The organism is Taklimakanibacter lacteus (assembly GCA_003576695.1).
GTDB classification, from domain to species: domain Bacteria; phylum Pseudomonadota; class Alphaproteobacteria; order Rhizobiales; family Aestuariivirgaceae; genus Taklimakanibacter; species Taklimakanibacter lacteus.
On sequence record QOZQ01000004.1, the window covers coordinates 390,141 to 446,366 of the forward strand.

A 56,226-nucleotide genomic window follows, 5' to 3' on the forward strand; every position below is an offset into this window, starting at 1 on the left:
ATGGTGGAGCAGATGAAGGGCAAGGGCAGCGTCCTGGCGCTGACCTATCGCACCGGCGAGGTCTGCCGTAACCGCGAAGTGGTGATGGACGAGATCCTCAAGATGCATCCCGACATCACCGTCACCAAGAACGAAGTGCGCATTCCGGGCTATTTCGAGGATGGCGCGCAATATGCCAATGCCTGGCTCACCTCGCATCCGGCCGGCGGCGATGCGCTCGCCATCTGGGGCTGCTGGGACGACCCGGCGATCGGGGCGATCGGCTCATTGCGCGCGCAAGGGCGCGACGATGTGAAGGTCTATGGCATCAACGGCAATGCCCAGGCGCTGGAGAACATCAAGAACGGTCATATGACCGCGACCGCCTGGCAGGACAGCTTCACCGAAGGCTACAACATGGTGAAGATGCTGGACGAGATCAAGAAAGCGGGCGCAAGCTGGCAGGCGAAGGCGGCCGAAGTGCCGGCCGTGGTCGTCACCAAGGAGAGCGTCGAGACGTTCCTCACCGAACATCCGGACGCGATCAAGTAGCAAGACCGAGGGAGCGTGCCTGACCGCGCGATGTTCGACACGAATTCTCATGCGGTGGCATCAGACGCGCTCCCGTTCCTCAAGGCTGCGGGCATCCGCAAGGCGTTCGGCGGCGCCCAGGCGCTCAAGGGAGTCTCGCTCGAGCTCTGCCCCGGCGAAGTGCATGGACTTGTCGGCGCCAATGGCGCCGGCAAGTCGACGCTGATCCGCATCCTCGCCGGCCTCGTCCAGGCCGACAGCGGCGACATCAGCCTCGACGGCAAGCCGGTCACGATCGACAGCCCGCATCAGGCCAGCGCGCTCGGCATGAGCTTCATCCATCAGGACCTGGCGCTGGTCCCGACGATGACGGTGCTCGAGAACATCATGCTCGGCACGCCCAAGAGGACATGGCTGGGTCTGGTCGACTGGCCCGCGATCGCCCGCGATGTGACGCCGATCGCCGAGCGGGTCGGGCTTCATGCCGCGCTCGACACGAAAGTCAGGCATCTGTCGACGGCCGAAAGCTGGCTGGTCAGCATCTGCCGCGCTCTGGTGCACAAGGCCCGCCTGATCGTGATGGACGAGCCCACCGCCTCGCTCTCGGTCGGCGAGAGCGAGCGGCTGTTCGCCATCATCAAACATCTTTCCGCGTCGGGTGTCGCCGTCCTTTATGTCTCGCACCGGCTGGACGAGATCTTGCGGCTGTGCCGACGGGTCAGCGTCTTCCGCGATGGCGCATCGATCGCCTGCCTCGAAGGACATGAGCTCAGCCGGCAAGCCCTTGTCGAAGCCATCGTCGGGCATCGCGAGACGGTCTCGGCGCCAATCGCGCGCCGCAAAGTCACCGGTGCGCCCCTGTTGTCGGTCGCGGGCCTTGCGCGCCATCCAAAGGTCAATGGCGTCTCCTTCACGCTTCATGAGGGAGAGGTCCTCGGCATTGGCGGTCTTGTCGGCTCGGGGCGGAGCGAACTGGCGCGCCTTATCTATGGCGCCGACCGGATCGATGCGGGAAGCATGGCCCTTGCCGGCAAGCCCTTCGCGCCGCGCCATTCGGCGCAAGCCTGGCGCGCCGGCATCGGGCTCGTTCCCGAGGAACGGCGCAGCGAAGGGCTGCTCCTGACCAGGAGCATCGCCTTCAACCTCTCGCTTGCCAATCTGGCGAGCCTTACCTTCTCGCCGGCGCTGCCCTTCATCAGTGCCGGCAAACGCAATGCGCTGGCGCGCGACATGGTGCGCCGGCTCGCCATCAAGACGGCGGGCATCAACGCGCCGGTCGGGCGCCTTTCCGGCGGCAACCAGCAGAAGGTCGTCATCGGACGCTGGCTCAAGCGCGAGCCGCGGATCCTCATTCTCGATGAGCCGACGCGTGGCGTCGATATCGGGGCGCGGGCCGAGATCCACCGGCTGATCCGCGGCCTGGTGGCGAACGGCATGGCGGTGCTGGTCATCTCATCCGAGCCCGACGAATTGCCCGATCTCGCCGACCGGGTGATCGTCATGGCCGATGGGCGCATCGTCAGCACGCTCGAAGGCGAAAACATCACACGCGCGGCGATCGTCGCGGCAAGCTATTCAGTAGGAGGGGACGCATGACCGATATGGTCCTGGCCAATCGCCGCATGTCGCCCGCGAGCAAGCGGGCGCTGGGCATCTTCGCGCGCTATTCCACCATCATCGGGCTCCTGGCGATGATCATCGCCTTCTCGATCCTTTCGCCGAAGGCCTTCCCGACGCTGGGCAATTTCACCAATGTCATCAACCAGGCCTCGCTGGCGATGATCATCGCGGGCGGTCTCACCATGGCGGTGATCGTCGGCGAGCTCGATCTGTCGATCGGCTTTGCGGCGAGCCTGCATGGCATCCTCGTCACCGGACTCATCGTGCGCAATGAAATGCCCATTCCCGTGGCGATCGTGATCATCCTCCTCGCCGGCGCACTGATCGGCCTGGCCAACGGACTCATCGTCACCAAGATCAGGGTCAATTCGGTGATCGCGACCTTGGGCGTCGGCACGATCCTGACCGGACTTGCCTTCGCCTATTCAGGTGGCGCCCCCATCGTCGCCGGCGTGCCCGAGGCCTTCCTGCAGCTCTCGCTCGGCCGCTGGCTGTTCGGCGTCCCGAACAACATCGTCATCATGGCGCTGGTGCTGGGCGGCTTGTGGATTCTGGTCGAGAAGAGCGCCATCGGCCAGGAGATCCAGGCGGTGGGCGGCAATGCATCGGCGGCCCGCCTGACCGGCATCAATGTCGACCGCATCAAGATTTTGGGCTTCGTCATTTCGGGCATATGCGCAGCGCTGACAGGAATACTGCTTGCCTCCCGGCTCGGCAGCGGTACCACGAGCGCCGCCGACAGCTATCTCCTCACCGCCTTTGCCGCCGTCTTTCTGGGTTCCGCGACGCTGCGGGACGGTGAGTTCCACATCATCGGCACCTTTGTCGGAGCGCTCATCATCGCCTTCGGCTTCAACGGCCTCAATATCTTCGGCGCGCCGACCTATTCGCAATATGTCTTCCAAGGCGCCATCCTGATCGTCGCGGTGGGCCTGTCGAGCCTTGGCCGCCAGCTGGCCGAAAACTGAGGAGAGCTACCATGGCGGATGCCACGCATTGGGATGTCCATGTCATCGAATTCGCCCGCTCGAAGGACCAGCCGGTCGACGGGCTGATCAATGGCGCCCATGATGACGGCGTCGTCGATCTGCCCTTCTCTTTCGTCATGGCGAGGCAGGGCAGGCGCATCGCGCTGGTCGATACCGGCTTCATGCGCGAGGGGATCGGCGCCGAGATGAGCGTCAGATTCGGCATTCCGCACTGGATATCGCCGCTCAGGATGCTGGCCGAGCTCGGCGTCGCGCCGGAGGCGGTGACCGATATCGTCGTGTCGCATGCGCATTTCGACCATATGGGCTCGATCGGGAAGTTCCCCAAGGCGCAGATCTGGATCCAGAAGCGCGAGATCCTGTCCTGGGTCGAGGCGATGGCGCTGCCGCCGCAATTCGGCTTCCTCACCGCGATCATCAATCCCGATGATCTGCGCAATGCCTTCGATGCGTCGGTCGAGCATCGCCTGACGCTGCTCGACGGTGATCGCGACAATATCCTGCCCGGCCTCCATGTGAGGTTCGGCGAAGGCCACACGCTGGGCCAGCAATTCGTCATATTGGAGACCGGGCGCGGCCGCCTCGTCGTGTCGGGCGACTGCGTCTATGCGGCGCGCAACATCACCGGCCACAAGCATGACGGCGTCTATGTGCCGCTCGCCAATGGGGTGGGGAGCATCTGGGAGCAGCTCAAGACGATGGACCGGATCAACAACGAGATCGGCGGCGATCTCGGCCGCCTCATCATCCTTCACGATGCCGAGCGCTGGGCGAAGTTCCCGGTGGTGCATGAGGTGGAAGGCTTTCGCATCGTGAAGGCGTCTTGAGTTTACGCTTCACACTTCCGGGATGTTCTCCTTGAAGATCACATGCAGGCGCGGCGGATGGCCTTCATAGGGCAGGCCCTTCACCGCCTGGCTCAGGAGATTGAGCGCTTCGCGCGCCTCGACGCGCGGATTCTGGTCGATGATGGCGTCCATCGTGCCTTCGAGCAGCAATTGCTTGGTGCCTTCGGTCAGCTCGTGGCCCAGGAACACGACCGAGCCTTCGAGATGGCGCTCGCGCAAAGCGCGCGCGACACCCTGGTTGCCGGCGCCGATATTATAGATGCCGGCGAGATCGCCGTGGCGGTCGAGCAGGGCCGCGGCTTCGGTATAGGCCTTCTCGCGGTCGTCGCGCATCTCGCGCAGTTCCACGATGGTGAGATTGGGGAAGTCCTCCGCCAGCACATGGCGGAAGCCCATTTCGCGCTCCTCATGGCCGCGATAGGAGAGGGAACCCGCGAACATCGCGACCTTCTTGGGCTCGGTGGTGCCGAGGAAGCGGCCCAATATGTAACCGGCGAGCCGTCCCGCCTGGCGGTTATCAATGCCGACATAGGCAACGCGCGGCACATGCGCGATATCGGTCGCCAGAGTGACGACCTTCACGCCATTGGCGGAGAGGCCGCGTATGGCTTCACGCACCGTCGGGTGATCGAGCGCGATGACGCCGACGCCCTGGGTCGTGCCCTGCAGATCGCGCAATTTGCGGGCCAGCGTATCGGGGTTGAAGCCTTCGATCGAATGCACCTCGACATCGAGGTCCTGGCGCGCCGCGCCCTGCAGGCTCAATTGGTTCTGCAGCATCTTGATGAAGGTGTTGGTGCCGACCGGCAGCACGAAGTCGAGCCGGATCCTGTCGGCCTGGCCTTCCACGGTGATGTGCTCGGCGGAGAGATAGCCAAGACGCCTGGCGGTCTCGAGCACGATCTCACGGGTGCGTTCGCGCACGCCCGCCCGGTTGTTGATGACACGGTCGACGGTGGCGGCCGAAACGCCGGCTTCGCGTGCAATGTCGAGGAGGGTGGAGCGCATTCGTCAGCCTCTACTCTGCCCCGATTCTGAGGGGAAATGATGTATCTTCTCGCATCCTCCCGGCAATCCGATCGTATGTTTGCGGGACGCCGGAAATACCTCAATATCAATCAACTGCAAAGGCGGAAATGCCTGCTGCATAGCGGGAGGACATTGATTCATTGGAGCATTTCTCATTGCGCAGTGCATGGTGATGTTTTTTGATTTGAAATGATGTTGACATCATCAAAATCGCTCGTCAATATTCCTCATAATGGATCTGGAAGAATCCAGTCCAAATGGGAGGAATTTCAACATGTCAGATCTGATCCGCATGTCGCGGCGCCGCCTGCTTGCGTCAGGAGGCAAGGCTGCGGCACTCGTCGCCTTTACCGGGATTGCTCCGAAATTCATCCGCCCGGGCCGCGCCTATGCGGCCGATGCCCTTGCCGCCGGCATGATCGGCGGCCCGACCGGCTTCGATGGGGCGGAGCGCTATCAATATGGGCCGGACACGCCCGAGGGCCGCGCCGTCGAAGCGGCGAAGGCGATGAAGGCGGCGGGCGTCGACAAGATCGTGCTCGGCCTTTCCGATGGATCGATCGGCCAGCTCACACAGCCCTTTCCGGCGGGGGCGCCTTCCATCAAGGCGCTGTGGGAGAAGGAAACCGGCATCACGCTCGAGATCGTCGGCGTGCCGAACGGACAGGAATTCACCAAGACGATGCAGGACATCTCCACCAAGGGTGGGGCCTATGACATCTATGCGGTCGAGTGGAACCGCCTGGGCGATCTCGCCGAGACGGGCGGTATCGTCAAGCTCGACGACTATGTGGCCAAGCACAAGCCCGAATGGGATGCGCCCGAGACGGGCTATGTGAATGGCGCCAAGGGTGTGTCGCTGCTCAACCAGTATCGCGGCTCCACCTATGGCGTGTCGCTCGACGGTGATTTCCAGACCTGGGTCTATCGCACCGATCTCTTCAATGACGAGACCGAGAAGAAGGCCTTCGCCGACAAGCATGGCTATGCGCTGGCGCCGCCCAGAACCTGGAAGCAGCTCGACGAGATCTCGGCCTTCTTCCATCGCCCCGACAAGAACTTGCTCGGCTCGACCGACCTGCGCAATCAGGGCTGGGGCTATACCAACTGGTATCAGCGCTATGTGTCGATGGGCTCGCCCAACCAGTTCCTGTTCGACGACACCGGCAAGGCGCTGATCAATTCCGATGCGGGCGTTGCGGCGACCAATGAATATATCGCCTCGCTCGCCTACAAGTCGCCCGATGCCGTCTCCTGGGGCTGGCCCGAGCAATATGGCAATTTCGCCAAAGCGGGCGCGGCGATGACCTGCGCCTTCTCGAACCTGCCCAAGTTCCTCGACAATGCGGCCAACAAGGATTCGGCCGTCACCGGCAAGATCGGCTCGATGCTGCCGCCCGGCCGCGAGGTCGACGGCAAGCTGATCAGCCGCTCGGTGCTGTGGCTCAACCTCTCGGCCTCGGTCTCCGCTCAGGCGAAGAACCCAGAGGCCTGCTACGTCTTCCTGCAGTGGCTCGGCTCGGCGCGCATCTATGCCTGGATGACCGCCAATCCCGGCGGCTATTTCGATCCGTTCCGGCTTTCGGACTTCTCCGATCCGCTGGTGCGCCAGACCTATCACGATTACCACATGGATATCGTGCGCGAGACGGTGAAGCGCACGGTGCCGACGATCAACTATCCGGGCGCCACCGCCTTCCACAATGCGCTCGATGAGAATCTCGTCGCGGCGCTCACCAAGGCCAAGACGGCCGAGCAGGCGATGGCCGATACCGAGGCCGAATGGAAGAAGATCGCGCGGCGCATCGGCGAGGACAAATTGCTCGAAGCGATCAAGACGAACAAGGAGGCCTGGCCGACGGTGACGGACACCGTCAGCTGATAGAATTCAAGGTCTGGCGCGTGATCGGACGGAAAACCGGCATCCACTTTTCCTGATCACGCGCCGGCCTGCAAGCCTGAGGGGAGGAGCGGCGACGCTCCTCCCGCCATTACAGCCAGCGGACCATTGGTTTGACATGAAGCGCGCCGTCCCGTTCGAGATCTTCCGCTATGCCGCGATATTCGCGGCACTGGCGGTGACGCTGATCCCGATCCTGTGGATGATGTCGATGGCCTTCAAGCCGATCGGCGAATGGTCGGCGACGGGGGCAGAGCTCACCTGGTGGCCGAAGGAGCCGACGCTCGCCAATTTCCGCTTCATTTTCGGGGAATCCTCGAGCGATCTCATCGTGGCGCTCGACCGCACGGCGCTGAAACCGATCCTGTCCTCGCTGCTCTCGGCGAGCCTCGGCACCATCATCGCCATGTCGGCCGGAACCGCCGCCGCCTATGGGCTGTCGCGCTTCGGGGCGGGGCAGAACCTGCCTCTCGCCTTGACGCAGCTCAGGCTGTTCCCGCCCATGGCCGTGATGATCCCGGTGATGATCATGTGGGCCTTCCTCAATTTCACCGACAGCTGGTGGGGCCTCGCCCTCATCTATGGCATCGTCACCTTGCCCTTCGCCTTCTGGCTGATGAAGACCTTCTTCGACGACATGCCGCGCGAGATCGAGGAGGCGGGACTGGTGGAAGGCTGCTCGCGCTGGCGCGTCTTCACCCGGATCACCCTGCCGATGATGCGGGCACCCCTCGCCAGCGCGGCACTCTTCGTCTTCATTCTCAACTGGTCCGACTATCTCATTGCGCTCCTCCTGACCACGCGCGAATGGGTGACCATCCCGGTCTATATGGCGTCGCTTTCCTCCTCGATGACGGGACAGCTTTACGGCGCCAAAGCCGCGCTCGGCCTCATTGCCGCCGTGCCGCCCGTCATCATGGGCATCGCCATCCAGCGCCATCTGGTGCGCGGGCTCACCTTCGGGGCATTGAAGCAATGACCATGGCCGTCGCTTCGGAAAATGAAATGAGTGCGCCCGCTCCGAAATCTTCGGCGCCTGCCCAGGATGAAAGGGCCAGGCTCGGCTTCCGGCTGACCTTGCCGGCGCAGATCCTCGTGCTCTTCATCTCGGCCTTTCCGCTCCTGATGCAGGCCTATATCAGCCTCACCGACTGGTCGCCGCTTTCCGGCACCAACTGGTGGAATGCCTGGGAGATGTGGAACACCTTCGCCAACTATACCGACCTTGCCATGGACGGCCGGTTCTGGAGTGCCCTGTGGCGCACGCTTGTCGTGATGCTGGTCTGTGTGCCGGTGGAGTTCCTTCTCGGGCTGGCGCTTGCAACGCTGTTCGCCGATGATTTCCCGGGCAAGAAACTGTTCTACTCGATCCTGCTGATGCCGATGATGGTGGTGCCGGCGGTCGCGGGCTACATGTTCTTCATGCTGTTCCAGTCGGGCGGGCCGGTGAATGACGTGCTGTCGGGACTGCTCGGCTTTCCCGTCGCCATCGCCTGGCTTTCCGATCCGAAGCTGGCGCTTGCCGCCGTCATGATTGCCGATATCTGGCAGTGGACGCCGCTGATGTTCCTGATCCTGCTGGCGGGCCTGGTCGGCGTGCCGCAGGACCAGATCAAGGCGGCGACGCTCCTTGGCGCCAATGCCTGGCAGCGTTTCGTGACCATCGTGGTTCCCAAGATGAAGACGATCATCATCATCGCGCTCGCTATAAGGGTGATCGAGAATTTCAAGATCTTCGACACGCTTTATATAATGACGGGCGGCGGTCCCGGGGTCGCGACCGAGACCATCTCCGTCTACATATATAAAGTGACGACGCAGGACCTGATCTGGGGCTATGTCGCGGCCATTGCGCTGGCGATCCTGGTTGTTCTCTCCGTCGCCGCCGTCCTGGCCATGAAGCGCATGGCGGCCAACCGGGAGGCCGCGGCATGAGCGCCATCCATCTTCAGGGCCTTTCCAAGAAGTTCGGCGATTTCACCGCCCTCAAGACCATGGATCTCGATATTGCCGATGGCGAGTTCATGGCGCTGCTCGGCCCCTCGGGCTGCGGCAAGACGACGACCATGAACATGATCGCCGGCATGGAGGAGCCGACGCAGGGACGCATCCTGTTCGGCGAGTGCGACATGGCGCAGGTGCCGATGGGGCGGCGCGGCGTCGGCTTCGTGTTCCAGAATTATGCGATCTTCACCCATATGACGGTGCGCCAGAACCTGGCCTATGGACCGAGGATGCATGGTGCGTCCAGGCCTGAGATCGACAGGCGGGTCGGCGCCATTGCCGAGCTTCTGCAATTGACGCCGCTTCTCGACCGCAAGGCGGAGCGGCTGTCGGTCAATATCCTGCAGCGCGTGGCGATCGGCCGCTCGGCCATCCTCGAGCCGGCGATCTTCCTGCTGGACGAGCCCCTGTCCAATGTCGATGCCGCCTTCCGCGCCGTGATGCGCACCGAGCTCAAGCATCTGCAGCGCCAGTTCAGGCAGACGATGGTCTATGTGACGCATGACCAGCTCGAGGCGATGACCATGGCGGATCGTATCACGGTCATGGATCATGGCGTGCTGCAGCAGGTGGGTTCCCCCATCGAAGTCTACAACAATCCGGCCAATGTCTTCGTCGCCCGCTTCATCGGGTCTCCCGGCATGAATTTGCTGCCCGGCCGCCCGGCCGAGAGCGACCGGGGCATGGTCATCGATCTGGGGCCGGTCGGCCTGACACCGCTGCTGCCGGCGAAGCTGGCACAGCGGCTGCGCGGGCATGGGGGCGATGTGCTGTTCGGTTTCCGGCCCGAGCAGGCGACGATCGCCCATGAAGGACGCGGCATGAAGGCGCCCGTGACCTTTGTCGAGCGCATCGGTGCCCGCATCATTGTGCATCTGGGCCAGAGCGAGAGCGCCATGAAGGTCGTGCTCGACAATGATGCCAGGGTTTCGCTGGGCGCGTCTGCGATCATCACGCCCCATATGGAAAGTGCCCGTCTCTTCGACCGGGCGAGCGGTGCTGCGATCGGGCAGGGAGCCTGAGCCATGGCCGAGATCGCTTTCCACAATGTCAGCAAGCGCTACGGCGAAGCGATCGCGCTCAGCGATGCCTCGTTCACCGTGAACGACAATGAGTTCTTCTGCTTCTTCGGCCCGCCGCTGTCCGGCAAGTCGACCATCCTGCGGCTCATTCTCGGTCTCGAGACGCCGGATGAGGGCGAGATCCTGATCGGCGGCAAACCGGTCAACCAGGTTTCGCCTGCCGAACGCAATGTCGCCATGGTGTTCCAGAACCTGGCGCTGTTCCCCCATATGAGTGCCGCCGACAATATCCGGTTTCCGCTGGTCGAGCGCAAAGTTCCCACCATCCAGATCGAGCGCAAGCTTGCCGATGTCGCGGCCAAGCTCCATATCGCGCATATATTGCACAAGGCGCCGGCGCAGCTGTCGGGCGGCGAACGCCAGCGCGTGGCGATCGCCCGCGCACTGGTGCGCGATCCCGCCGCCTATCTCATGGATGATCCGATCTCGGCGCTCGATGCGCGTTTGCGCGAGGAGACCCGCGTCGAGCTCAAGCGCATCCAGCGCGAGCTCGGCAAGACGCTGATCTATGTCACCCATGACCAGGAAGAGGCGATGTCGGTCGCCGACCGCATGGCGATCCTGGAGGAAGGGCATATCCGCCAGATCGGGACGCCGGCCGACATCTATGATCGTCCGGCCAGCAGCTATGTCGCAAGGCTTCTCGGCTCGCCGATGATGAACATCCTGCCGTCAGGCCTCATTGCCGACGGCGCCATCAGCATTCCGGGCTTCGGTGCAAAGGGAGATATCTCCGAAATCGGGGTTCGCCCGGAAGACATAAAAGTCAGGCCGTGGTCGGCGTCCGATGGCGGCAATCCGGCGAAAGTGTTCGAGGTCGAGCCGCTTGGCGGCTACACGGTCGTGACCGTCGATGCCGGCCAGACACGCATCCGGGCGCTGATGCGCGGCCAGCCCGACATCAGGCCGGAGACCAAGGTGGCGCTCGCCTGCGATACGGCGCGAGTCCATTATTTCTCCAAAGCGGGAGCAGCGCTGCCGCGATGAGACGGATGACAAGAACAAAATGGGAGAGGAAGTGATGGCCAAGGCGCTCAAGTTCGAGCCGGATGTCAAGATTCGCACCAAGAGCTACCGGATCGGCTGCATCGGCGCCGGCATGATCATGGCTGAATGCCATCTCGCCGCCTATAAGCAGGCAGGCTTTCCGGTTGCCGCCATCGCCTCGCGCACCAGGGCCAATGCCGAGAAAGTGGCGAAGCGCTGGGGGATCCCGAAGGTCCATGCGACGCCGGAAGAGCTGATCCGGGACCAAAGCATCGACATCATCGATATTGCCTATCCGCCCGACCAGCAGCCGGCGCTCATCCGCAAGGCGCTCAAGCAGAAGCACATCAAGGCGATCCTGGCGCAGAAGCCGCTCGCTCTGTCGCTCAAGGAAGCGATCAGATTGCGCGATGAGGCGGAGAAGGCCGGCAAGACCCTCTCCGTCAACCAGAATATGCGCTACGACCAGTCGATGCGCGTGCTGAAACAGATCATCACATCGGGCGCGCTCGGTGACATCGTCTTCGCCCAGATCGACATGCATGCGATCCCGCACTGGCAGGGCTTCCTGCGGAAATACGATCGCCTGACGCTCTCCAATATGAGCGTGCATCATCTCGACGTGCTGCGCTTCCTGTTCGGCGATCCGAGCGAGATCACGACTCTCACCCGGAAAGACCCGCGCACCAAGTTCGAGCATTCGGACGGCATCATCGTGTCGACGATGAAGTTCCCGTCGGGCCTGATGGCGGTGTCGCTCGAAGATGTGTGGTCGGGGCCGCGCCAGGACCGCTACAAGGACGACCAGCATATCAACTGGCGGGTCGAGGGCACGCATGGTGTCGCCAGGGGCACGATCGGCTGGCCGACGGGGGCGGCGTCTACCCTGTCCTATGCCTCGGCCAAGACGACCGGCGGCAAATGGGTGACGCCCGCCTGGAAGACTATGTGGTTCCCGCATGCCTTCATCGGCGTGATGGAGCAGCTGCAGCATGCGGTCAAGACCGGCACGCCGCCGGCACTTTCCGTCGCCGACAATGTCAAGACCATGGCGTTGGTCGAAGCGGGCTATCGCTCGATCGCCAAGGGCCGGTCAGTCAGGCTTTCCGAGATTTCAACCAACTGAGAAACCACTTCAATCGCTTTGGGAGGAGCTATCCAACATGATGCAAGCCGGCATATTCACAGGCTACTTTCCTTATGGCCTCGAAGAGACCGCGAAAAAGATCCGTGGGCTCAATTTCAACACCGTCCAGCTCGATCTCCATTTCAAGGATGTCGACCTGTCGGCGGGCCAGATCACCAAGGACAAGGCCAGGAAGGTGCGCGACGTGTTTCGTGACCATCACCTGCCGATCTGCTGCGTGTCGGGTTATACGAATATCGTGCATCCCGACAAGAAGGAGCGCGACAAGCGCGTCGGCTATCTGAAAGAGATCATCCGCAATGCGCGCCATTTCGGCACGCCCTATGTGATCTCGGAGACCGGCACCTTCAACACCGAATCTGATTGGGTGCATCACCCGAAGAACAAGACGGAAGAGGGCTTCGAGGATTGCCGCAAGGTGATCGCCGATCTGGCGCAGACGGCCTACGACCATGGCGCGGTCTTCCTGCTCGAGACCTATGTCAACAATGTCGTGGGCTCGGTCGAAGAGACGGTCAAGATGTTCGCCCAGGTCGATCACCCGGGCCTCGGGCTCCTGATGGACCCGACCAATTATTTCGAAACCCACAATATCGACAAGATGGACCAGATCCTCAATCAGGTCTTCGACACGCTGACCGACAAGATCAGGATCGCGCATGCCAAGGATGTGAAGCGCTCCGGCACCGACAAGAGCGAAAAGCATGCCGATATCGGCGATGCGGATGCGCTTGAGAGCCATACTTTCCGCGGCGTGGGCGAGATCGAGCTGCCGGCGCCGGGCCTGGGCTCGCTCAATTACGACCTCTATCTGCGGCGGCTTTCGGAAAAGCATCCGAATATCCCGATGATCATCGAGCATCTGTCGGAAGACGATGTTCCGAGGGCCAAGAAATTTCTCGACGGCAAGTTTCGTTCCAACGGACTCTAACTCGTGGAGTGATGGATATGCGCATAGCCAGACTGAATATCGCCGCCGCAGCGGCCTTCATCGCCGCTTCGGTCCTTGCCGGCACCGCTCACGCCCAGGAGAAGACCTTCTATCTTCTCTCGCATGGCGGGCCGTCGGATGCCTTCTGGATCGACTGGAATGCCGGCGCCACCAAGGCCTGCGAGCAGCTCAAGGTCAAATGCAACATCTCCTTCTCGGGCGGCGACATGGCGGCCCAGAAGGAAGCCTTCAACTCGGCCATCGCCGCTAAGCCCGACGGCATCGGCACCACCTCGGCGCAGCCCGGCCTGTGGAATGCCGAGGTGAAGGCCGCCAAGGATGCCGGCATCCCGATCGTGTTCTTCAACACCGATGACACGGCGACGGGCCGGCAGGCCTATGTCGGCGCCGATCTCAGGCAGGCCGGCGTCACCTGGGCCAAATTCCTGGTCGACAACAAGCTGGTAAAGCAGGGCGACAGGGTTTTCCTCCCCGTCGAAGTGCCGGGCGCTAGCTATCAGCAGCTCGAGACCGAGGGCATCGCCAGCGTCTTCGATCCGCTCGGCATCAAATATGATGTCGTTGATGCGGGCACCGATCCCGCCGGCATCGTCGCCAAGATGAGCGATTATATGCTGGCGAACAACCCGCCGGCGATCATCGCGCTGGGCGACTCGGTCGCGGCGGCGGTGCGCAAGGTGTTCGACAATGGCGGCATCAAGCCCGGCTCCATCCCGGTGGTGGGCTGGGGCAATTCCAAGGACACGGCGGAAGCGGTGCGCGACGGCTATGTCAATGCCGCGGCCTGGCAGTTCCCCTCGGCCCAAGGCTTCATGCCGGTCGCGCTGCTCGATCTGGCGGCATCCGGCGAGCCGATCGGCTATGATATCCAGACCTTCAGTCTCTACGACAAATCGAGCGTCGAGCCGATTTTGAAGCTCTATGAGAAAAAGTGAAGCAGTTCGGAACCATGCGACACGCCCACCGATGCGCTTGTTCCTCCCTCCGCCGCCGAAGGCGGGGAGGGTGGCGCGCGGAACGCGCGACGGGTGGGGTGTTAACGCCAGAATGTCTCGCAAGCAAAGTTGCCTGCAAGCAGATGGAGGCGGAGAGACCCCACCCGTCCGCCCTGCGGGCGTCCACCCTCCCCGCGCTTCGCGCGGCGGAGGGAGATTTTGGGGGAGCGCGAGGTTAAACGTCCAATGACCGCAGTTGCTGAAAAACTGGAGATGAGAAGCGAAAGATGGCGCGGCCTCCTGGCTTCGCCGCAATTCGCTTCGCTTGCCATATTGGTGATCGTGCTGGCCGCCTTTTCGGCGGTCAACCCGAACTTCCTGTCGCCGCTCAACATCTCCAACATGATGGCCTTCCTGCCTGAGCTCGGCATCATGGCGCTGGCCATGACGCTGCTCCTGACGGCGGGCGAGTTCGACCTCTCGGTCGGCGCGGTCTTCGCGCTGGGGCCCGTCATCGTGATGCTGCTGGCGCAGACGGCCGGTATCGATATCGGCGTGGCGCTGCTCATCGGCCTTCTGGTGTGCATCGCCATCGGGGCAATCAACGGCCTCATCGTCACCAAGATCGGCATATCTTCCTTCCTGGTGACGCTGTCGATGCTGCTGATCGTGCGCGGCGCGGCGCTCTATATCACGCAGGGCTTCCCGCTCAAATCCTGGGACCAGCCTGGCGTCTTCGTGACCTTGCTCGCCGGCAGCTTCGATCTCGGGCCCTTCAAGCTCTATGTCTCGCTCTGGTGGTTCATCGCCCTGACGCTGCTATGCGCCTATATCCTCAACTATGCCAAGCTCGGCAACTGGATCAGTGCCATCGGCTCCAACCGCAATGCGGCGGTGGCGCGCGGCGTGCCGGCCGATGCCGTCAAGATCTGGCTGTTCATCTTCACCTCGGTGCTTGCCGGCCTCGCCGGGATGATCAGCGCGTTCCGCATCTCGGCCGCCTCGCCGGTCGCGGGCACCGGCTATGAGCTCGAGGTCATCGCCATGGTCGTGGTCGGCGGCACGGCGCTCACCGGCGGGCGCGGCACCATCCTCGGCACGGTGGTCGGCGCCTTCATGCTGCGCGCCATCCGCAACGGCATCGTTCTCATCGGCGTGCCGGGCCTTGCATTCAATATCTTTGTCGGCGCCATCATCCTGGTGATGCTGGTGCTGCATGCACTCATCCAGAAAAGGAGCGCCTGGCGATGACCGCGGAAGTGCTCCGGCTGGAGCGGATCAGGAAGTCCTTCGGCAGCGTCAATGCGCTCAAGAACGCCTCGATGACGCTGAAGGAGGGCGAGGTGGTGGCGCTGGTCGGCGACAATGGCGCCGGCAAGTCGACCCTCATCAAGGCCATATCGGGCGTCCATCCGATCGATGGCGGCGAGATCTTCATGCATGGAAGGAAGGTTGCCATCACATCGGCGCGAGACGCCATCGATCTCGGCATCGAGACGATCCACCAGGATACCTCGCTCGCCCCGGATCTTTCCATCGCCCGCAATCTGTTTCTCGGGCGCGAGCCGGTGAAGTTGTCCTTCCTCGGCGTGCTGGCGCCGCTCGATTTCACCGAATTGCGCAGCTCAGCCTCGGCGCTCCTCAAGCGGGTGGGCATCTCCAAGAAGCTCGATGCCGATGCGACGGTCAACACGCTGTCGGGCGGCGAGCGCCAGTCGATCGCCATTTCGCGGGCCATGCAGTTTGCGGCGAAAGTGATCATCCTCGATGAGCCGACCAACAATCTGGGCGTCGAGGAGACACATGGCGTGCTGCGCTTCGTCAAGGAGGTGCGGGCGGCGGGCCATACGGTGCTGTTCATTACGCACAATATCCATCACGTCTTCGAAGTGGCGGACCGCATCATCGTGATGCGCCGGGGCGAGATCGTCGCCGAACGCACTGTTGCCGATACGGATCTGCTGACGGTCGAGAGCCTGATCATGGGCGCCGATATGTCCAAGCTCCTCAGGGACAAGCAGGTGCATTGATGGTGCGACTCTACGGACAGACGCTTTCCCGCCGGGCGGTCGCCGAACGTTCGGGCATGCTTTCGCAATTCGCCGGTGTCAGGCTGATGACGCTGGGCGATGGCGTCGAGCGCGGCATACGCCTGCTCGAATTCCGCACCGGGACGGGACTGCGCTTCACCGCGCTCGTCGACCGCGCCCTCGATATCGCCGATTGCGAGTATAAGGGCCAGGCGATCGGCTGGCATTCGCCGAGCGGCTTTCGGCATCCGGGCTTGCATGATTATGAAGGCGAAAACGGGCTCGGCTGGGCGCGCTCCTTCTCAGGCCTCCTCGCCACCTGTGGCCTCGATCATATACTTGGGCCCGCGGTGGTGCCGGCCGACAATTACAACTATCCGGGCCGGAAGTCGGTGCGGCATTCGCTGCATGGGCGGGTGGGCACCATCCCGGCGCGTCTCACCGGCTATGGCGAGAGCTGGGACGGCGACAGTTGCATCCTGTGGGCCGAAGGCACCATCCAGCAATCGGCGGTGTTCGGGGAGGATCTCCATCTCATCCGGCGGATCGAGGCGGATATGGGTGGCAATGAGATCCGCATCTCCGACAGGGTCGTCAATCACGGTTTCGCCAGGACGCCGCATATGTTCTTCTACCATGTCAATGTCGGCTATCCGCTGCTGGATGAGGGCTCGCGCTATCTGGCGCCCATCAGGGATGTCGTGTGGGCGGCGCATGCGGGCGAGGCCTATCGCGACCAGAAAGCCGGCTATCGCACCATTCCGGCACCACGGCCGGGGTTTCGCGAGCAGGTGTGGCAGCATGAGCTCGCCGCGGATGGGAAAGGCGAAGTGCCCGTGGCGGTCGTCAATGACCGGCTGGGCCTCGGCTTCGAGGTAATCACACGCAAGGACCAGCTGCCCTGCCTCTATGAATGGCAGAATTTCCAGGCGGGCAACTACGTGCTGGGCATCGAGCCCTCGACCCATCATGCGCTCGGCAATCTCAGCGCGCGCGAGCGCGGCGAGATGATCTGGCTCGATCACGACGAGAGCCGTTCCTACCAGGCGGCTTTCCGGGTGCTCGACGGTGCTGAGGAGATTGCGGCGGCGGAACGCCGTATTAATGTGATTGCGCGCCAGCCGCAGGAAGACTTCCCGGCGCCGTCCGGCAGGTTTCCGGCGCTCGGACCGCGAAGGAGTGCAGAATGACAGCGACCGTGGGAAAGAAGAAGCGCGATTACAGCCTCGTCGGCGAAAGCACCAGGAAGGCGATCGAAACCGGCCTCGCCTCGGCCGAGTGGTATCATACTGATGTTTCGCGCAAGGAGATGAAGCAGCTGATGCAGCGCTCGGACGGGCCGGCGATGCGCGACACGATCATCTGGTTCGCCGCCATCATAGGTTCGGCGGCCGGCGGCATCTATTTCTGGGGCAGCTGGTGGTGCGTGCCGTTCTTCTTCGTCTATGGCGTGCTCTACGGGTCATCGAGCGACTCGCGCTGGCATGAGGGTGGCCATGGCACGGCCTTCCGCACCCGCTGGATGAATGACGTGATCTACCAGATTGCGAGCTTCATGCTGATGCGCAACCCCACGACCTGGCGGTGGAGCCATGCGCGTCACCATACCGACACGATCATTGTCGGCCGCGACGCCGAGATCGCGGTGATGCGCCCGCCCGATCTGATCCGCCTCGTCCTCAATTTCGTCGGCATCATCGATGTCTGGTACTCGCTGATCGCGCTGGGTAGGAATGCGCTCGGCATCGTATCGCCGGACGAGAAATCCTATATCCCGGAGACGGAGCAGCATAAGGTCGTCACTGCCGGGCGCATCCATATCGCGATCTATATCGCGACCCTGGCTGCCGCCTTTTATCTGCGCTCCTGGCTGCCGCTGATGCTCATCGGCCTGCCGCGCATGTATGGCTGCTGGCATATGGTGATGACCGGATTGCTGCAGCATATCGGGCTCGCCGACAATGTCACGGATCACAGGCTCAATACCCGCACCGTCTATATGAATCCGGTGAGCCGCTTCATCTACTGGAACATGAATTATCACGTCGAGCATCACATGTTCCCGATGGTGCCCTATCATGCGCTGCCGAAGCTGCATGAGATGATCAAGCACGACCTGCCGGTGGCCAATCCCTCGATATGGCATGCCTATCGCGAAGTATGGCCGGTGATCCTGCGGCAGCTGCGCAATGAGGATGATTTCCTCAAGCGCGAATTGCCGCCGACGGCAAAGCCCTATCGCGAGGAGTTCCACGCGGTGAACATGGCAAACGCCGCCGAATAGCGCGCATTTTCAGAACATCAGATTGGAGCGACTGTAATGAGTGAATGGGTCGAGGCCTGCAGCGAAGGCGATGTGGAAACGGAAGATGTGATCCGTTTCGACCATGGCGGGCGGACATTCGCGATCTACCGCTCTCCCGATGATGAGTTCTTCGCGACCGATGGCTTCTGCACCCATGAGAAGATGCATCTCGCCGATGGCCTGGTGATGGACGATATCATCGAATGCCCGAAGCATAATGGCCGGTTCAACTACAAGACGGGCGAGGCCAAGGGCGCGCCGGTCTGCATCAATCTGAAGACTTATCCGGTCAAGGTCGAGGCCGGGAAGGTGATGATCCAGCTCGATTGATCATATTCAGGGCGTACAGAGGGAAGAAAAGATGAGCCGGAAGAGACCGACGGTCGCCGATATCCGGGCGATGAAGGGCAAGCGGCAGCTCACCATGCTGAGGGTGATGACGCTGGAGGAGGCGGAAGCAGCGGAGAGAGCCGGTGTCGATATCGTCTCCATACCGCCCGAGCTGCTGCTCAATCCGCAATATCGCGATGCGGCGCCGAGCCTGTTCTCGATGCCGGGCGACAATTTCTATGAATTCGGGACAGCGGATGACTTCGTCCGCTTCGCCTTCAGGCTCTACAAGGCGAGTGCCGATGCGATCTATTGCGCGGCAGGCTTTCCGACGGTGAAGCGGCTGGCCGAGGACAATATCCCGGTCATCGGGCATGTCGGTTTGATCCCGTCGCGAGCGACATGGACAGGGGGCTTCAAGGCGGTCGGCAAGACGGCCGAGAGCGCGCTCCAGATCTTCGAGGCGGTCAAGACCTATGAGGAAGTGGGCGCCTTCGGGGCCGAGATCGAGGTCGTGCCGGTGGAAGTGGCGCAGGCGATCTCCGAACGCACCTCGCTGATCATGCTGTCGATGGGGGCGGGGACCGGCTGCGATGCGCAATATCTCTTCGCCGAGGATGTGCTGGGCACCAATCGCGGGCACATGCCCAGGCATTCGAAGGTCTATCGCAATTTCGCCGCCGAATATGACCGGCTGCAGAAAGAGCGCATCGCCGCCTTCTCGGAATTCGTGGCCGACGTGAACAGCCTGGCCTATCCGGAGGAGAAGCATATCGTGCGGATGGACCCGGCCGAGCTCAAGTCCTTCATGACGAGCCTTGGCGGCTAGGCGAGCGGGCCAAAGATCCTCATCAATCCCCGCGGATACTATTGCACCATCTAGTTACTTACCTTAGGGTGGCCGGGCCAACTGGGTGAGGGAATGATGGCCATCAAGCTGCGGAAATTTGGACGGACCGGTCTCACGGTCACCGATATGGGATTCGGCGCCGCCCCGATCGGCAATTTCCTCAAGCCTATCCCGGAAGAGGTCTCCAATGCCTTGGTGGAACGCGCCTGGGCTGCGGGGATGCGCTATTTCGATACCGCGCCGCTCTATGGCCATGGGCTTTCCGAAATCCGTCTCGGGCAGGCCTTGCGCTGGAAGAAGCGCGACGATTTCGTCGTCTCGTCCAAGGTCGGGCGGCTGCTCAAGCCGGCGCCGCGGGCCAGCATCGATTTCACGCCCTGGGTCGATGCCGCGCCTTTCACGCTCCATTTCGATTATTCCTATGATGGAGCGATGCGGTCGCTCGACGACACGTTGCAGCGTATGGCGATCGAGCGCATCGACATCGCCTTCATCCATGATTGCGACGTGTTCAATCATGGACCCGAGCAGCAAAAGGTCTATTTCAGGCAGGCAATGGACGGAAGCTACAAGGCCTTGCTGAAGATGCGCGAGCAGGGCGTCGTGAAATCGATCGGCTTCGGCGTCAATGAGTGGCAGGTGTGCCATGAGGCCTTGAAGCAGGGCGATTTCGACAGTTTCCTGCTGGCCGGGCGCTACACGCTGCTCGAGCAGGACTCGCTCGATGAATTCCTGCCTCTATGCGAGGAGCGCAATGTCGCCGTCGTCATCGGCGGCGGACTCAATAGCGGCATCCTCGCCACCGGCGCCGTTGCGGGCGCCAAGTACAATTACGCGCCGGCGCCGCAACCGATCCTCGACAAGGTCCGCAAGATCGAAGTGGTCTGTGCGCGCCACAAGGTGCCGCTGCCGGCGGCGGCGCTGCAGTTCCTCCTCGCCCACCCCGCCATTGCGTCGCATGTGCCGGGAACCCGCACCGTCCAGCAGATGGAGCAGAACATCGCCTGGATCAGCCATCCGATCCCGGCGGCCTTCTGGCAGGAGCTGAAGCAGGAAGGGCTCCTGCGCCAGGACGCGCCGACACCGAAAGGGTAGGCGGGCAGCTATTCGTAGGATTGCACCACCGCGAAAACGGCTTGCACCACCTTGGCCATCCTCTGGTAGTCGAGCTTGTCGGCCGTGTCCTCCGCCTCGTGATAATGGGGATTCCGGTAGAAGGCGGTATCGGTGATCATCAGGGCGGGAAAGCCTTCATTCCAGTAGGCCTGATGATCGGAGAAGTCGACGCCCGGGATCACGGGAAGAGTATTGATCGAGTGAGCCGGCAAGTCGCTGGCCCCGGCCATTGCCGCCTTGACCTTGCGCGTCTGTGACCAATCATTGAGACGGCCAATGATCGCGATGAAATTGCCCCGGTCGGGATAGATCAGGTCCATGCCGGGAAAAGGATAGCTTTGGCTGTCGGGCAGGTCGCTGTACCAGCCGATCATTTCGAGCGCCAGCATCAGCGACACCTCACGGCCGGTGGCACTGAGGGAGCGCGCATGATGGGCGCTGCCCATCTGCTCGGTGCGGAAATGGGGCGGCTCCTCCAGCGTATAGGCAACCAGCTCGACCGGCCGGCGCGGCGGATTTTGGCCAAGCAAACGCGCCAGCTCGATCAATCCGGCAACGCCGCTGGCATTGTCATCGGCGCCCGGGGTCGTCTCGAAGGAATCATAGTGGGCGCCGATCACCAGGAGGGAACCTTCCGCGGGGCCGAAGCGGGCGATCACATTACGGTATTTTTCGCCCTGGATCTCGAACCATTGGTCGGCGACAGCGGCACCTGAAGCGGTGAATTCCTTGTGCACATAGTCGGCCGCAGCTTCGAGATTGGTGAGGTTCTCGATGCTGCGCGGATGCAATGTCTCGCTCAGCATCCGCACATGGGCGGCGAGGCGTTCCGGCGACACGGGAGGCGATTTTGCAGGCAGCGGCCTTACCAGGGGCTGCACCGTCACGGCGTAGAGTGCCAGAAATACCACAAAAGCGGCGAGTACCAGCTCGAGGAAGACTCTCTTCATTCCCGCGAGCAAGCTTGCACCTTGCGGCTATTTGATGACCAGCACCTTGCTGCGGTCCATGGTGATGGCGACGGCGGCGACGAGGATGAAGCCGAAGACGATCTGCTGGGCGAAGACCGACACGCCCATGAAGGTCATGCCGATGCGCACCACCTGGACGATGAGCGCGCCGACGAAGCTGCGCCAGATCGAGCCGACGCCGCCGGTGATGGCGGTGCCGCCGACGACGATCGCGGCGATGGCGGGAAGCAGGAATTCGCTGGCAAGGGTGGGTGAGCCCGAGCCCAGCCGCGCCGCCATGACGATGCCGGCGATGCCCGCCATGGTGCCCGAGAGGGTGAAGGCCATGATCTTGATGCGATTCACGTCGATGCCCGAGGCCATGACGGCGCGCTCCTGGGCGCCGATGCCGCGCACCAGGCGGCCGAAAGGGGTGAGCTGCAGGATGGCGCTGAGGATGATGAGGAAGACGGCGCCAACCCAGATCTCTCGCGGAATGCCGAGCGTGTCGCCGACGGCCCAGCCAAGATAGCTGTCGCGCAATTCGGCCGGGATGTTGACGGAGCGCGTGTCGGAGAACCAATAGCCGGCGCTGATCACGACGCCGCTTACGGCCAAGGTGGCGATGAAGGAAGGGATGCGCAGCCTGGTCGAGACGAAGCCGCCGGCGAAGCCCGCGACAGCACCGCCCAGCACGGCGAGCGGAATGGCGAAAATGCCATAGCGCGGCAAGTAGGCGGCAAGGATGCAGCTCGTCATCGAGGCCACCGCCTGGACCGAGAGATCGATGCCGCCCATCATGATGACAAGCGTCACGCCCGAGGCCATCAGGAAGAGCGTCATGGTGTCGGCGGTGACCGACAGGAGATTGCTGGCGGCGAAGAAGGTCGGATCATAGCCGCCGATGAGCAGCACCAGAAGAACCAGCACGATCACCGGAAGGAAGGTCTGGAGCAGGGCTTTGTATCTGTCGACCATGTCAGACCATATGCCGGATGAGATCGACCTGGGCGGGCTTGCCGCCCGGTGGCGCCTCGAAAGTCGCGGTCACCTCGCCATCGCGCATCACCAATATGCGGTTGGAAAGGCCGATGACCTCTTCCAGCGTATCGCCGAGGAGGATGACGGCCATGCCTTCGGCTGTCATGTCGCGCACCAGCTCATAGACATCCTCCTTGGCGCCGACATCGATGCCCCGCGTCGGATGATCGAGGATCAGCACGCGCACCCCGGCGACTCGCCATTTGGCGAGCACCACCTTCTGCTGGTTGCCGCCGGAGAGGCTCCCCACCATGGTCGCCGTGGACGGCGTCTTGATCTTGAGGCGGCCGATCCATTCCTGGGCGGTGGCGTGCTCGGCGGCAAAGCGCAAGATGCCGCTCGCGACATATTTCGGCAAAGCGGCGAGCGTCATGTTCTCGGCGACGGTGAAGGCCGAGACCTGACCTTCGGTCTTGCGCTCGCTCGGGACGAGGCCGATGCCCTTGCGGGCCGCCTCATGGGGAGCGCCGAAGCGGACGACACTGCCGTCCACCGTCAAGGTCCCCCGGTCGGCCGGAGAATGGCCGGCCAGGCAGCGGGCCAGATCCTCGCGGCCCGAGCCGATGACGCCGGCAATGCCGATGATCTCGCCTGCATGCAGGGGGAAGCTGATATTGGAGAAGGCGCCTTCCTTGCAGAGACCGTTGCAGCTGAGGACGACCTGGGAGGAGGGCGCCGCCTGGCGGGCCTCGCGGTAATATTCATGATGCAACTGGCGGCCGACCATATGCTGGTGCAGGTCCTTGACCGTCGCCTCGCCGCTGCCAAGCTCCTTCACCACCTTGCCGTCGCGCATGACATAGACGCGGTCCGAGATGTCGAGCACCTCCTCGAGCCGATGCGAGATGAAGACGATGGAAGCGCGCTGCTTGAGATCGCGCACGATCTCGAACAGGAGATCGACTTCCTTGCGCTCGACCACCGAGGTCGGCTCATCGAGCAATATGGTGACGTCGCCCTTGATGCGGCTGTCGAGCGACAGGGCCTTGGCGATCTCCACCATCTGGCGGTCGGCGAAGGACAGGTCGGCGCAGCGTGTGCCCGGATGGCAGGCGAGGCGAACCTTCTTGAGCTCGACGGCCGCCGCCTCATTCATGCGCGCCTTCGAGATCAGGCCGTAACGGAGGAATTCCTCCTCGCGACCCAGAAAGATGTTCTCGGCGACGGTGAGCGTCGGCAGGATCGACTGTTCCTGGAACACCATGGCGATGCCGGAATCGAAAGCAAGGCGCGGCGAAACGATCCGGATCGCCTGGCCATTGACGAGGATCTCGCCCCGATCCGGCTGGTAGATGCCGTTCAGCACCTTGAGGAGGGAAGATTTGCCGGCGCCATTCTCGCCGATAAGGCCCACGACCTCGCTCTTGTTGATGGCGAAGGAGACATCGTCGAGCGCCTTCACGCCCGGAAAGGACTTGGAGACGCCGCGCAATTCGAGGACCGGCGGCATCATTTCACCACTTCGAGGCGCGAGCGGTCGAGGGCGAGCGCCACCGCGGCGATGATGAGAAGGCCCTGGACCCCCTGCTGCACATAGGGCTCGACCCCCATGAGGACGAGGCCATTGGCGAGCACGACGACGATCATGACGCCGATGACGGAATTGAGGACGGAGCCGACGCCACCGGACAAAGCGGTGCCGCCCACCACGACCGCGGTAATGGTGGTGAAGAGGCGGCCCTGGCTGATGAGCGCATGGCCCTGGCCGAATTGCGCCGCCGACAGGACACCGCCCAACCCATAGAAGAGGCCGGCCACGGTGAAGATCAGGATACGGGTACGCTCGATCGGAATGCCGGCATGGCGGGCCGTCATCTCATCGGTGCCGATGGCATAGAGCCAGCGGCCGAGACGGGTGCGCTCCTGGATGATGAAGGCGATGGCGACCGAGGCGATAGCGATCCACACCGCCATGGGAATGCCGAGCGGGCGGCCAAGAGAGAGGAAACGGAAAGTCTGGTCGGATATGCGCACCGTATCGCCCCCCAGCACGGCCATGGCGATGCCGACGCCGGCAAAGCCGACGCCGAGCGTCGTCATGAAGGAGGGGGTCTTGAGCTTCACATGCAGCAGGCCATTGAGAAGACCCATGACGCCGCCGGCAATGACGGCGAGGGGAACCGCGAAGAGGCCGATGGCGTAAGGCGAAATGTCATTGGTGACGAGCAGGCTCACCATCACAGCCGTCAAGGCGACGATGCCCTCGACGGAGAGATCGATGCTGCCCATGAGAATGATGAAGGTGGCGCCCATGCACAGCACAAGCGGGATGGCGGCCGAATTGAGCAGGCGGATGAAATTGCCGATGGTGAGGAAGTTGCCGTTGAACAGGCTGATCAGGATGCACAAAGCGAGAAGCACCGCAAGTGGGGCCCATTTGCGCCATTGTGCCAAAGCACCGCCATTCAGTGCAGCAGTCTTCAAACGGTTCCTCCCGATCAGATCGTGATCGCCCATCAAACCGTCATCCCGGCGTAAGCCGGGATCCATTAAATTCTTCCAACGCGATCAATATCACCCGCGTGAACTTATTCAATGGATCCCGGCTTGCGCCGGGATGACGTAACGCGTGCTAGCTGCGATACTGGATCTGGCCAGTGGCCTTGCCCCACAGATCGCCGAAATCGGTCTTGGGCGGGTTGTTCTTGTAGTCGGCGACCGTGTCCTTGGTGACGATGATGCCGGTGCCGTAGAATTCGCGATGTTCCTTCGGCTCCTTGGTGATGTCGATCTTGCCGGTGACATGGGCATAGGGGATCGCAAGGCCCATGCCGCCGGTCCACAGCGGATCCCAGGCGACGGTGCCGGCGAATTCCCCGGCCTCGATCGCCTTCACCGCGGCATCGATGCCGTCGATGCCGACGACCGGAACCTTGCCGGCAAGGCCATTCTGGCGTAGCGCCTCGAGCGCGCCCATGCCCATGCCGTCATTGGCGGCGAAGACGCCCTTCACCTCATCGCCGAAGCGGGTGATCCAGGCCTGGGTGATGTCGAAGGCCTTCTGCTCATTCCAGTCGGCTGGCTGGAAGTCGAGCAATTTCACCTTGCCATTGGTCTTGGCGATCGCATTGTCGAGACCGAGCTTGCGCTCGATGGCTGGCACATTGGAAAGAATGCCGCCCAGCGCCACGATGCCGCCTTCGCCGCCGAAGGCCGCGAAGAGGGCATTGGCGATGGCTTCGGCCGTCGGCACACCGTCGAAGGACATATGCGCCACGTAGTTCGGATCGAAATCCCAGGGGTGAAGATCGTCGGGCTTGTTCCACTGGGTGACGACGAAGCCGCCCGCCTTCTTCACTTCCTCGACGATCACCCGCGCATCGGGCGAATCATTGGGATCGACATTGAGGATGAGCTTGCCGCCGGTGCGCTGGAGCAGGGCCTTGATGTCGGAGATGCCTTTCTCCGAATTGCCGTCGGTGACCAGCGTCTCGAACTTGGCGCCGACCGTCTTGGCGAAATCCTCGCCGCCCTTGGCGAAGGTCGCGTGATAAGGATTGGCGACCGAGCGCATGGAATTGGCAAGCGTCCAGGTGGTCTCCTGGGCGATGGCCGGCATCGGAAAAGATCTTGCCACCGCGGCGACGGCGGCAGCGCCTGCCGCGCCCTTCAGCAGCGCGCGGCGGTTCACAGACGATTTCACAGCAGGCGAAAACGGTTTCCCGGCAGTCATTCACGTCCTCCCATTTCTTTGCTTTACTGCACTAAATAGTTACTGCATTCTAGGCTCGAGTCAAGGCGGCAGAGAAGATCTGCCACATCTTTAGGCAGTTACGAGAAAACCATTTTCTAACAGGGTGTTAGCCATGAATACGGCATCCGCCGCCGAGTCCGAGGCGGCTCCGAGAGCGACCCAGAAGGGGCGTGACGCTGATCTCACGCGCAAGCGCATCCTGACGGCGGCGACGGTGGAATTCGGGCGCAAAGGCTTGGGCGGAGCCCGGGTCGATGAGATCGCGCGGCGCTCCAAATCCAACCAGCGCATGATCTATCATTATTTCGGCAGCAAGGAGCTGCTGTTCACGGCCGTGCTGGAAGCGGCCTATTCGGATATCCGCGCGGCCGAACAGAAGCTCAATCTCGACGCGCTCGCGCCCACGGAAGCGATCGCGACACTGGTGCGCTTCACCTGGACCTATTATCTCGAGCATCCCGAGTTCCTGTCGCTGGTCAACAGCGCCAATCTGCACCGTGCCCGGCATATCAAGGGTTCGCAGATCGTGCGCAAGGTGACCGACACCTTCATCCTGATGGTGAAAGCGATCCTCGATCGCGGCGTGGCGGCGGGCGAGTTCCGCGCCGGGGTCGATCCGGTGCAGCTCAACATCACCATCGCGGCCATCGGCTATTATTACCTGACCAACCGCTATACCGGCTCGATCATCTTCGATCGCGACCTGATGGCGCCCGAACATCTCGATGAGCGCCTGGCCTTCAATCTGGAGACGATCCTGCGTCTGGTGAGGAAGGTGCCATGAGCGCTCTTCTCCCCATGCCGAAATTCACCGCCGACATCTATGACCAGATCCATGAGACGGCGCGACGTTTCGCCGAAGAGCGGGTGCGCCCGCGCGCCGCGGAGCTCGATGAGAGCGAAGCCTTTCCGGCTGATATCTACCAGGAGATGGCCGAGCTTGGGCTGTTCGGCATCACAGTGCCTGACAGCTATGGCGGCGCCGGGCTCGATGCGCTCTGCTATGCGCTGGTGATGGAGGAGCTGTCGCGCGGCTATGCATCGGTTGCCGATCAATGCGGGCTGGTCGAGCTGATCGGCACCTTGCTGTCGGTGCATGGAAGCGAGCGACAGCGGCAGCGCTATCTGGGCGATGTTCTGGCCGCCCGCAAACGCGTCGCCTATTGCATCACCGAAGCGGAAGCCGGCACCGATGTGTCCGGCATCAAGACGACGGCGGTGAAGGACAGCGCGGGCTACAGGCTCTCCGGCACCAAGATGTGGATCCACAATGCGCCGGTAGCCGATTTCGCCTATGTGCTGGCGCGCACCGATCCCGCGCTCGGCAATCGCGGCATGTCGATCTTCGTCGTCGATCTCGGGCTCAAGGGCGTGTCGCGCGGCAAGAAAGAGAAGAAGATGGGCCAGCGTGCCTCGCCGGTGGGCGCCTTGCATTTCGATGAGGTTGCATTGGGAGAGGATGCGCTGATCGGCGCACCCAATCGCGGCTTCCACATCATGATGAGCGCTCTCGACAAGGGGCGGATCGGCATTGCCGCACTGGCGATCGGCATCGCGCAGGCGGGGCTCGAGGCGGCGCTCGACTACGCCAGGACCCGCAGGCAGTTCGGCAAGGCGATCGCCGAGAACCAGGGCCTGCAATGGATGCTGGCCGACATGAAGAAGGACATCACCGCCGGCCGTGCGCTCGTCCATCGGGCCGCCATGACCATGGATGCAGGGCTTTCGCCCACGATGGATTGCGCCATTGCCAAATGCTTTGCCGGCGACATTGCCGTGCAGCATGCCGCCAATGCGGTGCAGATCTTCGGCGGCTCCGGCTATATACGCGGCTTCGAGGTGGAACGGCTCTATCGCGATGCCAAGATCACCCAGATCTATGAGGGAACCAACCAGATCCAGCGCTCGATCATCGCGCGCGAATTGCTGAGGGCGTGACGATGGCGCGTGAACTCGAAGCCGCCATCGGCCAGCGCGTCTCCGTCAGCAAGACCGTGTCGGAAAGCGATGTCTATCTTTTCGCCGGCATCACCGGAGATTTCGCGCCCAATCATGTAGATGAGGAATTCATGCGCGGCACGCAATATGGCCGGCGCATTGCCCATGGGGCGCTGCTCGTCGGCTATATGTCGCGCGCCTCGACCGCGATCATCGACAGGATCGTGGGCGGGAACGCGGCGCTCTACCCCGTGTCGCTCGGCTATGACCGCATCCGGTTCCTGAAGCCTGTCTTCATCGGGGACACGATCACGGTCACTTATGAAGTGACGGGCAGTGAGCCCGAGAAGGGCCGGACCCTGGCTGCCGTCGAGGTCACGAATCAGGCAGGTGAGCAGGTGGCTGCGGCCACCCATATATTGAAGTGGCTGCCACGGGTTAAAGATCGGAAAGAATGAGCCAAATCACCGGGACTTGAGCGGGGCTACCCAGGGGATGCTATAGGCTCGGCAGTCAGTCCCAGAACCTATGACGGCCCATGATCTCCCGTCTGCCCAAGCCCTCACAAACCGCGCCAGATGTCCTGTTGCGCGAAGCCGATGTCGCCACTGAAAGATTCGTCGCCGTGGTGCGCATGGTGGTGGCAGTCGCATTATATATGGCGGTCGAATTTGCCTTCTCGCGCGGACCGATGCCGGATGTGGGGCTTGTCGAAGCGCGCATGGGAGCGCGCATCGTCATAGGTGTCCTGTTCCTGACGGGTGCGGCCACCTATGCGCTTCTCTATTTTGGCTTCTGGTCGCGCCTCATCGCCTATGTCACCGTGACAGTCGATATCATGGTCATTGGCCTGTCGCTCACCAGCGATCTGGTCGATACGGGATTGCCCGGGCGCTTTGTGTCCGTCCTTCCCGCGGCAGTCGCAGCGCTTCTGGTGCTGGCGGTCGGGTCGCTCAGGCTCAGGCCGGCGGTCCAGATCTACAGCCTCGTCCTCATGCTGGGAATCCTGGTCTTCGCCCTCAGGATCGAAGGGATGAGTTCCGGCAGCGAGAACGCCACAATCGGACTCACCATCTACCAGTTCTTCGGGCCGACCGCGAATGTGGCTCGGCTTGCGATGTTCGTCCTCTTCGGGCTGGTGCTGATCGCGGCGACGGCGCGTGAACAATCTCTGCTGCGCAGCGGCATCGAGGAAACGATGCGGCGCAGCAACCTGGTGCGCTTCCTGCCGACCGAGCTCGCGCCCATGCTCGCCGCCGGCGATGTCGCCGTGCTCAAATCCGGCCAGCGCGCCCGGGTGGCGCTCCTCTTCATAGACATCCGCAACTCGGTGACCATGGAAGAGGCGCTCGATCCGGCGCGCCTGGCCTCGGTAATGAGCGCCTTTCGCACCCGTATCCGTCTTGCCGCCGAAGAGCATCAGGGTGTCGTCGACAAATTCATCGGCGATGGCGCATTCCTCGTCTTCGGCGTGCCGGAAGCGCGGACCGACGATGGCGGGCGCGCCATCGCCTGCGCCAAGGCGATCCTCGCCTCGCTGGCCCAGTGGAACGAGACACGCGCGGCGGCTGGCGAAGAAGCCATCAAGGTCGGCATCGGCGTCCATGCCGGCGAAGCCTTCATCGGTGCTGTCGGCGACGAGACCCGGCTCGAATTCACGGTGCTGGGCGACACGGTCAATGTCGCCAACCGCCTGGAGCAGGCAACCAAGGCTCATGGCGTCATGCTCATCGCTTCTGCCGACATGCTGAAGGAGGCCGGTGAGGATCTGGCGCAGTGGCGTGACCTCGGTGTGGCGGAGCTGCGCGGCCGGCCCGCACCGCTGCATATCATGGGTTACCCGGCCTAGAGCGTGATGGCTTCTCTTCGAGTCGCCATCGCGCTCCAGCTTTTTATTTGCGCTTGATTTTTCCGGAGAACCGGCATCCACTTTTCCGGATCATGCGCTAACTCGTGAGCAGCCGGGCGAGCTCGGGACGCCAGCTCACCCACACATCGCCCTCGGACGGCGCTTTCGTCTCGATGCCCGAGATCTGCTGTGACACGGTAACGGGCTTTTCCTGCGCTGCCGTGGCCAGAAGATATTGCCGGCGGTCGCCGAGATAGGTCTCCGCGATGATCCTGCCTTTGAGGGCATTCTGACCCTGTTCGGGCCTTTTGGTGGAAAGGGTCATCTTCTCCGGACGTACGGCGATATAGACAGGAGCGCCCGTGGCAAGCTGTGTGTCGGCCTCGGCAACGAGCTGGCCGGCGGCGGTATCGACGGTGACATTTGCGCCGGTGGCTGCGGCGACCTTGCCTTCGAACAGGTTCATATTGCCAATGAACTCGGCCACTTCGCGGCAGTTCGGCCTTTCATAGAGATCGTCGGCGCGCGCGATCTGCAGCACCTTGCCCAGGGACATGACGGCGATGCGGTCGGACAGCGTCAGAGCTTCCTCCTGGTCATGGGTCACGAAGACGAAGGTGATGCCGACATTGCGCTGCAGCTGGCGCAGCTCGACCTGCATCTCCTCGCGCAGCTTCTTGTCGAGGGCGCCCAGAGGTTCATCGAGGAGCAGCACCTTCGGGCGGCAGACGAGGGCGCGAGCCAGCGCCACGCGCTGGCGCTGGCCGCCCGAGAGCTGGTGGGCGGCGCGCTTGCCATAGCCGCCAAGCTTCACCAGATCGAGGGCCGCGGCGACGCCGGCACGCATTTCCTCCTTGCCCAGCTTGCGGTTGCGCAAGCCATAGCCGACATTCTCCTCGACATTGAGATGCGGGAAGATCGCATAGCTCTGGAACACCATGTTCGTGGGCCGCCGATTGGCCGGCACATTCGTCATCGACTGGCCGTCAATGAGGATCTCGCCGCTCGTCGGATGCTCGAAGCCGGCCAGCATGCGCAACAGCGTGGTCTTGCCGCAGCCCGAGGGGCCGAGCAATGAGAAGAACTCGCCGCGCCTGATTCCGATGGAGACACCATCGACAGCCGCGACCGGGCCGAAATGCTTGAAGACCTCCCGGATCTCGATGACCTCGTTTCCGGTCTCGCTCATTTCAGGTTTCTCCCGCGGAATTGGAAGGCACGCCGCGCCGGCGCAAGAGCTCGGCCAGGATGACGAGAAGCGCCGAGGCAAAGAGGATGGAGGAGCCGAGCGCCAGCATGCCCGGCAGCTTGTTGGGGAAACGAAGCTGCCCGAACAGATAGACCGGCAAGGTCGGCTGGGTGCCGGACAAAAAGAAGGCGAGCACGAACTCGTCGAAGGAGGTGATGAAGCAGAGGAGCAGGCTCGAGATGATGCCGGACATCGCCAGCGGCAAGGTCACGCGCAGAAAGGTCATCCAGGCGCCTTCGCCAAGGTCGCGGGAGGCTTCCTCGAGGCTTTTGTCGAAGCCTTCAAGGCGCGACATCAGCACCGTCATGGCGAAGGGGATGCAGATGAAGACATGACTTGCGCCAATGGTCCACAGACTGAGCTCGACGCCGAGGAAGCGCAACAGGATGATGAGCAGCGCCACGCCGAAGATGATCGAGGGGATGACGAGCGGCGCCGACATGCCGGCAATGATGGCCGCACTGCCGGGCAGCTTGTGGCGCGTCAAAGCGATGGCGGCGGGCACGCTGATCGCGGTCGCGATGATGGAAGATGCGGTGGCGACGATCAGGCTCGCTTCCAGCGCCTGGAGCAGGCCGGTATTCGTCGCGAGCCCGGCATAGTGGCGGAATGTGAAGCCCTTGAGGGGAAAGGTGGCGAAGATGCTGTCATTGAAGGAGAACAAGGGCGCCAGGAGGATCGGGCCATAGAGGAACACCATGAAGAGGATGGCATAGAAGAGCAGGGGGCGCTTCATAACGTCAACCGACCCGCGATCTGAGTTTGTGGAAGCCGATAAGCCAGAGGAAGATCAATACCAGGAGGCCGATGACCAGCATCATGACGATGGCGACCGCAGCGCCGAGCGGCGCGTTGTTCTGGCGCAGGAACAGCTCCTGGATGAGATTGCCGATCATGGTACCGCCGGGGCCGCCGACCAGAGTGGGAGTCACATAGTCGCCAACCGTCGGGATGAAGACGAGGAGGGCGGCGCCGATGGTGCCTGGCGCCGACAGCGGCAGCGTGACCCGGAGGAAACGCCGCCATTTGCTGTCGCCGAGATCGGTCGCAGCCTCGAGCAGCGACCGGTCGATCTTTTCGAGCGAGACATAGATGGGAAGGACGGTGAAGGCGATCCAGGCATGGACCAGGGTGATGATCACCGCGAGCGGGTTGTAGAGCAGGAATGACAAAGGCTCCGCGATGACGCCAATCGATTTGAGGCCGGAATTGATCGCGCCGTTGAAGCCAAGCACGATCTTCCAGGCGAAGACGCGCAACAGATAGCTGGTCCAGAAAGGGATGGTGAGGAGCACCAGCCACAAAGCCTTGTTGCGCTGGACCCTGAAGGCGAGAAAATAGGCCATGGGATAGGCCATGGCGATGACGGCGATGGTGACCGCCAGCGACATGAGGATGGACTTGCCGAGCAGGATCGCCGGAACCGGATATTTCAAGGGGATGGGGATGCCCATCCAGACGATGGGCTCCGAGGAGGGCTCGACCAGCGCAAAATAGTTGGCCAGCGTGAAGCTGCGATCGATCTCGAAACCCTGCTGGGTCCAGAAGCTCAACACCACCATGGCCAGAAGCGGCGCCACCAGCATGACCGCCATGAGGGCCAGCGCGGGAGACAGAAGGCCATAGCCGACGAGCCAGGCCGACCGCTGAGGAGTGGGACGCAAGGCGTGCCCTATTGCTTGAGCGCCTTGAGATCTCCCCAGGTCTTGTTCCACTCGGTCTGCACGGCATCGCTCACCTGGATGAAGAGCGTACCGTTCTTCATATGCTCGGCCGGATCGGTGATGCCCATGTCGGCGACGGCCTGCTTGTCGGCAATCTCGAAGGCCTTGATATTCGCATGGCCGTAGCCCGAGCCCTCGATGAGGGTCTTGCCGGTCTCAGGCGACAGCCAGGCATCGATGAAGTCATAGGCAAGGGCCGGATCGGCCTTGCCGGTGTTGAGCAGCGTCAGGCCGCAGAACCAGGTGAAATAGCCTTCCTTGGGCCTGGCATAGGAGATCGGCACACCTTCGCGCTTGAGATTCTTGTAGACGTCATTCCAGGCATAGGCGGCGACGACCTCGCCGGAGGCCAGCGCCTGCTGCAGCTCGGAAGGATCGTTCCACAGGAAGCGCGAGTTCTTCACGGTCTTGGCGCCCCATTCCTTGGCCGCGGTGGCGAGCTTGTCGCCGGTTTCCCAGACCGCCTTCTCGTAACTCTCGCCGCCGACCATCATGCCGATGGCGATGGCGACCTCGTTGTCGAGCATGGAGACCTTGCCGGCATATTTGTCGTCGAAGAAAATGCCCCAGCTCTCATTCTTGGCGAAATCCGCATCGACGAGGTCGGGGCGATAGGCGATGCTGGAATTGCCCCAATCGGCGGGCGCCATGACGACCTTGCCGTCCATCACGACACCGTTCGCCGTCTGCAAGGCGGGGAAGACGTCCTTCCAGTTCGAGAGCTTCGACGTGTCGATCTCGGCCGCGACCTTGGCATTGACGAAGCGGCCCACCGAATAATTGCAGGGATGCATCACATCGGCCTTGAAGCCGGCGAGCACCTTGGCGAGGGCATCCTCCTCGCCCGAGAAGATCGAGAAATTGGGCGCGCCGCCATGCTTGCCGACATAGCTCTTGAAATAGTCGGGGGCATCATAGCCGGCCCATTCAAGACAGGTGAGCACTTCGGCCGCCTGCGGCAGACGGGGCAGCGCCATGAGCCCGACGCCAAAGGCGCCCGCCTGGCGCAGCATGGTGCGCCGGCTGATCTTGCCCGAAGCCATTCTGTCGATGAACCGGATGCGCTGCATGACGTCTGTCTCCCTGATGTTGTGTTATTGAATGAATGTTCAGTATATGGGACATCCCCGCAAGGCGCAAATTCCAGCGAAGTTGACTCGTCATTGACGCTCGCCAATAATCTTTGCCCGGCCGAGCGGGCGACCGGCGACGCGGCCCGCTCCGCCAACGGGGCTGTTGACGGAGGGCTTGCTAGCTTTCGGAAGGCTCCTTGCGCGCCAGCAGTTCCTCAACGCGCCTGGCGCTGATGCAGGACGATGACTGGAAATGGCCGAGCTGCGGCAGGGCCAGCGGCGTGTAATACCAGCCATTGAGGATAGGGGGCTTGGTCCTTGCAACCTCCGGCATGTCCCCTCACACGGTCAGATGGCGCTTGATCATGTCCGCCTCGAGCTCGCCGGCAACACCCGAGACGACGATCTCGCCCCGGTTCATCACCTGGATCGTGTCGGCGAGCTCATGGGCGAAATCGAAATACTGCTCGACCAGCAGGATGCCCATCTGGCCACGCTCGCGCAGATAGCGGATGGTGCGGCCGATATCCTTGATGATGGAAGGCTGGATGCCTTCCGTCGGCTCGTCCAATACGATGACCTTGGGCCGCGTCACCAGCGCGCGGGCGATCGCCAGCTGCTGCTGCTGGCCGCCGGAAAGATCGCCCCCGCGCCGGCCCAGCATGGTGCTGAGCACGGGGAAAAGCTCAAAAATCTCGGCCGGAAGCTTGCGCTCGCCGCGCGGCAGGTGGGCAAAGCCGGTTTCCAGGTTCTCCTTCACGGTGAGCAAAGGGAATATCTCGCGTCCCTGTGGCACATAGGCAATGCCGCGCTTGGCGCGCTCGAAGGATTTGAGCTCGGTGATGTCGGCGCCTTCGAGTCTGACCTCGCCGCGCCTGGGGGTGAGCTGGCCGATGATGGTGCGCAGCAGCGTTGTCTTGCCGACGCCGTTGCGGCCGAGAAGACAGCAGACCTTGCCCGTCTCGACGGTGAGCGACACGCCGCGCAGGGCCTGGGCCGCGCCATAGAACACATCGACATTGCTGACGGCGAGGGCGCTCATCTTCCCAGATACACCTCGATGACGCGGTTGTCGGCGCTCACATGATCGAGCGATCCTTCGGCGAGCACCGTTCCCTCATGCAGGACGGTCACCTTGACGTCGAGCTCGCGCACGAAATTCATGTCATGCTCGACGACGACGATCGAGCGCTCCCCGGCGATGGATTTGAGGAGGGACGCGGTGGTCTCTGTCTCGGCATCGGTCATGCCGGCGACCGGCTCATCGACAAGCAGGAGCTTCGGCTCCTGCGCCAGCAGCATGCCGATCTCGAGCCATTGCTTCTGGCCGTGCGAGAGGCGGGCGGCCAGCATATCCTTTTGCGCGCCGAGCCTGACGATCTCGAGGAGCTCGTCGAGGCGGGCCTTTTCCCGTGTCGACATGCGCCAGAACAAGGCATCGCGCACACCGCGGTTGCCGGCCAGCGCCAAAGCCAGGTTTTCCCCCACGGTGAGCTTCTCGAAAACGCTCGGCTTCTGGAATTTGCGGCCGATGCCGAGCTCGGCGATGGTGGCCTCATCGAGGCGGGTCAGGTCACGCGTCTCGGCGAAGAGCACATCGCCCGTATCGGGCCGGGTCTTGCCGGTGATGACATCCATCATCGTCGTCTTGCCGGCGCCGTTCGGGCCGATGACGGCGCGCATCTCGCCGGGCTCGATGATGAGCGACAGGGCCTTCAATGCCTTGAAGCCGTCGAAGCTGACATTGACATCGTCGAGATAGAGAATGGAGTTGGCGGCCTTGTCCATGTCTCACTCCGCGGCTTCGGGCTGGGCGGCGGGGACTGCCCGCCTGCCGCCGGCCGCCTTGCGGTCGAACAGGCCGGCAAGGCCCTTCGGCAGGAAAAGCGTCACGGCGAGGAAGAGGCCGCCCAAAGCGAAGAGCCAGAGCTCGGGCAGAGCGCTGGTGAACCAGCTCTTGGCGAAGTTGACGAGCACGGCGCCGAGGATCGGGCCGAACAGTGTGCCGCGTCCGCCAATGGCCGTCCAGACGACCGCCTCGATCGAATTGGCGGGAGCGAACTCACCCGGATTGATGATGCCGACCTGCGGCACATAGAGCGCGCCCGCGACCCCCGCGATGCAGGCAGAAACCGTGAAAGCGAAGAGCTTGAAGGCCTCGACCCGGTAGCCGAGGAATCGGGTGCGGCTCTCGGCATCGCGGATCGCCGTCAGCACGACGCCGAGGCGCGAGCGGGTGATGGCAAGGCACAGCAGCAGGCTGGCGCCGAGCGCCAGGCACGTGGCGATGAAGAGGGCGGTGCGCGTGCCGCTGGCCTGCAGATTGAACCCCAATATGTCCTTGAAGTCGGTGAGGCCGTTATTGCCGCCAAAGCCCATGTCATTGCGGAAGAAGGCGAGCATCAGCGCGAAGGTGAGGGCCTGGGTGATGATCGAGAGATGGACACCCGAGACGCGCGAGCGGAAAGCGAAGAAGCCGAAGAGGAAGGCAAGGACGCCCGGCACGAACAGCACCATGAACATGGCGAAAGCGAAGCTGTCGAAGCCGTGCCAGTACCAGGGCAGCTCGGTCCAGTTGAGGAATACCATGAAATCGGGGAGCTCAGCATTGCCATAGACGCCACGGCTGCCGATCTGGCGCATGAGATACATGCCCATGGCATAGCCGCCGAGCGCGAAGAAGGCGCCGTGGCCCAGGCTCAATATGCCGCAATAGCCCCAGATGAGATCGAGCGACAGAGCGAGCATGGCATAGCAAAGATATTTGCCGATCAGCGCCATGGCATAGGCCGGGATATGGAAGGCGCTTTCGGGCGGGACCAGCAGATGGAGCACCGGCACCAGGATGGCGATGATGAGGATCACCGCCAGCGTGACCAGCACGCCGCGATCGGAGATCTTGAGAAGACGCCCGGCGATCATGCCTCGACCGCCCGGCCCTTGAGGGCGAAGAGGCCGCGCGGCCGTTTCTGGATGAAGAGGATGATGAAGACGAGGACGAGGATCTTGCCGAGAACGGCGCCGGCAAAAGGCTCGAGGAACTTGTTGGCGATGCCGAGGGTAAGGGCGGCGACCAGCGTTCCCCACAGATTGCCGACGCCACCGAAGACGACGACCATGAAGCTGTCGATGATATAGGATTGGCCGAGATTAGGGCTCACATTGTCGATCTGGCTCAAGGCCACGCCGGCAATGCCGGCAATGCCGGAGCCCAGACCGAAAGTGAGCGCATCGACGCGGGCGGTGTGGATGCCCATGGCGCTCGCCATCTGGCGGTTCTGGGTCACGGCACGCATTTCAAGGCCGAAACGGCTATGGCGCAGCAGGAGCAGGAGGCCGACAAAGACCAGGAGCGCGAAGACGATGATGGCGAGACGGTTGGCGGTCAGTGTGAGCGCGCCAAGCTCGAGCGAGCCCGACATCCAGGAGGGCGTCGAGACCTCGCGATTGGTCGGGCCGAAGAGGCTGCGGATGGCCTGCTGCAGGATGAGGGACAGGCCCCAGGTCGCCAGCAGCGTTTCGAGCGGGCGGCCATAGAGAAAGCGGATGATGCTGCGCTCGATGGCGATGCCGATGAGGGCGGTGACCAGGAAAGCGAGCGGTACCGCGATGAAGAGCGACTGATCGAGCAGATCGGGTGCGGCGCCGCGGATGACTTCCTGCACCAGGAAGGTGACATAGGCGCCGATCATCACCATCTCGCCATGCGCCATGTTGATGACGCCCATCACGCCGAAAGTGATGGCAAGGCCGATGGCGGCGAGCAGCAGGACGGAGCCGAGGCTCAGGCCATAGACGGCATTCTGGAGCGAATCCCAGAAGGATCGGGCCCATTCGAGGGACGTCAGAGCCTCGGTTGCCGCGCGGGCGACGGCGTCGGACCCTTGCGCGACCGAGGAGAGCAGCGCAATCGCATCCTGGTCGCCGCGCGCCTTGACGGTGAGCACGGCGGCGAGCTTCTCCGCTTCAGGGGCATCAGACACCAAAGTGAGAGCGGCCAGCGCTTCCATCATGGCCTGCCTCACCTGCGGGTCCTGCTCCTTGGCGAGAGCGTCCTTCAGAGGCTGCAGCGACGAGAGGTCGCGCGAGCGGAAAAGATCGTCGGCCGCTTTGAGGCGGACGGCCGGGTCGTCCGAGAAGAGCGTCAGGCCGCCGAGGATCACCTTGATCTGACGCCTGATCTTGTTGTTGATGGCGATCCTGTCGAGATCGGCTTCGGCCGCTTCGCCCAGCGCTTCGCCGGTGGCGGCATTCTCGATCTTTACGTTCCCTTTGCCCTCGGCAATGACGACAAGGCGGTCGGCCTTGCGAATGAGAAGCTTGTTGTCGTTGAGGGCCGTGAGAACGGCTGCGACACGCGCATCGCCCGTTGCGGCAATGGCGGCGATGGCCTTTTCCTTCTGAGCGAAGTTCGACGTGTCGAGCGACTTGATCTCGGTGGCGAGGTCGGCGGCCATGGCGTGCGTGACCATGAGCGCGATGGTCAGCATGGTCGCCAGGGCGACAGCGAGCAGCATTCGCGCAATTTTACCCTCCCCCTCGCGGGAAGGGGTATCGCATATGAGAATTTCTCTGCTTGCCGTTAGTCGTTCCCCTTCTCCCGCTTGCGGGAGAAGGTGGCGCGAAGCGCCGGATGAGGGTGTCCTTCGTGCCGACACTCCGAAGCATCCTGCGAGCTCAAGCCAGCTGTTTTCCCAATATCGAAGGCCACTGCATACTGAACCAACACCCTCATCCGCCCTATCGGGCACCTTCTCCCGCAAGCGGGAGAAGGGGAAATAATAGAGAGCACGGAGGCGCGTCAGGCACCCTGCCTCTCCATATGCGATAGCCCTGCCCTCGCGGGGAGGGTCGACCCGAAGGGTCGGGGTGGGGGGCTGGGTGGTTTGAATTACCTGGCGCATCTTCGTATGAAGAGAGACAAACGTAAGCAGCATCGCGTGACCCCCACCCCTAACCCCTCCCCGCAAGGGGGAGGGGAATGATGGTGCATGGCCCGGCAGCCTCAGCTGCCCTGGCCGCCGCATTTGCCGGTGGCCACGTTGAAGTTGCCGCAGGAGAGCGGCTTGCGCCAATCGGAGATCAGGTCCTTCGAGCCTTCCAGATAGTCCGACCATTCATCGCCGACGACGGTGCCCGAGGTTTGCCAGACGGTCTGGAACTGGCCATCCGCCTGGATCTCGCCGATCAGCACCGGCTTGGTGATGTGGTGGTTGGGCATCATGGTGGAGGTGCCGCCGGAAAGATTGGGCACGCTGACGCCGATGATCGCATCGCCGACCGCGTCGGGATCGGTGGTGCCCGCCTTCTTCACCGCCTCGACCCACATGTTGAAGCCGATGAAATGCGCTTCCATCGGGTCGTTGGTGACGCGCTTGTCGTTCTTGATGAAGGTCTTCCAGGCCTTGATGAATTCGGCATTGATCGGCGCATCGACGCTCTGGAAATAGTTCCAGGCGGCGAGATGTCCGACGAGCGGCGCCGTGTCGAGGCCGGCCAGCTCTTCCTCGCCGACCGAGAAGGCGACGACCGGTATGTCCTCGGCCTTGACGCCCTGGTTGCCGAGCTCCTTGTAGAAGGGGACATTGGCATCGCCATTGATGGTCGAGACGACCGCCGTCTTCTTGCCGGCGGAGCCGAATTTCTTGATGTCGGAGACGATGGTCTGCCAGTCGGAATGGCCGAAGGGCGTGTAGTTGATCATGATGTCGTCGGCAGCGACGCCCTTGGCCTTGAGATAGGCTTCGAGGATCTTGTTGGTGGTGCGCGGATAGACATAGTCGGTGCCGGCCAGCACCCAGCGCTTCACCGCGCCGCCGTCCTCGCTCATCAGATAGTCGACCGCCGGGATCGCCTGCTGATTGGGCGCCGCACCCGTATAGAAGACGTTCTTCGAGCTTTCCTCACCCTCATATTGGACCGGATAGAATAGCAGGCCGTTCAATTCCTCGAAGACCGGCAGGACCGATTTGCGCGACACCGAGGTCCAGCAGCCGAAGACTGCGGCGACCTTGTCCTTGGCGAGGAGGTCGCGCGCTTTCTCGGCGAAGAGTGGCCAGTTGGAGGCGGGATCGACGACCACCGCCTCGAGCTTCTTGCCGAGGAGGCCGCCCTTCTTGTTCTGCTCCTCGATGAGCATCAGCATCACGTCCTTGAGGGTCGTCTCCGAGATCGCCATCGTTCCCGACAGCGAGTGGAGGATGCCGACCTTGATCGTCTCTTCGGCGAAGGCCGGGCTTGCCGAAAGCGCCACCGGACTGAGCGCCGAGGCAATCAAGAAGGCTCTGCCGAGCTTCGTAAATTCACGTCTGTTCATGCGCGTCTCCCCTTATGATTGTCGCCCCAGTGCGATGACGCAGCGCAAAGCGCGTGCCAGTTGCGCGAGAGGCGCTCCATGATCTTTCAAGCCATTGTCACGCTTGAGCGATTCATGTTTTCTGGTGGAGAAGGTCGCTGCCCAATAATATTGCAGCGCAACAAAGTTAAGCAGTGTGGCGAGAAAACTGCCTAGGCTTTGGGCGGAATGAGGAGGACGAGATGGCGGAAGGCGGAAGGCTCCAAGGCCGGGTGGCGGTGGTCACCGGGGCAGCGCAAGGGATCGGGCTCGGCATTGCGACGCGCCTGGCCGAAGAAGGGGCTATCGTCGTTCTGGCCGATATCGCCGACAGCAAGGCTCAAGCCGCGGCAGCCGATCTCGCCAGGCGGGGCTTGAGCGCCACGGCAGCGCGCGTCGATATCGCCAATGATGCCTCGGTCCAGATGCTGGCTCGGAAGGTCGAGGCCGACCATGGCAAATGCGAGATCCTGGTCAACAATGCCGCGGTGGGCGCCGACACCCATATAGAGACAATGAGCATGGAGGCTTATCAGCGCGTCATCGGCATCAATCAGGATGGCGCCATCCGCATGAGCGTTGCCTTCGTGCCGCTGATCAAGAAAGCGGGGCCGGGGCGCCGCATCCTCAATGTCGTCTCGATCCTGGGCTTGCGCGGCTGGCCCAACCAGATCGCCTATGCGACGGCCAAGGGCGCTATCGTGAATTTCACACGGGCGCTCGCCTGCGATCTCGCCCCGCATGACATCATGGTCAATGCCATAGCGCCGGGCTTCGTCGACACGCCGATGTCGTTGCGCCGCGACGGCAAGCACGAATATGATGCCGACTGGTTCCGCGACATCTATGTGAAATATGGCCGTATCCCGATGCGCCGCTATGGCAAGCCGATCGACATGGCGGGACCGGCCTATTTCCTTTGCTCGGATGATGCGCAATATGTGACCGGCCAGATCCTCAGCGTCGATGGCGGCGCGTCGGCGACTTTCTGAGGAAGATCAGGAGACAGCAGTGGATTTGGGAATCGAAGGACGAAACGCGATTGTCTGCGCGTCAAGCCGGGGGCTCGGCCGCGGTTGCGCCACCGAGCTCGCCCGAGCCGGCTGCACGGTGGTCATCAACGGCCGCGACCAGACCACGCTCGAAGAGACGGCGCATCAGATCGCCACCGAGACCGGAGCGAAGATCATTCCCATCGTCGCCGATGTGGCGGCAGCCGAGGGCCAGCGGAAATTGCTCGGCGCCGTGAGCCAGGTCGATATCCTGGTCAACAACAATGGTGGGCCGCCTTATCGCGATTTCCGGGAGATCGACCGGGAGGCGCAGCTCAAGGGCCTCGTCAACAACATGGTGAGCCCGATCGAGCTCATCCAGGCCGTCGTCGACGGCATGGTGGCGCGCCGCTTCGGGCGGATCGTCAACATCACATCGGGCTCGGTCAAGGCGCCGATCGCCGGCCTCGATCTGTCGAGCGGGGCCAGGCTCGGCCTCACCGGATTCCTTGCCGGCGTGGCGCGCTCGGTTGCCCATGCCAATGTGACGATCAACTTCCTGCTGCCCGGCTCATTCGACACGCGCCGCCTCAATGATGGGCTTGCATCCGCGGCGAAGAGCCGGGGTGTGGGCATCGACGTCATCCGGGCCGAGGAAGAAGCCGCGATACCGGCGAAACGTATCGGCCGGCCGGAGGAATTCGGCAAGGCCTGCGCCTTCCTGTGCTCGGCCCATGCCGGCTATATAACGGGTCAGAATCTCCTGATGGATGGCGGCGCCTATCCGGGCGTTCTGTGACGAAAGGACTGGCGATGAGTATCGAAGCGGTGAAAGAAGGCAATGTCGCCATCATCACCGGCGGCGCCTCCGGCATCGGCCTCGCGGCGGCGCGGCGGTTCCTCGAACGGGGCCTCAAGGTCTGCATCGCCGACCGCGATGCGGGTCGGCTGATGCAGGCTGCCGGCGACCTCGCCCATGATGATTGCCTGATCGCGCCTTGCGATGTCGGCAGCGAAGACGAATTGCGCCAGGTGGAGCAGACGGTCAGGGAGCATTTCGGCCATATCGACGTGCTCATGAACAATGCCGGCATCCAGCCGGGCAGCCAGATCTTCGGCGACCAGAAGAACTGGGAGGGTGTCATCCGGGTCAATCTGTGGGGCGTCGTCAATGGCACGCGCGTCATCGGCCCCAATATGATGGCGCAAGGGACCGCTGGCCTCATCATCAATACCGGCTCCAAGCAGGGCATCACCACGCCGCCCGGCGATCCGGCCTATAATGTGGCCAAAGCCGGGGTGAAGGTGTTCACCGAGGCGCTGCAGCATGAGCTGCGCTCGCGCGCAGGCTGCAAGGTGAGTGCCCATCTCCTGATTCCGGGCTTCGTCTTCACCGGCCTCACCGCCAGGGGGCGAACCGAAAGGCCCGCCGGCGCCTGGACGCCCGAACAGACGGTCGATTTCATGCTCGAGCGCCTTGCCGAGGGTGACTTCTATATATTGTGCCCGGACAACGAGGTGCAGCGCGCCACCGATGAGAAGCGGATCGCCTGGGCGGCGGGCGACATCATCGAGAACCGGCCGCCTCTGTCGCGCTGGCATCCCGATTACGGCGAGCGCTTTGCTGCGTTCCTGAAAGACGGAGAAGGGCGCCATGACTGAGCGATCCAAGGTCCTGCAGGATTTTCTCGACAGCGTTCATGATGTGCTGAAGAGCGCCAAAGCCGGGCCCGAGGCGGGAAAATGCATCGCGCGGGTGTTCGACGCGCTGGAACGCCCATCATCGCCGGGCCGAAACCAGCCGACGCGCCTGCCCGCCTGCACGCATTTGCCGGTGGCGCTCGAGACGGCCCGTTCCGGTGGTCCATCGCTCGCACGGATCGCCACGAGCTTTGCCGCGCTCGAGCCGCAGCTCACCTGGACGCGCCGGCCGAAGGTCGATGGCAGCCAGAGCGACAACTTCGCCGACGGCCACGCCAATGCGATGATCATCGGCCCCAATGGTCTTGAACCGCGCGAGGATGTCTGGGTGGGGGTGAGCCTGCTTGCGCCCCATGTCCGTTATCCCGACCACGATCATTCGCCGGAGGAAGTCTATCTGGTGCTGTCCAAGGGCAGGTTCCAGCATGGCGACAGCGAATGGTTCGAGCCCGGCATCGGCGGCAGCTTCTACAACACGCCCAATATCAAGCATGCCATGGCGTCGGGCGACGAACCGCTTTTCGCGATCTGGTGCCTGGCATCTTAACAACATACAGGGAGATGATCATGGATCTCGGATTGAAGGGCCTGAATGCGCTGGTGACCGGCGGCTCGAAAGGCATTGGACGGCGTGCCGCCGACATCTTCGCCGATGAAGGCGCCAATGTCGCGATCTGCGCGCGCAACAAAGCCGAGGTGGATGAGGCTGTCGCCGCCTTCGGCAAGAAAGGCGTCAAGAGCTTCGGCCAGGCGGTCGATGTCGGCGACAAGGCCGCCCTCGAAGGCTGGATCGCGGCCGGCGCCAAGGCGCTGGGCGGCATCGACATCGTCGTCGCCAATGTCTCGGCCCTTGCTGTCGACAACAGCGAGGAGGCCTGGGAGAAGCAGTTCCAGATCGACATGCTGCATACGGTGCGCGCGGTCAACGCGTCCTTGCCCTATCTCGAAAAGTCGAAGGCGCCGGCGATCGTCATCGTGTCCTCGGTCTCGGGGCGCGAGGTCGATTTCACCGGACCGGCCTATGGCGCCTTCAAGGCGGCGCTCATTCATTATGCGCAGCGCATGGCCTTCGAGCTCGCGCCCAAGATGATCCGCGTCAATTCGGTCTCGCCGGGCAACACCTATTTCGCCGGCGGGGTGTGGGAGCATATCGAGAAGAACATTCCCGACCTGTTCGCCAAGGCGCTGGCGCTCAACCCGACGGGGCGGATGGCAACGCCGGAGGAGATCGGGCGCGGCATCGTATTTCTGGCGAGCCCGGCGTCCAGTTTCACAACTGGCACCAATCTGGTGATCGATGGCGCGCTGACGAAGGGTGTGCAGTTTTAGCCACGCCGTCGCCCCGGCGGAAGCCGGGGCCCATTAAATTCGTTGAATACGAGCACCGCCGCCCAGATTGCACTTATTCAAGGGGTCCCGGCTTTCGCCGGGATCATATGCACACAATTCGCGGGCGAGCCTTTCACCCTCGCCCCGCTTCAGCGGGGAGAGGGTAGGGGCCCGCCGCGCTGCGGCGGGAAGGGTGAGGGGCCTGCGCGCAACTTTCATACAGGCCCCTCACCCTCCCATTGCTTCCGCAATGGGCCCCTCCCTCTCCCCGCTGAAGCGGGGCGAGGGCAAGGCCGCAATCCCCTCTACGATATGTGAATCCGATAGCGGCTTTCGCCGGGATGACGATGTGATTGAAGCGGTGTCTTTATGCGAAACTTATGCGGCTCTGCCCAATCCCGCATTGAATCTTGATGTCCAAAGCGCGACTTGAGCCCCGTAACGGAGGGCACATCATGCTGGATATCGTTTATTTGGGCCTGGGCGCGCTGATCTTCGCCCTTCTGGCGGTCTATGTCCGCCTGTGCGACCGGATCTAGGTGCCGCCATGACATCGGAAGCCTTTATCGGCCTGATCGTGGCGGCGGGCCTCGCGGCCTATCTCGTCTACGCCCTCGTCCATCCCGAAAAATTCTAGTCAACACATCAGGTGATGCCATGACCTTCGCCGGCTGGCTGCAGATCATTCTCGTTTTCGCCATCGTCATTGCCGCGGCCTGGCCGCTCGGCATCGCCATGGCCAAGCTGTTCACAAGAGCCGAGCCCACAGGCCTCGAACGCGGCCTCTATCGCCTCGCCGGCGTCGATGCCGGCAAGGAGCAGAGCTGGGCTACCTATACCTTCGCCATGCTGGCGATCAACTTTGCCGGCTTTGTCGTGCTCTATCTCCTGCAGCGCCTGCAATTCCACCTGCCGCTCGATCCGCAGGGCTTTTCCGGCGTCAGCGAGCCTCTCGCCTTCAACACCGCCATGAGCTTCGTCACCAACACCAACTGGCAGTCCTATGGCGGCGAGACGACGATGAGCCATTTCGTCCAGATGGCTGGGCTCACGGTGCAGAATTTCCTCTCCGCCGCCACCGGCATCGCGCTCGCGGTAGCGGTCACCCGCGCCTTTGCGCGCTCCGAAGCCAAAACGCTCGGCAATTTCTGGGTCGATCTCACCCGCGCCACCGTCTATGTGCTGCTGCCCCTGGCGATCGTGGTGGGACTGGCCTTCATGGCCCTCGGCATGCCGCAGACGCTGCAGGGCTCGGTCGAGGCGACGACCCTCGAAGGCGCCAGGCAGGTCATCGCGCTGGGGCCGGTCGCCAGCCAGGAGGCCATCAAGCAGCTCGGCACCAATGGCGGCGGCTTCTTCAACGCCAATTCGTCCCATCCCTTCGAAGGTCCGAGCGCCTGGTCCGACTATCTCTCGATCATCGCCATGCTGGTGGTCTCGTCGGCCTTGCCGGTCATGTTCGGCCGCATGGTGGGCGATATCCGCCAGGGCAGGGCGCTGCTCATCGCCATGCTGGTCATGCTGATCGCGGCGGTCGGCGCCATCTATTGGGCGGAAGCCAATGGCAATCCGCTGCTCAGCCAATATGGCTTCGCATCCGCGGCCAATTTCGAAGGCAAGGAAGTGCGCTTCGGGCTCGCCATGTCGGCGCTCTTCGCGGCGGTCACGACCGGGCTGTCCTGCGGCGCCGTCAATACGATGCATGCCTCGCTCACCCCGCTGGGCGGCCTCGTGCCGATGTTCCTGATCCAGCTCGGCGAGATCCTGCCGGGCGGCGTCGGATCCGGCCTCTATGGCATCATCGTCATGGCGCTGATCAGCGTGTTCGTCGCCGGCCTCATGGTCGGCCGCACCCCCGATTATCTCGGCAAGAAGATCGAATCGAAGGAAATGAAGCTCGCCATCCTGGCGATACTGATCCTGCCGCTCGTCATCCTGGGCTTCACCGCGATCTCGGCGATGCTGCCCCTGGCGCTGTCGAGCCTCGCCAATGCCGGCCCGCATGGCCTGTCGGAGATCCTCTATGCCTTCTCGTCGGCCGCCGGCAATAACGGCTCGGCCTTCGCCGGCCTCAATGCCAATACACCGTGGTTCAACACGACGCTCGGCATCGCTATGGCGCTCGGCCGCTTCGCCTATATCGTGCCGGTCATGGCGATCGCGGGCTCGCTCGCGGCCAAGAAGAAGATTCCGCAGACCCAAGGCAGCTTCCCCACCCATGGGGCGCTGTTCATCGCGCTGCTCATCGGCGTGATCCTGATCCTGGGCGGCCTGCAATATTTCCCCGCTCTCGCCCTCGGGCCCATCGTCGAGCATTTCGCCATGCTCGCGGGCAAGAGCTTCTAACCGGAGTCTCTCCATGTCCACCAAACATGCAAACCCTTCGCTCTTCGATCGCAAGATCGCGCTGGAAGCAGCCAAGCAGGCGTTTGTGAAATTCTCGCCCCGGGTGCTCGCCCGCAATCCGGTGATCTTCGTGACCGCCGTCGTGGCGGCGCTGGTGACCGCGATGTGGCTGCGCGACCTCTTCATTGGCAACGGTGTCGCCCTGTTCTCAGGGCAGATCGCCGCCTGGCTGTGGTTCACCGTGCTGTTCGCGAATTTCGCCGAAGCGGTGGCCGAGGGCAGGGGCAAGGCGCAGGCCGATGCCTTGCGGCGCACCCGCACCGACACGATCGCGCGAAGGCTGCTGCAGCCCGATCAACGCAACGACCTGTTCGAGAAAGTCCCGGCGCCCGACCTGCGCGAAGGCGACATCGTGATGGTGTCGGCAAACGAGGTCATTCCCGCCGATGGCGAGATCATCGAAGGCATCGCCTCGGTGAATGAATCGGCGATCACCGGCGAATCGGCGCCCGTCATCCGTGAATCGGGCGGCGACCGCTCGGCCGTCACCGGCGGCACGACGGTTCTCTCCGACTGGATCAAGGTCAAGATCACGGCGGCACCCGGCCACAGCTTCCTCGACCGCATGATCGCGCTGGTCGAAGGCGCCGAGCGCCAGAAGACGCCGAACGAGCTGGCGCTTTCCATCCTGCTGGCCGGCATGACGCTCATCTTCCTGTTCGTGGTCGTGTCGCTGTGGGGCATCGCCGGCTATTCGGCGACGGTGCTCTCGGTCACCGTGCTGGCGGCCCTTCTCGTCACCCTCATTCCGACGACGATCGGCGGCCTGCTCTCGGCCATCGGCATCGCCGGCATGGACCGTCTCATCCGCTTCAACGTGATCGCGACCTCGGGCCGCGCCGTGGAAGCGGCGGGCGATGTCGACACGCTGCTCCTCGACAAGACCGGCACGATCACCTTCGGCAACCGCCTGGCCACCGACTTTCTGCCCGTGCCGGGGGTGAGCGAGCAAGCACTCGCCGAGACGGCGATGCTTGCTTCGCTTGCCGATGAGACGCCGGAAGGCCGCTCGATCCTGGCCCTTGCCAAGGGGAACTACCGCATCGCCGAGCCTCAGCTCGGGAATACCAAGGCCGTGACGGTTCCGTTCTCGGCGGTGACGCGCATATCGGGCGTCGATCTGGGCGAGCGCATCATCCGCAAGGGCGCCGTCGATGCCGTCCTCAAGCATGTGAAGCTTGGCCCCAATTCAGGCCCCCCCGCCTTCAACGAGGCGGTGGACCGCATCTCGCGCACCGGCGGCACGCCGCTCGCGGTGGCCGAGAACGGCAAGCTCATCGGCGTCATCCATCTCAAGGACGTGGTCAAGTCCGGCATCAAGGAGCGCTTCAACGCGCTGCGCAACATGGGCATCAAGACGGTGATGGTCACCGGCGACAACCCGGTCACCGCGGCGGCGATCGCGTCGGAAGCCGGCGTCGACGACTTCATCGCCGAGGCAACGCCCGAGGACAAGCTGGCCTATATCCGCGCCGAGCAGGCCAAGGGCCGCCTCATCGCCATGTGCGGCGACGGTACCAATGATGCGCCGGCGCTGGCGCAGGCCGATGTCGGCGTGGCCATGCAATCCGGCACCCAGGCGGCGCGCGAGGCCGGCAATATGGTCGATCTCGACTCCAATCCCACCAAGCTCATCGAGATCGTGGAGATCGGCAAGCAGCTGCTGATGACGCGCGGCTCCCTCACCACCTTCTCGATCGCCAATGACGTGGCGAAGTATTTCGCCATCATCCCGGCGCTCTTCCTGGTGACCTATCCCGAGCTCGGCGCCCTCAATGTCATGGGCCTCGCCTCGCCCGAAAGCGCCATCCTGTCGGCGGTGATCTTCAATGCGCTCATCATCGTCGCGCTCATTCCGCTGGCGCTCAAGGGCGTGGCCTATCGCGCGGTCGCGGCCAGCGAATTGCTGCGCCGGAACCTGCTCATCTATGGGCTTGGCGGGATGATCGTGCCGTTCATCGGCATCAAGGTCATCGATATCCTCGTCTCGGCCCTGCATCTCGCCTGAAGGAGGCATTCATGCTTTCGCAACTTCGCCCCAGCCTCATCCTCTTCGCGTTCTTCATGCTCCTGACCGGCATCGCCTATCCGCTGGCGATGACCGGCGTCGCGCAGGCGCTGTTTCCGGGAAAGGCCAATGGCAGCCTGGTGACCGACAACGGCACGGTGCGGGGCTCCGAGCTGATCGGGCAAAGCTTCATGTCCGACAGATATTTCTGGCCGCGGATCTCCGCCGCCGGCAATGGCTATGATGCGGCTGCGTCCTCGGGCGCCAATCTCGGCTCGACGTCGAAGAAGCTGCTCGACCGGATCGCCGCCGATGCGGAAAGGGTGAAGGCGGCCAATGGCGCCAGCACCTTGCCGCCCGACGCGGTGACCGCCTCGGCGAGCGGCCTCGATCCCGATATCTCTCCCGACTATGCGCTGCTGCAGGTCGCGCGCGTGGCCAAGGCGCGCAATCTGGCGGAGGACCAGGTTAGGACATTGGTGGAAAATCAGGTAAGGAATCCGCTGCTTGGCATCTTCGGCGAGCCGCGCGTCAATGTCCTGGCTCTCAACCGGGCGCTTGACGCGATGACGCCGGGATAAGTCATATGACCGAGAATGGCCCAGAGCCCTGACCTTCGTCCGTCACCGGATGCCCTTCTGAAGCTTGCCGAGCGCGAAGCGCGCGGCAAGCTCAAGGTGTTCCTGGGGGCATCGCCCGGCGTCGGCAAGACCTTCGCCATGCTGTCGGGCGCCAAGCGCCTGCGATCGGAAGGGCGCGATGTGGTGATCGGCCTGGTCGAGACCCATGGGCGCGCCGATACGGCGGCCTTGCTCGAAGGCCTCGAAGTGCTGCCGCGCCGCCCGGTTGCCTACAAGGACCGCACCTTGATGGAGTTCGATGTCGACGCCGCGCTGGCGCGCCGGCCGGAGCTCATCATCGTCGACGAGCTGGCGCATACGAACGCCTCCGACAGCCGCCATCCGAAGCGCTTCCAGGATGTCGAGGAGCTGCTCAATGCCGGGATCGATGTATGGACGGCGCTCAATGTCCAGCATGTCGAAAGCCTGTCGGATGTCGTCGCCGGCATCACCGGCATCACCATCCGCGAGACGGTGCCCGACACCGTCATCGAGAAAGCCGACGATGTCGTCGTCGTCGACATCACGCCGGACGAGCTGCTGCAGCGGCTCAAGGACGGCAAGGTCTACCTGCCGGAGAATGCGCGCCGCGCGGCGGATAATTTCTTCAAGCCCGGCAATCTCACCGCCTTGCGCGAGCTGGCGCTAAGGCGCACCGCCGACCGCGTCGATGACGAGATGGTCGACTATCTGCGCCAGAACGCCATCGAGGGGCCGTGGCCGACGGCCGAGCGCATCCTGGTCTGCGTCGGCCCCGATCTCCAGTCGCAGGCCGTCGTCCGGGTGGCGAGCCGGCTGGCGAGCGGGCTCAATGCCGGCTGGATCGCGGCGCATCTCGACCATGTCGGGCGCAACACCGCGCAGGACCCGGCAGCGCTGAAGCGCGTCGATGAGGCGCTCAAGCTGGCGGCGCGGCTGGGCGCCGACATCTCGCGGCTCTCGGCGCGCGATCTGCCGACCGAGGTGCTGCGCTACGCCAGGCGCGAGAACATCACCCAGATCGTGCTCGGCCGCTCGCGCGCCTCGTGGCTGAGGCGGCTGCTGGGCCGGTCGCTGTCGGACGAGATCACCAAGCAGGCGGAAGGCATCGCCATCCATATCGTGACCGCGCCCAGGGGGAAGGCGCCGTTCCTGCGCTGGCCGCGCCTGCTGCTGTCGGCGAGCGCGCTCCTCGCCGCTGTCGGCACCGTCGCGCTGGCACTCGGTCTTGGACTCTATGTGCTGAACCTGAACTGGCTGAAAGCGCCGGCGATCACCATGTTCTTCCTCGCCGCCGTGCTGCTCTGCGCCAACCGTTTCGGCACCGGCAGCGCGCTCCTCGCCGCCCTGCTCTCCTTCCTCGCCTATAATTTCTTCTTCATCGAGCCGCTTCACACCTTCACCGTCGCGAGCCCGCATGAGCTGCTGGCGCTCGCCGTGTTCCTCCTGGTCGCGGTCGTCACCGGCGGGCTGTCGGGGCGGGTGCGCGAGCAGTCGGATGCGGTGGGCCGGCGCATCTTCCAGACCCAGATGCTGTTCGACTTCTCGCGCAAGCTCTCCGGCACGGCGACGCTCGATGACGTGCTGTGGGCGGTCGCCTCGCAGACGGCGTCCGCGATCAAGGGCGAGACGATCGTGCTGCTGGCGGAGAAGGACGATCTCGCCATCAAGGCGGCGTTCCCGCCGGAAGACGCGATGGGACCCGGCGAATGGACGGCGGCGCGCTGGGCGCTCAATCATCGCGAGCCCGCGGGCCTGCGCACCACGACCCTGCCCAATGCGCATTTCACTTTCCGGCCGCTCACGACGCCGCGCGGCGTGGTCGGCGTGATCGGGCTCAGGCCCGGCCCGCAAGGACTCTCGGCGGAAGACGAGCGTGTCGTCGAGGCGCTGATCGACCAGACGACGGTGGCGATCGAACGCACGCTGCTGGTCGGCGATGCGGCGCGCGCCGAAGCTTCGGCCGAAAGCGAAAGGCTGAGATCGGCGCTGCTGTCCTCGATCTCGCATGACCTGCGCACGCCGCTCGCCACCATCCTGGGCGCGGTGACGAGCCTGCGGAGCCTGGGCGCCAGGATGTCGAAGGAGAGCCAGAGCGAGCTGCTTTCGGCGATCGAGGAGGAGACGCGGCGCATGTCGCGCTTCGTCACCAATCTCCTCGACATGACCCGGCTCGAATCGCCCCATCTCGAAATCAAGCGCGACTGGGTCGATCTCGCCGATATCGTCAGGGGAGCGGTGGGGCGGGCGCGTGCGACATGGCCCGAGCGGGCGATCGCTCTCGATCTCGCCGCCGGACTGCCGCTTGTGCAAGGCGACAGCGGCCTCCTCGAGCAAGTGCTGTTCAATCTCCTCGACAATGCGAACAAGTATTCCGAGGCCGGCAGCCGCACCGCGGTTGCAGCGACCAGGCGCGGCGGCGAGGTGGTCGTCGATGTGACCGACGAGGGGCAGGGCATCCCGCCGGAAGAGCTCGAACGCGTCTTCGACAAGTTCCATCGCGTGAAGCAGGATGACGGGCGCGGTCCCGGTGTCGGACTGGGGCTTGCGATCTGCCGCGGCATCGTCACCGCACTGGGCGGCAGCATCACCGCGGCGAGCCCGGTCGACCGGGGGCGGGGTACGCGCATCACGGTCAGGCTGCCGGTCAAGACTGGGCAAGACGCGAGCTAAGCGTCGGGAGATCCTGTCGAATTGGCGCGTTTTTCACCGGTGAAACGGCTGATCTTTTGCCGAGACGAGCCCGATCGCGGGCAAGCCATATCCAGTAGACTAGCGGCGCCGGATACAGGGAAAATACAGGGAATTTACAGGGAACTACAGTGAACTACAGGGGAGAGGATTCTCGGTCCCAATGAATTCAAGTGGTTAGGGTTCTTGGGTAGACTTATGACAGCGATCGATCCGCCACTGGAGCGGAGGCCTGTTTCACGCGACTTCGATCGTAGCTTTTTTGATATTGAGATCTCACGGCTTGGCCCGCAATGGCAAGGCGGACTGTTGGAAAATCTTCGCTTGCCGCAATGCGCGCAAAATTCAAAGCCGTTCGGCCCAATCTCGGATTTCTTTGAGGATTTCCTCAAATGTGGGCTTTCCGCCATAGTAGAGCGCACTTGAAGCCTCAAAGGCTTTCGCATAAGTGGCGCGCGTCGGCCGATCGCTCAGGACGAAGGCCTGGTTTTCCACGATGTTCCGATTGTCGGCCTGGCGGAACCGTTTGGCCTTGTGCTCATTGTATGCTGGCGTGCCAATGAAGGCCCGTACTTCAGGGTTCTTGAGCAGACTGTGTATATCATAATAGTGCCGCATGAAGTTGACGGGGAATTCGTTGGTTTCCTGCTGGCGCCGAAATTTCGTGGAGATGGTCTGAAGCTTTTCGACGAATGTGTATCCGGGATGATAGCACGCCACGCCGATGGCCCGGTTGTCGATGACGCTCACCTTGCCGACCGCATAGTCATATGCCCAAGAACTGATGTCCCTCGGCATGTTCGGCGCTACCACATCGAAGCCGGTCTCGAGCAAGATGCCGCTCTTCAGATTTGCGATCGGCTCCGCGGTGCTTTTGTAGAGGAGTCGAATGCCCCCGCTAAAATAATCCTTATTGTCGAAGGCCGTGTCCCGCTCGACCGTGTGTATGCCATCGATGCGGATCTGCTCCGCCAGCCAGTCGTAGAATTTCCTCCGGCTTTCCACGTGGGCAGGCTTTATCTGGTTAAGTCCCGTCTTCACTTGCAAGTTCTCCGGTGGGGCAATTCGAATGTCGATATCCTCGGAGAACCGATTGATGATCTGAAAGCCTTTGGAAAGGGAAGTTCCGCCCTTGAGCTCGAACTGGAAATCCTGGTCTTGCAGGCCGAAAAGGCAATGCATGATCCAGTAGTCCTTTTCGATCAGCGCCGGGTCTATGCCTTTCTCCTGCGCAACAATCCGGATGAGATCAGAGAACTGCGGATGACTATGCAGATAGTCAGCCGGCATGAGGGGCATTCAGCGCGTCTGCAAAGAACTTCTGCGTCTTCACATTGCCGTAGTTGCGCGCTGCCCGCTTTAATCGGGGGACATCGAATGACGTTGTGGCGCGTTTCTTGACCTGGGCCAGAACTTCCTGCCGGCTTTCCGCCAGCTGGTTCAGATTGTTCACGAGGTCGACCAGCAGGAATTCTTCGGTAGGTTTCCTCGGGAAAGACGGCTTCAGGCGAAAGTCGAAGCTGCGGCCTCCCAAAGTGAATTTGCCGTGCCGCTTGCGATTATAGACGACAGTCTTGTTGTAGAGCTGGGTCGTCCCGACGCCAAGCCTGTTATAGGCATTGGGCGATAAGAGGAGGAAGCGATCGTCCTTCAGGAAGCTCGCAACCAGTTCGGTGTCCTCCGGCGGCGCTTTTCCGAACACAGTTTGCCTGGGATAGAAATACAAGCCACCCGCCAGCTTCGTAAGTGTTCCGTCGCTCATGAGCTGGCTCAGATGGCGGTCGACGGCCGTCGACCATTTCGCCAACTCCTCTCTTCGGTACACCTGACCGGGGCGGAGGTGTTTTTTTAGTTCGTCGGATCTCTTCATGCCATGAAATGTAGGATGACTGAGGTTCGTGTGCAAGTCTTTTTATTTAAATTTCATGCAGTATTGCGTGTAAATATTTGTTTATACGTGATTTTATGAGCATATTTAAATTCATTCTGATTGAGCGTGGTTCCCTGACTGGCGTCCATGGAACGCAACGTCAATGATCTGGAGCGGTTCTAAGCTTTATGGCGGAAGAGGCGGCTGCTCAGCAACCCGGTGATCCAGTCAATGAACAGCTGGAGCCGGCGGGAGGCGTGCTGGCGGTGAGGATAGAGCAGGGACACCGGCATCGGCGCGGCACGCAGGTCGCTCATCACCTCGACAAGCTCATGCGATGCCAGATGGCTTTCGACATCATAGGCCGGGATCTGGATCAGGCCGAGGCCGGCGAGGCAGCAGGCAATATAGGCCTCGGCATTGTTGACGGTGACGCGCGAGCGCAACGCGATGCGGCGCTCAGCGCCGGCCTCGACATATTCCCACTCCTCGATGCGCCCCGATGCGGGTGAGGCATAGTTGACGGCGAAATGGGTTGCGAGATCGGCGATGCTACGTGGCGTGCCATGCTCCGCCAGATAGGCCGGGCTCGCGCAGTTCAGGAGAACGAGGTCGCCGAGCTTGCGGGAGACGAGGCTTGAATCGGCGAGCGGCCCGACCCGCAACACGCAGTCGATGCCTTCCTGCAGCAGATCGACGGCCCGGTCGGTGACGCCCATGTCGATCTCGATATCGGGATAGCGGGCGAAGAACTGCGGCAGAGCGGGTGCGATGATGAGGCGTCCGAGACGGCCCGGCACATTGATCCTGAGCTTGCCGCGCGGAAGGGAGGAGGATTGGCGGAAGAGCGTCTCGGTCTCCTCATAATCGGCGAGGAGCCGCAGGCATCTTTCATAGAAGGCGTTGCCGTCCTCGGTGAGGGAGACCCGCCTCGTGGTGCGGTTGATGAGGCGGGTGCCGACCCTGTGCTCGAGAGCCTGCAGCGCCATCGAGACTGTCGAACGCGGCATCCGCAGAAGGTCGGCGGTGCGGGTGAAGCTGCGGCTTTCCACCAGGCGGACGAACACTTTCAGTGTGTCGATCTTGTCCATATTGTTCGTTTATCCTGAAAGGTCATATCAATATTCGCCTATTTATCCAGTTATACAAACGAATATCGTGACTCCAAAGGCAGGCGCAGGGCCCGCCGGAACAGGAGGCGATCGATGGCCGATCACAGGATCAAGGGAAAAACCGTTCTCATCGCGGGCGGCGCCAAGAATCTCGGCGGGCTGATCGCCCGCGACCTTGCCGGGCAGGGCGCCAGGGCCATCGCGGTACATTATAATAGCGCCGCGACCGCGGCCGCCGCCCAGGAAACGGTGGCCGCCGTCAAGGCCCAGGGCGCCGCGGCGGCTGCCTTCCAGGCCGATCTCGTCACCGCTCCGGCGGTCGAAAAGCTCTTTGCCGACACGCTCGCCAAATTCGGCAAGATCGATATCGCCATCAACACGACCGGCAAGGTGCTCAAGAAGCCGATCACCGAAATCAGCGAGCCGGAATTCGACGAGATGTTCGCGATCAATGCCAAGACGGCTTTCTTCTTCATCAAGGAAGCGGGCCGGCATCTGAGCGACAATGGCAAGCTGGTCACGCTGGTGACCTCGCTGCTCGGCGCCTTCACGCCCTTCTATGCCGCCTATGCCGGCGGCAAGGCGCCGATCGAGCATTTCACCCGCGCCGCGGCAAAGGAATTCGGCCAGCGCGGCATATCGGTGACCGCCGTCGGCCCCGGCCCCATGGACACGCCCTTCTTCTATCCCGCGGAAGGCGCGGATGCGGTCGCCTATCACAAGACCGCAGCGGCCCTTTCATCCTTCAGCAAGACCGGGCTGACCGACATCGAGGATATCGTTCCCTTCATCCGCTTCCTGGTCAGCGATGGCTGGTGGATCACCGGCCAGACGATCCTCGCCAATGGCGGCTATACGACCAAATAGGATAGGGCCGGAAGAAAGCGCCTGACATCCGGCAAAGGGAGAGGCTTGCAAGTGCAATGCGCTTGCCGGACAATGCGCATCATGGAACATGATCACGATCATAGCGCCCCCGCCTGGAAGCATGACGGTGTACGCGTCATTCCGGCGGGATCGCTCGACACCAAC

The 56,226-nt window shown here is 62.8% G+C and carries 55 protein-coding genes (2 of these 55 running past the window's edge); 36 read left to right on the plus strand and 19 right to left on the minus strand.

Features of this window, described 5'->3' with window-relative positions:
- The 4 genes in view from DT068_RS10130 to DT068_RS10145 are tightly spaced (at most 15 nt apart) and all read left to right on the plus strand, a layout consistent with a single transcriptional unit that may run on beyond the window.
- On the plus strand, positions 1–531 hold the 3' portion of the coding sequence (locus tag DT068_RS10130; protein WP_119389692.1) for a sugar ABC transporter substrate-binding protein. The gene continues 414 nt to the left of window position 1, outside the view; the window shows 531 of its 945 coding nt (coding positions 415–945); its start codon lies off the left edge, out of view; the stop codon is at positions 529–531.
- A gap of 15 nt (positions 532–546) precedes the next feature.
- Positions 547–2,106: a sugar ABC transporter ATP-binding protein gene (locus DT068_RS10135; protein WP_368904608.1), complete on the plus strand. Its 1,560-nt coding sequence runs from the start codon at positions 547–549 to the stop codon at positions 2,104–2,106.
- Positions 2,103–3,098, plus strand: coding sequence for an ABC transporter permease (locus DT068_RS10140; RefSeq protein ID WP_119389694.1), 996 nt, complete (start codon positions 2,103–2,105; stop codon positions 3,096–3,098). Before DT068_RS10135 ends, DT068_RS10140 begins: the two co-directional genes overlap by 4 nt.
- A gap of 11 nt (positions 3,099–3,109) precedes the next feature.
- Positions 3,110–3,946 (plus strand): MBL fold metallo-hydrolase, encoded by an 837-nt coding sequence (locus tag DT068_RS10145; RefSeq protein WP_119389695.1) that lies wholly within the window; start codon positions 3,110–3,112, stop codon positions 3,944–3,946.
- Between the two features lie 9 nt (positions 3,947–3,955).
- Here the strand turns inward: DT068_RS10145 and DT068_RS10150 are convergent, their stop codons facing one another.
- Positions 3,956–4,975: a LacI family DNA-binding transcriptional regulator gene (locus DT068_RS10150; RefSeq protein WP_119389696.1), complete on the minus strand. Its 1,020-nt coding sequence runs from the start codon at positions 4,973–4,975 to the stop codon at positions 3,956–3,958.
- Positions 4,976–5,270: 295 nt separating this feature from the next.
- Between DT068_RS10150 and DT068_RS10155 the strand changes: the two genes are divergently transcribed.
- The 15 genes from DT068_RS10155 to DT068_RS10225 all read left to right on the plus strand — a co-directional run bounded on the left by DT068_RS10155 (position 5,271) and on the right by DT068_RS10225 (position 20,613).
- Positions 5,271–6,878 carry an extracellular solute-binding protein gene (locus DT068_RS10155; RefSeq protein ID WP_119389697.1) on the plus strand — a complete coding sequence of 536 codons (1,608 nt, stop codon included), beginning with the start codon at positions 5,271–5,273 and terminating at the stop codon, positions 6,876–6,878.
- 136 nt (positions 6,879–7,014) lie between these two features.
- Positions 7,015–7,875 carry a carbohydrate ABC transporter permease gene (locus DT068_RS10160; protein WP_119389698.1) on the plus strand — a complete coding sequence of 287 codons (861 nt, stop codon included), beginning with the start codon at positions 7,015–7,017 and terminating at the stop codon, positions 7,873–7,875.
- Positions 7,876–7,901: 26 nt separating this feature from the next.
- Positions 7,902–8,831, plus strand: coding sequence for a carbohydrate ABC transporter permease (locus DT068_RS10165; RefSeq protein WP_368904609.1), 930 nt, complete (start codon positions 7,902–7,904; stop codon positions 8,829–8,831).
- The gene (locus DT068_RS10170; RefSeq protein WP_119389699.1) at positions 8,828–9,922 is read left to right on the plus strand and encodes an ABC transporter ATP-binding protein; all 1,095 of its coding nucleotides are present in this window, start codon (positions 8,828–8,830) and stop codon (positions 9,920–9,922) included. Before DT068_RS10165 ends, DT068_RS10170 begins: the two co-directional genes overlap by 4 nt.
- Positions 9,923–9,925: 3 nt before the next feature.
- Complete coding sequence (locus DT068_RS10175) at positions 9,926–10,969, plus strand: ABC transporter ATP-binding protein (RefSeq protein WP_119389700.1); 1,044 nt, start codon at positions 9,926–9,928, stop codon at positions 10,967–10,969.
- A gap of 34 nt (positions 10,970–11,003) precedes the next feature.
- Positions 11,004–12,095 (plus strand): Gfo/Idh/MocA family protein, encoded by a 1,092-nt coding sequence (locus tag DT068_RS10180; protein WP_119389701.1) that lies wholly within the window; start codon positions 11,004–11,006, stop codon positions 12,093–12,095.
- Between the two features lie 37 nt (positions 12,096–12,132).
- A complete protein-coding gene (locus DT068_RS10185) occupies positions 12,133–13,047 on the plus strand; it encodes a sugar phosphate isomerase/epimerase family protein (RefSeq protein ID WP_119389702.1) in 915 nt (304 codons plus the stop codon).
- A 17-nt stretch (positions 13,048–13,064) separates the two neighbouring features.
- A complete protein-coding gene (locus tag DT068_RS10190; RefSeq protein ID WP_119389801.1) occupies positions 13,065–14,003 on the plus strand; it encodes a sugar ABC transporter substrate-binding protein in 939 nt (312 codons plus the stop codon).
- A gap of 273 nt (positions 14,004–14,276) precedes the next feature.
- Positions 14,277–15,254, plus strand: a complete 978-nt coding sequence (locus DT068_RS10195; protein WP_368904611.1) for an ABC transporter permease — start codon at positions 14,277–14,279, stop codon at positions 15,252–15,254.
- Positions 15,251–16,033 (plus strand): ATP-binding cassette domain-containing protein, encoded by a 783-nt coding sequence (locus tag DT068_RS10200; protein WP_119389704.1) that lies wholly within the window; start codon positions 15,251–15,253, stop codon positions 16,031–16,033. Before DT068_RS10195 ends, DT068_RS10200 begins: the two co-directional genes overlap by 4 nt.
- The gene (locus DT068_RS10205) at positions 16,033–17,223 is read left to right on the plus strand and encodes an aldose 1-epimerase family protein (protein WP_119389705.1); all 1,191 of its coding nucleotides are present in this window, start codon (positions 16,033–16,035) and stop codon (positions 17,221–17,223) included. The genes DT068_RS10200 and DT068_RS10205 overlap by 1 nt, the downstream gene beginning before the upstream one ends.
- Positions 17,220–18,317 (plus strand): fatty acid desaturase family protein, encoded by a 1,098-nt coding sequence (locus DT068_RS10210; RefSeq protein ID WP_119389706.1) that lies wholly within the window; start codon positions 17,220–17,222, stop codon positions 18,315–18,317. Before DT068_RS10205 ends, DT068_RS10210 begins: the two co-directional genes overlap by 4 nt.
- 36 nt (positions 18,318–18,353) lie before the next feature.
- Positions 18,354–18,668 carry a MocE family 2Fe-2S type ferredoxin gene (locus DT068_RS10215; RefSeq protein ID WP_119389707.1) on the plus strand — a complete coding sequence of 105 codons (315 nt, stop codon included), beginning with the start codon at positions 18,354–18,356 and terminating at the stop codon, positions 18,666–18,668.
- Between the two features lie 31 nt (positions 18,669–18,699).
- Complete coding sequence (locus tag DT068_RS10220; protein ID WP_119389708.1) at positions 18,700–19,497, plus strand: 3-methyl-2-oxobutanoate hydroxymethyltransferase; 798 nt, start codon at positions 18,700–18,702, stop codon at positions 19,495–19,497.
- 93 nt (positions 19,498–19,590) lie between these two features.
- Positions 19,591–20,613 carry an aldo/keto reductase gene (locus tag DT068_RS10225; RefSeq protein WP_119389709.1) on the plus strand — a complete coding sequence of 341 codons (1,023 nt, stop codon included), beginning with the start codon at positions 19,591–19,593 and terminating at the stop codon, positions 20,611–20,613.
- An 8-nt stretch (positions 20,614–20,621) separates the two neighbouring features.
- Here the strand turns inward: DT068_RS10225 and DT068_RS10230 are convergent, their stop codons facing one another.
- From DT068_RS10230 to DT068_RS10250, 5 genes are all read right to left on the minus strand, one after another.
- Positions 20,622–21,584, minus strand: coding sequence for a M28 family peptidase (locus DT068_RS10230; protein WP_119389710.1), 963 nt, complete (start codon positions 21,582–21,584; stop codon positions 20,622–20,624).
- A 27-nt stretch (positions 21,585–21,611) separates the two neighbouring features.
- The gene (locus DT068_RS10235) at positions 21,612–22,562 is read right to left on the minus strand and encodes an ABC transporter permease (RefSeq protein WP_119389711.1); all 951 of its coding nucleotides are present in this window, start codon (positions 22,560–22,562) and stop codon (positions 21,612–21,614) included.
- 1 nt (position 22,563) lies between these two features.
- Positions 22,564–24,078, minus strand: a complete 1,515-nt coding sequence (locus DT068_RS10240; protein ID WP_368904612.1) for a sugar ABC transporter ATP-binding protein — start codon at positions 24,076–24,078, stop codon at positions 22,564–22,566.
- The gene (locus DT068_RS10245; RefSeq protein WP_368904613.1) at positions 24,075–25,049 is read right to left on the minus strand and encodes an ABC transporter permease; all 975 of its coding nucleotides are present in this window, start codon (positions 25,047–25,049) and stop codon (positions 24,075–24,077) included. The genes DT068_RS10240 and DT068_RS10245 overlap by 4 nt, the downstream gene beginning before the upstream one ends.
- Positions 25,050–25,197: 148 nt before the next feature.
- The gene (locus tag DT068_RS10250) at positions 25,198–26,256 is read right to left on the minus strand and encodes a sugar ABC transporter substrate-binding protein (RefSeq protein WP_368904614.1); all 1,059 of its coding nucleotides are present in this window, start codon (positions 26,254–26,256) and stop codon (positions 25,198–25,200) included.
- A 175-nt stretch (positions 26,257–26,431) separates the two neighbouring features.
- Here DT068_RS10250 and DT068_RS10255 point away from each other — a divergent pair, with 175 nt between their 5' ends.
- The 4 genes from DT068_RS10255 (at position 26,432) to DT068_RS10270 (ending at position 30,106) form a co-directional block, all read left to right on the plus strand.
- The gene (locus tag DT068_RS10255) at positions 26,432–27,103 is read left to right on the plus strand and encodes a TetR/AcrR family transcriptional regulator (RefSeq protein WP_119389714.1); all 672 of its coding nucleotides are present in this window, start codon (positions 26,432–26,434) and stop codon (positions 27,101–27,103) included.
- A 14-nt stretch (positions 27,104–27,117) separates the two neighbouring features.
- Complete coding sequence (locus tag DT068_RS10260) at positions 27,118–28,257, plus strand: acyl-CoA dehydrogenase family protein (RefSeq protein ID WP_119389803.1); 1,140 nt, start codon at positions 27,118–27,120, stop codon at positions 28,255–28,257.
- A 2-nt stretch (positions 28,258–28,259) separates the two neighbouring features.
- Positions 28,260–28,715, plus strand: coding sequence for a MaoC family dehydratase (locus DT068_RS10265; RefSeq protein WP_119389715.1), 456 nt, complete (start codon positions 28,260–28,262; stop codon positions 28,713–28,715).
- A gap of 80 nt (positions 28,716–28,795) precedes the next feature.
- On the plus strand, positions 28,796–30,106 hold the full coding sequence (locus DT068_RS10270) for an adenylate/guanylate cyclase domain-containing protein (protein ID WP_119389716.1): 1,311 nt from the start codon (positions 28,796–28,798) through the stop codon (positions 30,104–30,106).
- Positions 30,107–30,203: 97 nt separating this feature from the next.
- On the opposite strand, the gene DT068_RS10275 is transcribed toward DT068_RS10270, so the two are convergent.
- The 10 genes from DT068_RS10275 to urtA form a co-directional block, all read right to left on the minus strand.
- Complete coding sequence (locus tag DT068_RS10275) at positions 30,204–31,295, minus strand: ABC transporter ATP-binding protein (RefSeq protein WP_119389717.1); 1,092 nt, start codon at positions 31,293–31,295, stop codon at positions 30,204–30,206.
- A gap of 1 nt (position 31,296) precedes the next feature.
- Entirely contained in the window at positions 31,297–32,091 is a 795-nt protein-coding gene (locus DT068_RS10280; RefSeq protein ID WP_119389718.1) for an ABC transporter permease, read from the minus strand.
- A 4-nt stretch (positions 32,092–32,095) separates the two neighbouring features.
- Positions 32,096–33,019: an ABC transporter permease gene (locus DT068_RS10285; protein ID WP_368904617.1), complete on the minus strand. Its 924-nt coding sequence runs from the start codon at positions 33,017–33,019 to the stop codon at positions 32,096–32,098.
- Positions 33,020–33,027: 8 nt separating this feature from the next.
- Positions 33,028–34,149: an ABC transporter substrate-binding protein gene (locus DT068_RS10290; RefSeq protein WP_119389719.1), complete on the minus strand. Its 1,122-nt coding sequence runs from the start codon at positions 34,147–34,149 to the stop codon at positions 33,028–33,030.
- Between the two features lie 181 nt (positions 34,150–34,330).
- Positions 34,331–34,486 carry a hypothetical protein gene (locus tag DT068_RS27970; protein WP_162914119.1) on the minus strand — a complete coding sequence of 52 codons (156 nt, stop codon included), beginning with the start codon at positions 34,484–34,486 and terminating at the stop codon, positions 34,331–34,333.
- 6 nt (positions 34,487–34,492) lie between these two features.
- Entirely contained in the window at positions 34,493–35,194 is a 702-nt protein-coding gene (gene urtE, locus DT068_RS10295) for an urea ABC transporter ATP-binding subunit UrtE (RefSeq protein WP_119389720.1), read from the minus strand.
- On the minus strand, positions 35,191–35,940 hold the full coding sequence (gene urtD, locus DT068_RS28335) for an urea ABC transporter ATP-binding protein UrtD (protein ID WP_119389721.1): 750 nt from the start codon (positions 35,938–35,940) through the stop codon (positions 35,191–35,193). The genes urtE and urtD overlap by 4 nt, the downstream gene beginning before the upstream one ends.
- A 3-nt stretch (positions 35,941–35,943) precedes the next feature.
- Positions 35,944–37,074: an urea ABC transporter permease subunit UrtC gene (gene urtC, locus DT068_RS28340; RefSeq protein ID WP_119389722.1), complete on the minus strand. Its 1,131-nt coding sequence runs from the start codon at positions 37,072–37,074 to the stop codon at positions 35,944–35,946.
- Positions 37,071–38,669, minus strand: a complete 1,599-nt coding sequence (gene urtB, locus DT068_RS10310) for an urea ABC transporter permease subunit UrtB (protein WP_119389723.1) — start codon at positions 38,667–38,669, stop codon at positions 37,071–37,073. Before urtB ends, urtC begins: the two co-directional genes overlap by 4 nt.
- A 488-nt stretch (positions 38,670–39,157) precedes the next feature.
- Entirely contained in the window at positions 39,158–40,468 is a 1,311-nt protein-coding gene (gene urtA / locus DT068_RS10315) for an urea ABC transporter substrate-binding protein (protein WP_119389724.1), read from the minus strand.
- A 221-nt stretch (positions 40,469–40,689) separates the two neighbouring features.
- On the opposite strand from urtA, the gene DT068_RS10320 reads away from it, so the two are divergent.
- The 11 genes from DT068_RS10320 (at position 40,690) to DT068_RS10365 (ending at position 52,194) form a co-directional block, all read left to right on the plus strand.
- Positions 40,690–41,478: an SDR family NAD(P)-dependent oxidoreductase gene (locus DT068_RS10320; protein WP_119389725.1), complete on the plus strand. Its 789-nt coding sequence runs from the start codon at positions 40,690–40,692 to the stop codon at positions 41,476–41,478.
- 19 nt (positions 41,479–41,497) lie between these two features.
- Complete coding sequence (locus tag DT068_RS10325) at positions 41,498–42,277, plus strand: SDR family oxidoreductase (protein ID WP_119389726.1); 780 nt, start codon at positions 41,498–41,500, stop codon at positions 42,275–42,277.
- Positions 42,278–42,291: 14 nt separating this feature from the next.
- Complete coding sequence (locus DT068_RS10330) at positions 42,292–43,140, plus strand: SDR family NAD(P)-dependent oxidoreductase (RefSeq protein WP_119389727.1); 849 nt, start codon at positions 42,292–42,294, stop codon at positions 43,138–43,140.
- On the plus strand, positions 43,133–43,726 hold the full coding sequence (locus tag DT068_RS10335) for a dimethylsulfonioproprionate lyase family protein (RefSeq protein ID WP_119389728.1): 594 nt from the start codon (positions 43,133–43,135) through the stop codon (positions 43,724–43,726). Before DT068_RS10330 ends, DT068_RS10335 begins: the two co-directional genes overlap by 8 nt.
- A gap of 20 nt (positions 43,727–43,746) precedes the next feature.
- Positions 43,747–44,508 (plus strand): SDR family NAD(P)-dependent oxidoreductase, encoded by a 762-nt coding sequence (locus tag DT068_RS10340; protein ID WP_119389729.1) that lies wholly within the window; start codon positions 43,747–43,749, stop codon positions 44,506–44,508.
- A 413-nt stretch (positions 44,509–44,921) separates the two neighbouring features.
- The gene (locus DT068_RS28345) at positions 44,922–45,047 is read left to right on the plus strand and encodes a hypothetical protein (RefSeq protein WP_368904618.1); all 126 of its coding nucleotides are present in this window, start codon (positions 44,922–44,924) and stop codon (positions 45,045–45,047) included.
- An 8-nt stretch (positions 45,048–45,055) separates the two neighbouring features.
- Positions 45,056–45,145 carry a K(+)-transporting ATPase subunit F gene (gene kdpF, locus DT068_RS10345; RefSeq protein WP_119389730.1) on the plus strand — a complete coding sequence of 30 codons (90 nt, stop codon included), beginning with the start codon at positions 45,056–45,058 and terminating at the stop codon, positions 45,143–45,145.
- 20 nt (positions 45,146–45,165) lie between these two features.
- A complete protein-coding gene (gene kdpA, locus DT068_RS10350) occupies positions 45,166–46,854 on the plus strand; it encodes a potassium-transporting ATPase subunit KdpA (protein ID WP_119389731.1) in 1,689 nt (562 codons plus the stop codon).
- Between the two features lie 13 nt (positions 46,855–46,867).
- Positions 46,868–48,922, plus strand: coding sequence for a potassium-transporting ATPase subunit KdpB (gene kdpB, locus DT068_RS10355; RefSeq protein ID WP_119389732.1), 2,055 nt, complete (start codon positions 46,868–46,870; stop codon positions 48,920–48,922).
- A gap of 11 nt (positions 48,923–48,933) precedes the next feature.
- Positions 48,934–49,503, plus strand: a complete 570-nt coding sequence (gene kdpC / locus DT068_RS10360; protein ID WP_119389733.1) for a potassium-transporting ATPase subunit KdpC — start codon at positions 48,934–48,936, stop codon at positions 49,501–49,503.
- Positions 49,504–49,518: 15 nt separating this feature from the next.
- Entirely contained in the window at positions 49,519–52,194 is a 2,676-nt protein-coding gene (locus DT068_RS10365; protein ID WP_119389734.1) for an ATP-binding protein, read from the plus strand.
- A gap of 363 nt (positions 52,195–52,557) precedes the next feature.
- Here DT068_RS10365 and DT068_RS10370 read toward each other — a convergent pair whose 3' ends face one another.
- From DT068_RS10370 to DT068_RS10380, 3 genes are all read right to left on the minus strand, one after another.
- Complete coding sequence (locus tag DT068_RS10370; RefSeq protein ID WP_119389805.1) at positions 52,558–53,502, minus strand: nucleotidyl transferase AbiEii/AbiGii toxin family protein; 945 nt, start codon at positions 53,500–53,502, stop codon at positions 52,558–52,560.
- A complete protein-coding gene (locus DT068_RS10375; protein ID WP_119389735.1) occupies positions 53,492–54,082 on the minus strand; it encodes a hypothetical protein in 591 nt (196 codons plus the stop codon). The genes DT068_RS10370 and DT068_RS10375 overlap by 11 nt, the downstream gene beginning before the upstream one ends.
- A 179-nt stretch (positions 54,083–54,261) precedes the next feature.
- Complete coding sequence (locus tag DT068_RS10380) at positions 54,262–55,173, minus strand: LysR family transcriptional regulator (protein WP_119389736.1); 912 nt, start codon at positions 55,171–55,173, stop codon at positions 54,262–54,264.
- A gap of 114 nt (positions 55,174–55,287) precedes the next feature.
- Here DT068_RS10380 and DT068_RS10385 point away from each other — a divergent pair, with 114 nt between their 5' ends.
- Entirely contained in the window at positions 55,288–56,061 is a 774-nt protein-coding gene (locus tag DT068_RS10385) for an SDR family oxidoreductase (protein ID WP_119389737.1), read from the plus strand.
- 81 nt (positions 56,062–56,142) lie between these two features.
- On the plus strand, positions 56,143–56,226 hold the start of the coding sequence (locus tag DT068_RS10390) for a cupin domain-containing protein (protein ID WP_119389806.1). The gene runs 396 nt beyond the window's last position; 84 of the gene's 480 nt are visible here — the first part of the coding sequence; it begins with the start codon at positions 56,143–56,145; the stop codon falls past the right edge of the window.

Excerpts from the sequence above, each read along its gene's own strand:
- DT068_RS10140 (WP_119389694.1), top strand. The coding sequence starts at position 2,103 with ATGACCGATATGGTCCTGGCCAATCGCCGCATGTCGCCCGCGAGCAAG.
- DT068_RS10145 (WP_119389695.1), top strand. The coding sequence starts at position 3,110 with ATGGCGGATGCCACGCATTGGGATGTCCATGTCATCGAATTCGCCCGC.
- DT068_RS10150 (WP_119389696.1), bottom strand. The coding sequence starts at position 4,975 with ATGCGCTCCACCCTCCTCGACATTGCACGCGAAGCCGGCGTTTCGGCC.
- DT068_RS10155 (WP_119389697.1), top strand. The coding sequence starts at position 5,271 with ATGTCAGATCTGATCCGCATGTCGCGGCGCCGCCTGCTTGCGTCAGGA.
- DT068_RS10160 (WP_119389698.1), top strand. The coding sequence starts at position 7,015 with ATGAAGCGCGCCGTCCCGTTCGAGATCTTCCGCTATGCCGCGATATTC.
- DT068_RS10165 (WP_368904609.1), top strand. The coding sequence starts at position 7,902 with ATGAGTGCGCCCGCTCCGAAATCTTCGGCGCCTGCCCAGGATGAAAGG.
- DT068_RS10170 (WP_119389699.1), top strand. The coding sequence starts at position 8,828 with ATGAGCGCCATCCATCTTCAGGGCCTTTCCAAGAAGTTCGGCGATTTC.
- DT068_RS10175 (WP_119389700.1), top strand. The coding sequence starts at position 9,926 with ATGGCCGAGATCGCTTTCCACAATGTCAGCAAGCGCTACGGCGAAGCG.
- DT068_RS10180 (WP_119389701.1), top strand. The coding sequence starts at position 11,004 with ATGGCCAAGGCGCTCAAGTTCGAGCCGGATGTCAAGATTCGCACCAAG.
- DT068_RS10185 (WP_119389702.1), top strand. The coding sequence starts at position 12,133 with ATGATGCAAGCCGGCATATTCACAGGCTACTTTCCTTATGGCCTCGAA.
- DT068_RS10190 (WP_119389801.1), top strand. The coding sequence starts at position 13,065 with ATGCGCATAGCCAGACTGAATATCGCCGCCGCAGCGGCCTTCATCGCC.
- DT068_RS10195 (WP_368904611.1), top strand. The coding sequence starts at position 14,277 with ATGAGAAGCGAAAGATGGCGCGGCCTCCTGGCTTCGCCGCAATTCGCT.
- DT068_RS10200 (WP_119389704.1), top strand. The coding sequence starts at position 15,251 with ATGACCGCGGAAGTGCTCCGGCTGGAGCGGATCAGGAAGTCCTTCGGC.
- DT068_RS10205 (WP_119389705.1), top strand. The coding sequence starts at position 16,033 with ATGGTGCGACTCTACGGACAGACGCTTTCCCGCCGGGCGGTCGCCGAA.
- DT068_RS10210 (WP_119389706.1), top strand. The coding sequence starts at position 17,220 with ATGACAGCGACCGTGGGAAAGAAGAAGCGCGATTACAGCCTCGTCGGC.
- DT068_RS10215 (WP_119389707.1), top strand. The coding sequence starts at position 18,354 with ATGAGTGAATGGGTCGAGGCCTGCAGCGAAGGCGATGTGGAAACGGAA.
- DT068_RS10220 (WP_119389708.1), top strand. The coding sequence starts at position 18,700 with ATGAGCCGGAAGAGACCGACGGTCGCCGATATCCGGGCGATGAAGGGC.
- DT068_RS10225 (WP_119389709.1), top strand. The coding sequence starts at position 19,591 with ATGATGGCCATCAAGCTGCGGAAATTTGGACGGACCGGTCTCACGGTC.
- DT068_RS10230 (WP_119389710.1), bottom strand. The coding sequence starts at position 21,584 with ATGAAGAGAGTCTTCCTCGAGCTGGTACTCGCCGCTTTTGTGGTATTT.
- DT068_RS10235 (WP_119389711.1), bottom strand. The coding sequence starts at position 22,562 with ATGGTCGACAGATACAAAGCCCTGCTCCAGACCTTCCTTCCGGTGATC.
- DT068_RS10240 (WP_368904612.1), bottom strand. The coding sequence starts at position 24,078 with ATGATGCCGCCGGTCCTCGAATTGCGCGGCGTCTCCAAGTCCTTTCCG.
- DT068_RS10255 (WP_119389714.1), top strand. The coding sequence starts at position 26,432 with ATGAATACGGCATCCGCCGCCGAGTCCGAGGCGGCTCCGAGAGCGACC.
- DT068_RS10260 (WP_119389803.1), top strand. The coding sequence starts at position 27,118 with ATGCCGAAATTCACCGCCGACATCTATGACCAGATCCATGAGACGGCG.
- DT068_RS10265 (WP_119389715.1), top strand. The coding sequence starts at position 28,260 with ATGGCGCGTGAACTCGAAGCCGCCATCGGCCAGCGCGTCTCCGTCAGC.
- DT068_RS10270 (WP_119389716.1), top strand. The coding sequence starts at position 28,796 with ATGATCTCCCGTCTGCCCAAGCCCTCACAAACCGCGCCAGATGTCCTG.
- DT068_RS10275 (WP_119389717.1), bottom strand. The coding sequence starts at position 31,295 with ATGAGCGAGACCGGAAACGAGGTCATCGAGATCCGGGAGGTCTTCAAG.
- DT068_RS10280 (WP_119389718.1), bottom strand. The coding sequence starts at position 32,091 with ATGAAGCGCCCCCTGCTCTTCTATGCCATCCTCTTCATGGTGTTCCTC.
- DT068_RS10290 (WP_119389719.1), bottom strand. The coding sequence starts at position 34,149 with ATGCAGCGCATCCGGTTCATCGACAGAATGGCTTCGGGCAAGATCAGC.
- DT068_RS27970 (WP_162914119.1), bottom strand. The coding sequence starts at position 34,486 with ATGCCGGAGGTTGCAAGGACCAAGCCCCCTATCCTCAATGGCTGGTAT.
- urtE (WP_119389720.1), bottom strand. The coding sequence starts at position 35,194 with ATGAGCGCCCTCGCCGTCAGCAATGTCGATGTGTTCTATGGCGCGGCC.
- urtD (WP_119389721.1), bottom strand. The coding sequence starts at position 35,940 with ATGGACAAGGCCGCCAACTCCATTCTCTATCTCGACGATGTCAATGTC.
- urtC (WP_119389722.1), bottom strand. The coding sequence starts at position 37,074 with ATGATCGCCGGGCGTCTTCTCAAGATCTCCGATCGCGGCGTGCTGGTC.
- urtB (WP_119389723.1), bottom strand. The coding sequence starts at position 38,669 with ATGCTGCTCGCTGTCGCCCTGGCGACCATGCTGACCATCGCGCTCATG.
- urtA (WP_119389724.1), bottom strand. The coding sequence starts at position 40,468 with ATGAACAGACGTGAATTTACGAAGCTCGGCAGAGCCTTCTTGATTGCC.
- DT068_RS10320 (WP_119389725.1), top strand. The coding sequence starts at position 40,690 with ATGGCGGAAGGCGGAAGGCTCCAAGGCCGGGTGGCGGTGGTCACCGGG.
- DT068_RS10330 (WP_119389727.1), top strand. The coding sequence starts at position 42,292 with ATGAGTATCGAAGCGGTGAAAGAAGGCAATGTCGCCATCATCACCGGC.
- DT068_RS10335 (WP_119389728.1), top strand. The coding sequence starts at position 43,133 with ATGACTGAGCGATCCAAGGTCCTGCAGGATTTTCTCGACAGCGTTCAT.
- DT068_RS10340 (WP_119389729.1), top strand. The coding sequence starts at position 43,747 with ATGGATCTCGGATTGAAGGGCCTGAATGCGCTGGTGACCGGCGGCTCG.
- DT068_RS28345 (WP_368904618.1), top strand. The coding sequence starts at position 44,922 with ATGTCCAAAGCGCGACTTGAGCCCCGTAACGGAGGGCACATCATGCTG.
- kdpF (WP_119389730.1), top strand. The coding sequence starts at position 45,056 with ATGACATCGGAAGCCTTTATCGGCCTGATCGTGGCGGCGGGCCTCGCG.
- kdpA (WP_119389731.1), top strand. The coding sequence starts at position 45,166 with ATGACCTTCGCCGGCTGGCTGCAGATCATTCTCGTTTTCGCCATCGTC.
- kdpB (WP_119389732.1), top strand. The coding sequence starts at position 46,868 with ATGTCCACCAAACATGCAAACCCTTCGCTCTTCGATCGCAAGATCGCG.
- kdpC (WP_119389733.1), top strand. The coding sequence starts at position 48,934 with ATGCTTTCGCAACTTCGCCCCAGCCTCATCCTCTTCGCGTTCTTCATG.
- DT068_RS10365 (WP_119389734.1), top strand. The coding sequence starts at position 49,519 with ATGGCCCAGAGCCCTGACCTTCGTCCGTCACCGGATGCCCTTCTGAAG.
- DT068_RS10370 (WP_119389805.1), bottom strand. The coding sequence starts at position 53,502 with ATGCCGGCTGACTATCTGCATAGTCATCCGCAGTTCTCTGATCTCATC.
- DT068_RS10375 (WP_119389735.1), bottom strand. The coding sequence starts at position 54,082 with ATGAAGAGATCCGACGAACTAAAAAAACACCTCCGCCCCGGTCAGGTG.
- DT068_RS10380 (WP_119389736.1), bottom strand. The coding sequence starts at position 55,173 with ATGGACAAGATCGACACACTGAAAGTGTTCGTCCGCCTGGTGGAAAGC.
- DT068_RS10385 (WP_119389737.1), top strand. The coding sequence starts at position 55,288 with ATGGCCGATCACAGGATCAAGGGAAAAACCGTTCTCATCGCGGGCGGC.